The 56,423-nt window shown below is 63.6% G+C and carries 51 protein-coding genes, 1 tRNA gene and 1 pseudogene (1 of these 53 cut by a window edge); 35 read left to right on the top strand and 18 right to left on the bottom strand.

Going from position 1 to position 56,423, the window contains the following annotated elements; all coding sequences use genetic code 11:
* A protein-coding gene (locus tag IVA96_RS26510) for an amidohydrolase family protein (RefSeq protein WP_247420221.1) crosses the window boundary here: on the top strand, positions 1-708 show its end. It extends 732 nt beyond the left edge of the window; only the last 708 of its 1,440 coding nucleotides appear in the window; its start codon lies off the left edge, out of view; its stop codon occupies positions 706-708.
* A 145-nt stretch (positions 709-853) separates the two neighbouring features.
* Entirely contained in the window at positions 854-1,762 is a 909-nt protein-coding gene (locus IVA96_RS26505) for an amino acid ABC transporter substrate-binding protein (RefSeq protein WP_247276877.1), read from the top strand.
* A gap of 770 nt (positions 1,763-2,532) precedes the next feature.
* Here IVA96_RS26505 and IVA96_RS35660 read toward each other — a convergent pair.
* From IVA96_RS35660 to IVA96_RS26495, 3 genes are all read right to left on the bottom strand, one after another.
* On the bottom strand, positions 2,533-2,664 hold the full coding sequence (locus IVA96_RS35660) for a hypothetical protein (RefSeq protein ID WP_256464572.1): 132 nt from the start codon (positions 2,662-2,664) through the stop codon (positions 2,533-2,535).
* Between the two features lie 34 nt (positions 2,665-2,698).
* Entirely contained in the window at positions 2,699-3,817 is a 1,119-nt protein-coding gene (locus IVA96_RS26500) for a glycoside hydrolase family 172 protein (RefSeq protein ID WP_247276878.1), read from the bottom strand.
* A 105-nt stretch (positions 3,818-3,922) separates the two neighbouring features.
* A complete protein-coding gene (locus tag IVA96_RS26495) occupies positions 3,923-5,548 on the bottom strand; it encodes a long-chain fatty acid--CoA ligase (RefSeq protein ID WP_247276879.1) in 1,626 nt (541 codons plus the stop codon).
* Positions 5,549-5,723: 175 nt separating this feature from the next.
* On the opposite strand from IVA96_RS26495, the gene IVA96_RS26490 reads away from it, so the two are divergent.
* From IVA96_RS26490 to IVA96_RS35915, 6 genes and pseudogenes are all read left to right on the top strand, one after another.
* On the top strand, positions 5,724-7,577 hold the full coding sequence (locus IVA96_RS26490) for an NAD(P)/FAD-dependent oxidoreductase (RefSeq protein ID WP_247420217.1): 1,854 nt from the start codon (positions 5,724-5,726) through the stop codon (positions 7,575-7,577).
* 40 nt (positions 7,578-7,617) lie between these two features.
* A complete protein-coding gene (locus tag IVA96_RS26485; RefSeq protein ID WP_247276881.1) occupies positions 7,618-8,436 on the top strand; it encodes a lytic murein transglycosylase in 819 nt (272 codons plus the stop codon).
* A 110-nt stretch (positions 8,437-8,546) separates the two neighbouring features.
* Complete coding sequence (locus tag IVA96_RS26480; protein ID WP_091888574.1) at positions 8,547-8,768, top strand: hypothetical protein; 222 nt, start codon at positions 8,547-8,549, stop codon at positions 8,766-8,768.
* A gap of 12 nt (positions 8,769-8,780) precedes the next feature.
* On the top strand, positions 8,781-9,203 hold the full coding sequence (locus IVA96_RS26475; protein ID WP_247276882.1) for a hypothetical protein: 423 nt from the start codon (positions 8,781-8,783) through the stop codon (positions 9,201-9,203).
* A 436-nt stretch (positions 9,204-9,639) separates the two neighbouring features.
* Complete coding sequence (locus IVA96_RS26470) at positions 9,640-10,086, top strand: MaoC family dehydratase (RefSeq protein ID WP_247420213.1); 447 nt, start codon at positions 9,640-9,642, stop codon at positions 10,084-10,086.
* Positions 10,087-10,186: 100 nt separating this feature from the next.
* Positions 10,187-10,682, top strand: a pseudogene (locus IVA96_RS35915) (hypothetical protein).
* 247 nt (positions 10,683-10,929) lie between these two features.
* Here IVA96_RS35915 and IVA96_RS26460 read toward each other — a convergent pair.
* Together IVA96_RS26460 and IVA96_RS26455 are read right to left on the bottom strand one after the other, a co-directional pair.
* Positions 10,930-14,118, bottom strand: a complete 3,189-nt coding sequence (locus tag IVA96_RS26460; RefSeq protein WP_247420207.1) for a multidrug efflux RND transporter permease subunit — start codon at positions 14,116-14,118, stop codon at positions 10,930-10,932.
* 184 nt (positions 14,119-14,302) lie between these two features.
* Entirely contained in the window at positions 14,303-15,547 is a 1,245-nt protein-coding gene (locus tag IVA96_RS26455; RefSeq protein ID WP_247420204.1) for an efflux RND transporter periplasmic adaptor subunit, read from the bottom strand.
* A 199-nt stretch (positions 15,548-15,746) separates the two neighbouring features.
* Here IVA96_RS26455 and IVA96_RS26450 point away from each other — a divergent pair, with 199 nt between their 5' ends.
* Positions 15,747-16,349 carry a TetR/AcrR family transcriptional regulator gene (locus IVA96_RS26450; RefSeq protein WP_247420201.1) on the top strand — a complete coding sequence of 201 codons (603 nt, stop codon included), beginning with the start codon at positions 15,747-15,749 and terminating at the stop codon, positions 16,347-16,349.
* Between the two features lie 73 nt (positions 16,350-16,422).
* Here IVA96_RS26450 and IVA96_RS26445 read toward each other — a convergent pair whose 3' ends face one another.
* Entirely contained in the window at positions 16,423-17,007 is a 585-nt protein-coding gene (locus tag IVA96_RS26445; protein WP_247276975.1) for a DUF1349 domain-containing protein, read from the bottom strand.
* A 488-nt stretch (positions 17,008-17,495) separates the two neighbouring features.
* On the opposite strand from IVA96_RS26445, the gene IVA96_RS26440 reads away from it, so the two are divergent.
* The 4 genes from IVA96_RS26440 to IVA96_RS26425 are packed head-to-tail and all read left to right on the top strand — an operon-like array spanning position 17,496 to position 21,126.
* Positions 17,496-17,792 carry a hypothetical protein gene (locus IVA96_RS26440; protein WP_247276887.1) on the top strand — a complete coding sequence of 99 codons (297 nt, stop codon included), beginning with the start codon at positions 17,496-17,498 and terminating at the stop codon, positions 17,790-17,792.
* A 16-nt stretch (positions 17,793-17,808) separates the two neighbouring features.
* A complete protein-coding gene (gene guaD, locus IVA96_RS26435) occupies positions 17,809-19,206 on the top strand; it encodes a guanine deaminase (RefSeq protein ID WP_247276888.1) in 1,398 nt (465 codons plus the stop codon).
* 11 nt (positions 19,207-19,217) lie between these two features.
* Positions 19,218-20,195, top strand: coding sequence for an antibiotic biosynthesis monooxygenase (locus tag IVA96_RS26430; protein ID WP_247276889.1), 978 nt, complete (start codon positions 19,218-19,220; stop codon positions 20,193-20,195).
* Positions 20,196-20,223: 28 nt separating this feature from the next.
* Complete coding sequence (locus IVA96_RS26425; RefSeq protein ID WP_247276890.1) at positions 20,224-21,126, top strand: ribonuclease Z; 903 nt, start codon at positions 20,224-20,226, stop codon at positions 21,124-21,126.
* Positions 21,127-21,141: 15 nt separating this feature from the next.
* Here the strand turns inward: IVA96_RS26425 and IVA96_RS26420 are convergent, their stop codons facing one another.
* Positions 21,142-21,993 carry an IclR family transcriptional regulator gene (locus tag IVA96_RS26420; protein ID WP_247276891.1) on the bottom strand — a complete coding sequence of 284 codons (852 nt, stop codon included), beginning with the start codon at positions 21,991-21,993 and terminating at the stop codon, positions 21,142-21,144.
* Positions 21,994-22,095: 102 nt separating this feature from the next.
* Between IVA96_RS26420 and IVA96_RS26415 the strand changes: the two genes are divergently transcribed.
* The 8 genes from IVA96_RS26415 (at position 22,096) to IVA96_RS26380 (ending at position 29,757) form a co-directional block, all read left to right on the top strand.
* Positions 22,096-23,016, top strand: a complete 921-nt coding sequence (locus IVA96_RS26415; protein ID WP_247276892.1) for a dihydrodipicolinate synthase family protein — start codon at positions 22,096-22,098, stop codon at positions 23,014-23,016.
* 26 nt (positions 23,017-23,042) lie between these two features.
* Positions 23,043-24,488, top strand: a complete 1,446-nt coding sequence (locus IVA96_RS26410) for an FAD-binding oxidoreductase (protein WP_247276893.1) — start codon at positions 23,043-23,045, stop codon at positions 24,486-24,488.
* Entirely contained in the window at positions 24,485-25,591 is a 1,107-nt protein-coding gene (locus tag IVA96_RS26405) for a four-carbon acid sugar kinase family protein (RefSeq protein WP_247420197.1), read from the top strand. Before IVA96_RS26410 ends, IVA96_RS26405 begins: the two co-directional genes overlap by 4 nt.
* Complete coding sequence (gene pdxA / locus IVA96_RS26400; RefSeq protein ID WP_247276895.1) at positions 25,588-26,625, top strand: 4-hydroxythreonine-4-phosphate dehydrogenase PdxA; 1,038 nt, start codon at positions 25,588-25,590, stop codon at positions 26,623-26,625. Before IVA96_RS26405 ends, pdxA begins: the two co-directional genes overlap by 4 nt.
* A gap of 11 nt (positions 26,626-26,636) precedes the next feature.
* Positions 26,637-27,767 (top strand): iron-containing alcohol dehydrogenase, encoded by a 1,131-nt coding sequence (locus IVA96_RS26395; RefSeq protein WP_247276896.1) that lies wholly within the window; start codon positions 26,637-26,639, stop codon positions 27,765-27,767.
* Between the two features lie 143 nt (positions 27,768-27,910).
* Positions 27,911-28,882 carry a tripartite tricarboxylate transporter substrate binding protein gene (locus tag IVA96_RS26390; RefSeq protein ID WP_247276897.1) on the top strand — a complete coding sequence of 324 codons (972 nt, stop codon included), beginning with the start codon at positions 27,911-27,913 and terminating at the stop codon, positions 28,880-28,882.
* A 265-nt stretch (positions 28,883-29,147) separates the two neighbouring features.
* Positions 29,148-29,221, top strand: a tRNA-Gln gene (locus IVA96_RS26385).
* A gap of 173 nt (positions 29,222-29,394) precedes the next feature.
* Positions 29,395-29,757: a DUF1428 family protein gene (locus IVA96_RS26380; protein WP_247276898.1), complete on the top strand. Its 363-nt coding sequence runs from the start codon at positions 29,395-29,397 to the stop codon at positions 29,755-29,757.
* Between the two features lie 9 nt (positions 29,758-29,766).
* On the opposite strand, the gene IVA96_RS26375 is transcribed toward IVA96_RS26380, so the two are convergent.
* The 3 genes from IVA96_RS26375 to IVA96_RS26365 form a co-directional block, all read right to left on the bottom strand.
* Positions 29,767-30,333: an invasion associated locus B family protein gene (locus IVA96_RS26375; protein WP_247276899.1), complete on the bottom strand. Its 567-nt coding sequence runs from the start codon at positions 30,331-30,333 to the stop codon at positions 29,767-29,769.
* A 64-nt stretch (positions 30,334-30,397) separates the two neighbouring features.
* The gene (locus tag IVA96_RS26370; protein ID WP_247276900.1) at positions 30,398-33,544 is read right to left on the bottom strand and encodes a multidrug efflux RND transporter permease subunit; all 3,147 of its coding nucleotides are present in this window, start codon (positions 33,542-33,544) and stop codon (positions 30,398-30,400) included.
* Positions 33,541-34,713 (bottom strand): efflux RND transporter periplasmic adaptor subunit, encoded by a 1,173-nt coding sequence (locus IVA96_RS26365; protein ID WP_247276901.1) that lies wholly within the window; start codon positions 34,711-34,713, stop codon positions 33,541-33,543. The genes IVA96_RS26370 and IVA96_RS26365 overlap by 4 nt, the downstream gene beginning before the upstream one ends.
* 376 nt (positions 34,714-35,089) lie before the next feature.
* Here IVA96_RS26365 and IVA96_RS26360 point away from each other — a divergent pair, with 376 nt between their 5' ends.
* The 6 genes from IVA96_RS26360 (at position 35,090) to IVA96_RS26335 (ending at position 40,896) form a co-directional block, all read left to right on the top strand.
* Complete coding sequence (locus IVA96_RS26360) at positions 35,090-35,329, top strand: hypothetical protein (protein WP_247276902.1); 240 nt, start codon at positions 35,090-35,092, stop codon at positions 35,327-35,329.
* Positions 35,330-35,552: 223 nt separating this feature from the next.
* Positions 35,553-37,955 (top strand): TonB-dependent receptor, encoded by a 2,403-nt coding sequence (locus IVA96_RS26355; RefSeq protein ID WP_247276976.1) that lies wholly within the window; start codon positions 35,553-35,555, stop codon positions 37,953-37,955.
* A 2-nt stretch (positions 37,956-37,957) separates the two neighbouring features.
* Positions 37,958-38,647, top strand: coding sequence for a Fe2+-dependent dioxygenase (locus IVA96_RS26350; RefSeq protein ID WP_247276903.1), 690 nt, complete (start codon positions 37,958-37,960; stop codon positions 38,645-38,647).
* On the top strand, positions 38,644-39,609 hold the full coding sequence (exbB, locus tag IVA96_RS26345; RefSeq protein ID WP_247276904.1) for a tonB-system energizer ExbB: 966 nt from the start codon (positions 38,644-38,646) through the stop codon (positions 39,607-39,609). The genes IVA96_RS26350 and exbB overlap by 4 nt, the downstream gene beginning before the upstream one ends.
* A gap of 3 nt (positions 39,610-39,612) precedes the next feature.
* Positions 39,613-40,071, top strand: a complete 459-nt coding sequence (gene exbD / locus IVA96_RS26340; protein ID WP_247276905.1) for a TonB system transport protein ExbD — start codon at positions 39,613-39,615, stop codon at positions 40,069-40,071.
* Between the two features lie 9 nt (positions 40,072-40,080).
* Positions 40,081-40,896, top strand: coding sequence for a TonB family protein (locus IVA96_RS26335; RefSeq protein ID WP_247276906.1), 816 nt, complete (start codon positions 40,081-40,083; stop codon positions 40,894-40,896).
* On the opposite strand, the gene IVA96_RS26330 is transcribed toward IVA96_RS26335, so the two are convergent.
* From IVA96_RS26330 to IVA96_RS26320, 3 genes are all read right to left on the bottom strand, one after another.
* Entirely contained in the window at positions 40,884-41,306 is a 423-nt protein-coding gene (locus IVA96_RS26330) for a hypothetical protein (RefSeq protein ID WP_247276977.1), read from the bottom strand. The genes IVA96_RS26335 and IVA96_RS26330 overlap by 13 nt on opposite strands.
* A 63-nt stretch (positions 41,307-41,369) precedes the next feature.
* Positions 41,370-42,050, bottom strand: coding sequence for a site-2 protease family protein (locus tag IVA96_RS26325; RefSeq protein ID WP_247420193.1), 681 nt, complete (start codon positions 42,048-42,050; stop codon positions 41,370-41,372).
* Between the two features lie 78 nt (positions 42,051-42,128).
* Positions 42,129-42,992, bottom strand: coding sequence for a LysR family transcriptional regulator (locus IVA96_RS26320; protein WP_247420192.1), 864 nt, complete (start codon positions 42,990-42,992; stop codon positions 42,129-42,131).
* An 89-nt stretch (positions 42,993-43,081) separates the two neighbouring features.
* On the opposite strand from IVA96_RS26320, the gene IVA96_RS26315 reads away from it, so the two are divergent.
* Positions 43,082-43,990 (top strand): DMT family transporter, encoded by a 909-nt coding sequence (locus tag IVA96_RS26315; RefSeq protein WP_247276909.1) that lies wholly within the window; start codon positions 43,082-43,084, stop codon positions 43,988-43,990.
* 2 nt (positions 43,991-43,992) lie between these two features.
* Here IVA96_RS26315 and IVA96_RS26310 read toward each other — a convergent pair whose 3' ends face one another.
* From IVA96_RS26310 to IVA96_RS26290, 5 genes are all read right to left on the bottom strand, one after another.
* Positions 43,993-44,385, bottom strand: coding sequence for a GFA family protein (locus IVA96_RS26310; RefSeq protein ID WP_247276910.1), 393 nt, complete (start codon positions 44,383-44,385; stop codon positions 43,993-43,995).
* A 7-nt stretch (positions 44,386-44,392) separates the two neighbouring features.
* A complete protein-coding gene (locus IVA96_RS26305; RefSeq protein ID WP_247420191.1) occupies positions 44,393-45,139 on the bottom strand; it encodes an SDR family NAD(P)-dependent oxidoreductase in 747 nt (248 codons plus the stop codon).
* 19 nt (positions 45,140-45,158) lie between these two features.
* Positions 45,159-45,890 carry an SDR family oxidoreductase gene (locus tag IVA96_RS26300; protein WP_247420190.1) on the bottom strand — a complete coding sequence of 244 codons (732 nt, stop codon included), beginning with the start codon at positions 45,888-45,890 and terminating at the stop codon, positions 45,159-45,161.
* A 135-nt stretch (positions 45,891-46,025) separates the two neighbouring features.
* A complete protein-coding gene (locus IVA96_RS26295) occupies positions 46,026-47,852 on the bottom strand; it encodes an IlvD/Edd family dehydratase (protein WP_247420189.1) in 1,827 nt (608 codons plus the stop codon).
* Between the two features lie 122 nt (positions 47,853-47,974).
* Positions 47,975-49,075 (bottom strand): LacI family DNA-binding transcriptional regulator, encoded by a 1,101-nt coding sequence (locus tag IVA96_RS26290; protein ID WP_247276914.1) that lies wholly within the window; start codon positions 49,073-49,075, stop codon positions 47,975-47,977.
* 201 nt (positions 49,076-49,276) lie between these two features.
* Between IVA96_RS26290 and ugpC the strand changes: the two genes are divergently transcribed.
* The 7 genes from ugpC to eda all read left to right on the top strand — a co-directional run bounded on the left by ugpC (position 49,277) and on the right by eda (position 56,380).
* Positions 49,277-50,344 carry a sn-glycerol-3-phosphate ABC transporter ATP-binding protein UgpC gene (gene ugpC / locus IVA96_RS26285; RefSeq protein WP_247276915.1) on the top strand — a complete coding sequence of 356 codons (1,068 nt, stop codon included), beginning with the start codon at positions 49,277-49,279 and terminating at the stop codon, positions 50,342-50,344.
* A gap of 42 nt (positions 50,345-50,386) precedes the next feature.
* A complete protein-coding gene (locus IVA96_RS26280) occupies positions 50,387-51,706 on the top strand; it encodes an ABC transporter substrate-binding protein (protein ID WP_247420188.1) in 1,320 nt (439 codons plus the stop codon).
* Between the two features lie 64 nt (positions 51,707-51,770).
* Positions 51,771-52,724: a sugar ABC transporter permease gene (locus IVA96_RS26275; protein ID WP_247420187.1), complete on the top strand. Its 954-nt coding sequence runs from the start codon at positions 51,771-51,773 to the stop codon at positions 52,722-52,724.
* Positions 52,717-53,652 (top strand): carbohydrate ABC transporter permease, encoded by a 936-nt coding sequence (locus IVA96_RS26270; RefSeq protein ID WP_247420185.1) that lies wholly within the window; start codon positions 52,717-52,719, stop codon positions 53,650-53,652. Before IVA96_RS26275 ends, IVA96_RS26270 begins: the two co-directional genes overlap by 8 nt.
* Before the next feature lie 64 nt (positions 53,653-53,716).
* Positions 53,717-54,703: a D-erythronate dehydrogenase gene (gene denD / locus IVA96_RS26265; protein WP_247276919.1), complete on the top strand. Its 987-nt coding sequence runs from the start codon at positions 53,717-53,719 to the stop codon at positions 54,701-54,703.
* A gap of 23 nt (positions 54,704-54,726) precedes the next feature.
* Positions 54,727-55,713, top strand: coding sequence for a sugar kinase (locus tag IVA96_RS26260; protein WP_247420239.1), 987 nt, complete (start codon positions 54,727-54,729; stop codon positions 55,711-55,713).
* 16 nt (positions 55,714-55,729) lie between these two features.
* Positions 55,730-56,380 (top strand): bifunctional 4-hydroxy-2-oxoglutarate aldolase/2-dehydro-3-deoxy-phosphogluconate aldolase, encoded by a 651-nt coding sequence (gene eda, locus IVA96_RS26255; protein ID WP_247276920.1) that lies wholly within the window; start codon positions 55,730-55,732, stop codon positions 56,378-56,380.
* The last annotated feature ends 43 nt before the right edge of the window (positions 56,381-56,423 follow it).

The following is a 56,423-nucleotide window of genomic DNA, read 5'->3' as shown; positions in this document are numbered from 1 at the left end:
GTTGATCAGCACTTCCCGGATATGGTGAGCTGGCTGCGCGACATTGGCTTTCTCTCGGAACGGCTGACGCTGGCGCATTGCATCTACGCCCGGCCGGATGAGCTGGAGATGATCGCGGCGGCCGGCGCGCGCATTGTCACCAATTTCAGCTCGAACATGCATCTGCGCTCGGGGCTCGCGCCGATTGCCGCCGCCCATAAATGCGGCTGCGCCATTGCGGTCGGCGTCGACGGGCTGGCGCTGGACGAGGATGACGATATTCTACGTGAGATGCGGCTGGTGCAGATGGTTCATGGCGGCCTCGGGTTCAAGCAGACTTGGACAGCGGCCGAGATGTTTGCTCTCGCCATTCGCAACGGCCGCCGCGCGACCGGTGCGCCCGGAAGTGGCGAGTTGGCCGCCGGCAATCCCGCCGACTACGTCGTGGTTGATCTCGACCGGCTCGACCGTGACCAGATCATGCCCGTCGATCCCATGGTACTGCTGTTTGCACGAGGCAACGCGTCGCTCGTCAATGAGGTCGTCGTCGCCGGCAGGACGATCGTGAGGGATGGCGCCTGCGCCGGCGTCGATCTGCCGGTGATCGAAGACGAACTGCGGGGCATGTATCGCGCCAATCTCGGAAAGTTCGCGAACTTCCAGCGGACGTGGCTGCCGTTGTCGGAGCGACTGTCCGGCTGGTTCGAGCAGCAGCTCACCTGCGGGTAAAGGGGGCATGACGCTTTCCTGGCGCTGCGGTACATCGAAAAGCGCGATAGCTGGTAGACGGCACCTGATCTGGTGATCGTTCCAGCTCTGGGCTATCACCTTGTATGATTGCGCGCCGGCGCGATGATCTCTTGAGGAGCCCCCGATGCGTCTACCGACTATTCTCCTGGCCGTCACATGTGTTGCAGCCGCAGCTTCAGCCGAAGACCTGTCGGGCACGCTCCAGAAGATCAAGGAGACGAAGAAGATCACGCTGGGCTATCAGGAGGCCTCGGTCCCGTTCAGCTATCTCGACGGCAACCAGAAGCCGGTCGGCTTTGCCATGGATATCTGTCTCAGGATCGTCGACGCCGCGAAACGGGAGCTCGGCATGCCCGACATCGCCATCGACACTCTCGCGGTGACGTCGTCGAATCGGATTCCGCTGATGGTGAACGGCACGCTCGATCTGCATTGTTCGGCGACCACCAACAATGCCGATCGCCAGAAACAGGTCGCCTTCACCAACACGCATTTCCTCAGCGCGACGCGGTTCGCGGCGAAGAAAGCCGCGAAGATCAACACCATCGACGATCTCAAGGGCAAGGCCGTCACCGCAGTGGCCGGATCGGTCAACCTGACGCAGCTCGCCAAGGTCAATACCGAGCGCAATCTCGGCATCAACGTGATGCCGGCCAAGGACCAGGCCGAGGCCTTCCTGCTGCTGGAGACCGACCGCGCCCAGGCCTACGCACTCGATGACGTGCAGCTCGCGGTTGCGATTGCGCGTTCGAAGGAGCCGCAGCTCTACATGATCAGCGAGGAGGCGTTCTCGAAGCCGGAGCCTTACGGGATCATGCTGCGGCGGGAGGATGCGCCGTTTAAGGCACTCGCCGATCGCGCCACCGCGGAGCTTTATGCAAGCCCCGAGATCGAGGTGCTCTACAAGAAATGGCTGCAATCGCCAACGCCACCGAACGGACTCAACTACAACGTTCCGATGTCACCGGCCTTGCGCAACGCGTTCAAAAGGCCGAGCTCGAGCGCCGATCCTGATGTTTATGTGGTGAACTGAGGCGAGGGCAGCTTTCACCTCTCCCGTAAGAAGAGGTGAAGACAGTGCGCCTGGCTGAGGATCAGCTCGCCAGCGAGCGCTGATATATCGCGACGTTCCGCGACGGTGGAGGTATTGGACTAACGCAGCGAGCAGATGGATCACGCTTGGCTTGGGGAAAACCAGCAACAAGCGTTTCAATGCCAAATGGTAGGGCTAATCCTGATTGGCGTATGTGAGTCGGAGAAGCTGTATGGGCGTTTGGTTTTTAGTCCTAGCAGCCTGCGTCGTCGGCACGTTGCTCCTTTTGGCATTCTGCCGATAGGGCCGACAGCGGATGCACTTGTTGCTGCGAGGCATCAGCGAGCCGCTGAATAGCGGTTCCAGGCCCGATCGCTTTTGACTGTGCATGGATGAGCGCGTTCACTTCCGGGATTGGAGGCGGACGTGAGTTGGTTGTTTGCGTTTCTCATTGCGGCGAGCGCAGTCGTTCTGATCGCTCATGCGATTGATGCGATGCGTTCCTGATATTCGCGGCGGTTCGGGTCGCTTGCTATGCAAGCGACGAGTGTCAATTCGAGGAACTTGACCTGTAGGTCAAGGTTGTCACAGCGGGAGGAATACGATCATGCTTGCATTCTATCTGCCGATTATAATCTTCGGAGCGATACTCGAAGGAATTTCGAAGCAGCGCGCATCTGCATCCATCCAGGAACCGCCAAGCGTCGATTAGACTGCGATCCCAATGCGTAGACCTTCGGTGCGCGCCAGCGGCTTCAGCTCCTCGACGGCTAGACCTTCCACGGTCCAAGTTCTTCGGCCTCGCGATAGAAGCGCTCCTCGTTCGGATAGATGTGCCGGTCCATGAAGCTCTCGAGCTTGCGATTGAGCTCGACGGCTTTTGGCGACATCGGGTAGAGCATCTTTCGTCTCCTTGATCGGTGGACGTCGGCTGGATCAGCCGATTTCGAGATAATCGGGCCCCGGAAGCTTGGGGAAAGGCGCGGTCGGCAACGTCTGGTACCAGAACGCGACCGAGGCGATGTCATCCTGCAATGGCAGGTATTTCGCCTCCGTGACGCCCGGCAGCCAGCCGAGCGCCTGGATGGTCACGCGCAGGTCGGAGCGGAAGCGCACGGGATCGGGGATGTGCCAGCGATATAGGCCGAAGCGCTGTTGCGACTTGTAGACACCGTCGGGGCGGATCACCTGCGGCAGGCCGGCATAGGGCGTCGTGAACTCCTGGTAGCGCGATCGCTGCGCCGGTCCTTGGCCGGAATGGGCGACATAGGGATCGAAATTGTAGGCGCCGCAGAAATAGTCCTCAGTGCCGGTGCCGCAAATCGTCGGGAATGCGCTGTCGCCGTCGATGTAGAATTTGATCTCGCCTTCGCCCCACCAGCCATTGTTGTTGACGCCCCAGGCCATGTAGGTGCCGACGTAATGGCCGGCGCCGCTGATGCCGTCGAGGATGGTATAGACTTCCTTGTACGGCAGCGGATTGGTGCGCCTGAACTGGGCATGGAAATAGGCGCAATCCTCGGGGACGTCGGTCAGGGTGTAGTTGATCTGGTAGTAGGCGGTGAGCTGCTCCTCGCTGCGGTTCTCCAGCGTGACGCGCGCGCGCCTGCGGAACGGCATCTCCCAGTAGCAGTTGAAGGCGCGCCCGGGATTGACGCAGACAGCGAGCGAGGACACCTGCGCAAACTCTTCCCATCCGCAGGCGAAGAAATCGCCGGCTGGGCATTCGACGCTCGGCAGCGTTTGATCATCCCAATATACGCGCAGGATCGAGTGACGCAGGCGTCCGCGCGCCAGCGTCATCCAGATCTGCTGGACTGCGCCCTGGCCTTCGATGTCGGCCAGCGTGAAGGTCGCGCCGGGCTCGATGACGACGTAGGGCGAGACCTTCCAGCCCTGGCCGAGATCGCGGGCCTGACGCGCAGCGGGGCCGTCGACGGACATGCCGCCCTTACCCTTCTCGCCGGTAAAGTTCTCGGGGCTGATTGAGCGCGTCTGCGCATGCGACAGCCGCGAGAGATTGCCGAGATGCAGGCCCAATCCGGAAAACGCCATGGGATCCTCGATGAGGGGTTAGCGACACCCGGATATATCGCCTGCGGATTAACCAAAAGGTGAAGACCGCGCACGGAATGAACCCAGGCCTGATCGGCCATCGGTTCAAGCGACGCGGTATTCCCTGAACTTTTCGCGCAGCGCGGATTTGAGCACCTTGCCGGTGCCGGTCATCGGGAATTCGTCCAAAAATTCGACCGCGTCCGGCAGGCACCAGCTCGCAATCTTGGGGCGCATGTGGTCGAGCAGGGCCTTGCCGTCGACGGTCGCGCCCTTCTTGCGGACGACGAGGAGCAGGGGACGCTCCTGCCACTTCTCGTGCGATATCGCCACCACGGCGGCCTGAAGCACATCGGGATGAGACAAGGCGACGTCCTCGAGCTGGATTGAGGAGATCCATTCGCCGCCGGACTTGATCACGTCTTTGGAGCGATCGGTCAACGTGACGTGGCCTTGACTGTCGATCACCGCCATGTCGCCAGTGATCAGCCAGCCGTCGCGGTCGAGGCCTTCGTCGAGCTTCATGTAGCCGGAGGCGACCCAGGGGCCGCGAGCGCGCAGATGGCCGACAGTCTTGCCGTCGCGCGGCAATTCATTTCCGGCATCATCGACGATGCGCAAGGTGGTGCCGAAGCAGGCGCGGCCGGACACCTGGCGCCGGTCGAACTTCTGCTTGTCGCTGAGGTGCTCCGAGCCCGGCCGCAGGCCCGGCATCGAGCAGCCCAAGGCCTCGGTCATGCCCCAGGCCTGGACGTAGTCGATATTGTAGTCGCGCTTGAGCTTCTCGACCATCGCGCGCGGCGGCGCCGAACCCGACGATAACGTTGCGCGCAGCGTCGAGAATTTGTTGCCGGTGCGCCCGAGCCAGTCGAGCAGGATCAGCCAGAAGCTCGGCACGCCCGCCGACAGCGTCACCTTCTCGCCTTCGAGCAACTCATAGAGCTTGTCGGGCTCGTAATTGCGGCCGGGCAGCACCAGCTTGGAGCCGGTATAGGGCGCGGTGAACGGCATGTTCCAGCCGTTGCCGTGAAACAGCGGCGCCATCGGCATCATCACCTCGCGCACGCCTTCGACATGGCCCGGCAGGAAGTCGAAACTGCAGCAGGTCATGGTCTGCAAGATCGCGGCGCGGTGCGAATAGATCACGCCCTTGGGATTACCGGTCGTGCCCGACGTGTAGCAGATGGTGGAGGCGGACTTTTCGTCGAACTCGGGCCAGGCGAAGCTGGCTTCGTTCTCCTTGTCCAGAAGCTCTTCATAGCAACGGAGGTTCGGCAGCTTCGTCTCCGGCATCCGTTCGCGCGAGGACATCACGACGTAGGCCTCGATCGTCGATAGTTGCGGCGCGATCGCCTCGACGATCGGCAGCGTGGCACGGTCGATGAACAGCAGGCGGTCTTCGGCGTGATTGATGATGTAAACGAGCTGTTCCGGAAACAGCCGCGGGTTGACGGTGTGCAGCACATAGCCCATGCCCGGAGCGGCATAGAACATCTCGAAATGGCGGTGCGTGTTCCAGGCCAGCGTGCCGACGCGGTCGCCCTTCTTCATGCCGAGCCGCTTCAAGCCCAGCGCCATGCGCTTGATGCGCGGATGGGCATCAGCATAGGTGTAACGATGGATGTCGCCTTCGATCTCGCGCGCGACGATCTCGGCCTCGCCGTGGTAGTCGGCGGCATACTGGATCAGGCCGCTGATCAGGAGCGGCATGTCCATCATCAACCCCTGCATGGTCTCCTCCACAGCCACGTCGTTGCATGGCCTACGCTTGTGATTGCGCGCGAGGTTAACGGAACGCCGCGCGACGTTCACGCAAAAAAGAAGGCGCGTGATTGCATGCCGCACTTTTTCAGGGCTAACTTCAAGCGAACGGCCGGCGAAGTGGTGTTTGCCGTGGAGGAGACGAATGTCAGCGGAAAAACACAAGACCGGTGCGGCGAAGGAATCTAGCGTCGATATCTCCGCCCTCCGTGCGCGCTATCGCGACGAGCGCGACCGCCGTTTGCGCAGCGAAGGCAAGGCACAATATGTCGAGGTGACCGGCGATTTCGCTCGCTATCTCGACGATCCCTGGGCCGATCCCTGCCTCACACGCGCACCTGTCAGCGAAGCGACCGAAGTTCTCGTCGTCGGTGGCGGCTTCGGCGGCCTCTTGTGCGGTGCGCGCCTTCGCGAGGCCGGCGTTGACGATTTCCGGATCGTGGAAAAGGCCGCCGATTTCGGCGGCACCTGGTACTGGAATCGCTACCCCGGAGCTGCTTGCGATACCGAAAGCTACATCTACCTGCCGCTCCTGGAGGAGACCGGCTACATGCCGGTGCGCAAATACGCGCGCGCTCCGGAGATCTACGAGCACTCCCGCCGCATCGGTCGTCATTTTGATCTCTACGCGCGTGCGCTGTTTCAGACGATCATCTCACGGATGGAATGGCAGGAGCAGGAGGCGCGCTGGCTGGTCGAGACTGATCGTGGCGATCGCATCTGCGCGCGCTTCGTCATTCTCGCCGGCGGTCCGCTGAGCCGGCCGAAGCTGCCCGGCATTCCCGGCATCGAGACGTTCAAAGGCCACAGCTTTCACACCAGCCGCTGGGACTACGCGTATACTGGCGGCACTGCAGAGGGCGATCTCACCGGCCTCGCTGACAAGCGCGTCGGGATCATCGGCACCGGCGCAACCGCCGTGCAATGCGTGCCGCATCTCGGGCGCTCGGCAAAGGCGCTTTACGTTTTCCAGCGCACACCGTCCGCTATCGGCGTTCGCGACGACCGTCCGACGGATCAAGCCTGGGCGCAAAGCCTCAAGCCCGGCTGGCAGCGCGAGCGCATGGACAATTTCACCGCGGTCATCTCCGGCGAACCGGTCGAACGGGATCTGGTCCAGGACGGTTGGACCGGGCTGCTCGGCGAGATCCTGCTGGCGCCGCGCCGCCAGCCCCAGCCGGTGACCTCGCTGGAAGAGGCACTCAGGGTGATCGAGCAGGCCGACTACCGCAAGATGGAGGAGATCCGCGCCCGCGTCGATACGATCGTGCAGGATGAGGCGGCCGCGGCGGCGCTCAAACCCTGGTACAAGGCATTCTGCAAGCGGCCGTGCTTCCACGACGAATATCTCGACACCTTCAACCGTCCCAACGTGCATCTCGTCGACACCAAAGGGCAGGGCGTCGAGTGCATCACCGAGAATGCGGTCGTGGTCGACGGTAAGGCCTACGAGCTCGATTGCCTGATCTATGCCAGCGGCTTCGAAGTCGGCACTGATTACGCCCGCCGCATGGGTTTTGAGGTCTATGGCCGCGATGGCGTCAGCCTGTCCGAGCGCTGGCGCGACGGCGTCAAGACGCTGCACGGCTTCTATAGCCGCGGCTTCCCGAATTGTTTCCTGATCGTCACGGTGCAGGCCGGTCAGAGCGCCAATTTTCCGCACATCATCGACGAGCAGTCGCAGCACATTGCCTATGTGATCGCAGAAGTGCGCAGGCGCAAGGCGCGAACCCTGGAGCCGACGCTCGCCGCCGAGAAGGCCTGGGTCGACGAAGTCGTCAAGGCCGCGCTCGGCCGGCAGACCTATCTCGCCGAATGCACGCCCGGCTACTACAATAATGAAGGCGTGTTCGATCCGATCGCGGCAAGAAACAGCCAATATTGGCGCGGGCCGGTGGCATTCCTGCGGCTGCTCGACACATGGCGGAAGGAGGGTAATCTGGCCGGGCTGGACTTGTCCTATGATCGCGCCATGGAGTCGGCGCCTCCGAGCGGGTAAGATTGCGCCGCAGATCGGTACAGGACGGGAGATAGTGGATATGATCAGGGGCAGGGCTGTTGCGGGGGCGGCTTTTGGCGCGATGGTGCTGCTTGGTTGCCTGGCACCTACGGTCGAGGCTGCGCAATGCGGCAGCTCGCCGGCGGGCTTCGAGGCCTGGAAGCGCGAGTTCAGTCAGGAGGCGCAGGGCAAAGGCATTGGCCCCACCGCGCTTTCGGCCTTAATGCAGACCAATTATGCCAGCGCCACCATCGCCGCCGATCGCGGCCAGCGCAGCTTTTCCCTGACGCTCGACCAGTTCCTTGCCAAGCGCGGCGCCGCCACCATCGTTGCCAAAGGCAGGCAGCTCAAGCAGTCGCAGGCCGCCTTGTTCGCCTCGATCCAGCAGCGCTACGGGGTGCCGCCCGGGCCGCTGATCGCGATCTGGGGCATGGAGACCGGTTTCGGCAGCCAGCGCGGCAACCAGAACATGCTGTCGTCGATCGCGACCCTCGCCTACGACTGCCGCCGTCCCGAATTCTTCACCGACCAGCTGTATGCCGCCTTGAAGCTGATCGACCGCGGCACGCTTTCGGGATCGACCCGGGGCTCCATGCATGGCGAGGTCGGCCAGACCCAGTTCATGCCCAAGAACATCCTGGCCTATGGCACCGGCAATCTCGAGGTGGCTGCCAACGCACTGAATTCGACGGCGAATTTCCTCAAAGCCCATGGTTGGCGCGCAGGAGCCGGTTACCAGCCGGGCGAGCCGAACTTCGCCGCCATCGAGGCTTGGAATGCTGCCGGCGTCTATCAGAAAGCGATCGCGCTGATGGGCCGGCAGATCGATGAGGGAGGAGGGGCGGCAGCATTGCGCTAAGCCGTTCAGCAAGGCGTGATGCGTCGATGCGAGAAAGTTGTTGCCATCAGGAACTGAGGGCACGAGGTTTGCTTTGATCAGGTTCAGGGGTGGGCATGAGGAGACTCAATATGGCAACCCAGATCGTGATGGACCAGACCGGCGATACACGCCACGAGTTTGATCCTGGCAATGCCGAAGCGCTGGCGCGAGCCGAACGGCGCTTTCGGGAGCTGACCGGAGCCGGCTTCACTGCGGCGCTGCGAACCGGGCCCGGCGAGGTCACCCGTATCAGATCGTTCGACCCGACCGCGGAAGAAACGCTATTCTATCCGCGCCTGGTTGGCGGTTGATCTGAGCTGCTCATGATTGCGGCAGTTTGGCTCCGCGCGCCGGCGCGTGCGCGTCTGCATGCGCTGCGTGAACTCTATCGGCGCTTCTTCGGCGAGAACACGCCGGATGCCCGTGGCCGCCGGCTGCTCTCCGAATGGCTATCGCCCGCACAATGCGCGCAATTCGAGGAGCACCGGTATTTCGACGTCGTCGGCTGCGACACCGGCAAGACCTATCGCATTCATTACGGCACTGCCGCCAACGTCCACGAAATCGACGGTGAAGGCCGAGCGACCATGGGGTGGTGCTTCGTCCCGTCAGGCTTCCTCGTCCCCGGCGACGTGATGCTGGCGCAGAAGATCGCCCTTGAGACCGACGAAAGGGGAGCGCTTGCGCTCGCCAATCGGTTTCCGCCGGCAACGCATTCGGAGCACTTCTACCGGCGCCCATTCTAGCGCCGGAAGGACATGGATGCGCCTGATGCTCACCTCTCCCCAACGCGGCGAGGTGAAGTAAGCTTGACGATGTCGGTCAGGAGTGCGTGGTGCGGTAGGCATCCAGCGCATGCGCAGCGAAGACGCCAACACTGCAAAGGGCAAGCAGGGCAGAGATCAGCTCGATCATAGCACGTCCTCCCCCAGCGGCTGGGCGACGAGATTCTGGCAGCATGAATATTCGTAGATCAGGTCGAAGAGGAATTGCATGGTGGCCGTCCCTGTATTTATTTTGACAACCACTTAACCGGCCATCTGTTTCAGGCATGTTTCGTCGCATCGGGAAAGGGGTTTCGCCGGGAACCCCCGGGGCCGGTTTGTGCGCTGCGGTCCCGCTATTGCTCAAGCCTTTGAACCGTGACTTCGCAGGCGGTGCATCAGATTGCGAGGCAAAATCATGGCGCAGGTCGAATGGTTCGACGATCTCTCGGTCGGAATGCGGTTCAGATCACCGGAGGTCGAGGTCACCGAGGCCGACATCAAGCGGTTCGCTGCCGAATTTGATCCGCAGCCGATGCATCTCGACCACGAGGCCGCCAAGGAGACCCTGTTCAGGGGGCTCGCTGCCTCGGGATGGCACACCGCCGCAATTGCCATGAATCTTGCGATCCAGACCCGACCTTTTGGTCCGCATCCGCTCATCGGCGCGGGCGTCGATGGCCTGCGCTGGACGATTCCGGTGCGGCCCAATGACCGCCTCCATCTGGTCGGGGAGGTCATGAACCTGACGCCTTCGAAGTCGAAGCCGCAGGGCATCGCGTTGGTGAAGTGGACGATGTTCAATCAGAACGATGAGGAGGTTTACACCTTCACCCCGATCGCGATCGTGCCGCGGCGGAGCTGAGGCCGCCGGCGTCACCATTGACCTCACGCCGCGCCGGAGATGCTTCCGGGCGGCCGGCAGAGGTGGTCACCTCGGCCCCGGGGAAGAGCTGGAGGCAGAGATGAAACGGTTCCTTTTCGCAACTAGCTTGCTCGCGGGTGCCTTGAGCACCGGCGCGGCGCCCGCGCAACAATCCAGGGCGGGCGACTGGACCATCGAGAAGCGTACGCAGGATACCCATTGCAACGCGAGCCGGGGCTACAAGGATAAGGACGACGAGGACCGCGACTACGTCATCGTGATCACCTATTCCGACAAGGCTCGTGATCGTCATGATCTACGACGGCTGGGAATGGGACAAAATCGGCGAGATCCTCCGGGCCGACGTCGGCACCGATGACGCCGACATCATGAAGAAGGCGAAGTGGGAGGTCATGGACAAGACCACCGTGCGCGGCATCTTCGAATACGATCAGTCGATCATGGACCGGCTGTCGAAGGCCAAGCGTCCCGCGCTCGATTTCGAGGACGATGAGGATGACAGCATCGAGATGCAGATCCCGCGGGCCGGCGAAGCGCTGGCGGCGTTGAAGTTCTGCGAGGAGAACAGGAAGTAGAGACCTGATACCGGCAAAGAGCCGGCGAGCCTGCTGATGATGGCGTGCAGCATCGGCGTGCAGGCCACCCATTTGTGGGCGCTCCGGCGCAATATTCGGTCGGCGAAGGTCTTCGTCGACTTGGCGATCAGCCTGCCGGCCTGGTTCGCGGGATCTGGGCTCGGTGTGATCGCGTCCACCGCGTCAACGAGACGGTCTTTCGCAAGACCGTGCTCGTTCTGTTGCTGGTATCGGGGATTTCCTTGATCTAGTGCCCCAAACCCTGAACCGGTGCCGCGCTGGTGTCGCTGCCGTGATGCGTCAGCGGCTTCATGCCGGTGACGGTGCGTAGCAGCACATAGAACACCGGCGTCAGGAACAGGCCGAACACGGTGACGCCGATCATGCCGGAGAACACGGCAACGCCCATGGCGCGCCGCATCTCCGAGCCCGCGCCGGTGGAGAGCACCAGTGGCAGCACACCCATGATGAACGCCATCGACGTCATCAGGATCGGGCGCAGCCGTAGCCGGCTCGCCTCGATCGCGGCGCGGAGCGGCGTGCGGCCTGCGAACTCGAGCTCGCGCGCGAATTCGACGATCAGGATCGCGTTCTTGGCCGAGAGGCCCACGAGGACGATCAGGCCGATCTGGGTGAAGACGTTGTTGTCGCCCTTCGAAATCCAGACCCCGAACATCGCGGCCAGCAGGCCCATCGGCACGATCATGATGATCGAGAGCGGCAAGGTCAGGCTCTCATAGAGTGCGGCCAGCACCAGGAACACGAGCAGAATGGCCAGCGGAAACACCCAGACGCCGGAATTGCCGGCGATGAACTCCTGATAAGTCAGATCGGTCCATTCGAAGGCAAAGCCCGGCGGCAGCACTTCCGCGGCGATCCGCGTCGCCGCCTCCTGCGCCTGGCCGGAGGAGAAGCCGGGAGCGGCGGCCGCATTGATGTCGGAGGACAGGAAGCCGTTGTAGCGGATCGCGCGCTCCGGCCCCGCGCTCTGGCGGATCGTGAGCAGCGCCGACAACGGCACCATGTCGCCCGAGGACGAGCGCACCTTCAACTGCCTGATGTCGTCGGCGCGAGCGCGGAACGGCGCGTCAGCCTGCACGCGGACGGAATAAGTGCGGCCGAACTTGTTGAAGTCATTGACGTAGTAGGAACCGAGGTAAATCTGAAGCGTGTTGAACACCTCCGTCACGGGCACGCCCAATTGGAGCGCCTTGGTGCGGTCGATGTCGGCGAACAGCTGGGGCACGTTGACCTGGAAGCTCGAGAACACGCCGGCGATCTCCGGGGCCTTCTGCATCGCCGCCATGAACGCCTTGGTCGCCTCGTTCAGCGCCTCATAGCCGAGACCGGCACGGTCCTCGATCTGGAGCTTGAAGCCGCCGATGGTGCCGAGACCATTGACCGGCGGCGGCGGGAACATGGCGATAAAGGCTTCCTGAATCCCCGCATATTTCTTGTTCAGATCGGCCGCGATGGCGGGGCCGCTGAGCGAAGGGTCCTTGCGCTCGTCGAACGGCTTGAGGGTCGAGAACACGATGCCGGCATTGGAAGAGTTGGTGAAGCCGGAGATCGACAGGCCCGGGAAGGCGACCGAGCTCTCGACACCGGGCTGGGTCAGCGCGATGTCACTCATCTTGCGGATCACCTCTTCGGTGCGGTCGAGGGTGGCACCATCGGGCAGGCGGGCGAAGCCAACCAGATATTGCTTGTCCTGGCCCGGCACGAAGCCGCTCGGCACCTGCTGAAACAAGAGGGCGGTGAGGCCGACCAGGACCACGTAGAGGCCCATCACCGCGGCCTTGCCCGAGATCACTCTGGTGACGCTGCCGCTGTAATTCTCCGAGGAGCGCGTAAAACCCTTGTTGAAGCCGCGGAAGAACCAGCCGAGCGTCTTTTCGAGGATCAGCGTCAGCTTGTCTTTCGGTTCGTTATGGCCTTTCAGCAGCAGCGCCGACAAGGCCGGGGACAGTGTCAGCGAGTTGACCGCGGAGATCACGGTCGAGATCGCGATCGTCAACGCGAACTGCTTGTAGAACTGCCCGGTCAGGCCGGAGATGAAGGCGAGCGGCACGAACACCGCGACCAGCACCAGCGCGATCGCGATGATCGGGCCGGAGACCTCACGCATCGCCTGATAGGTGGCATCGCGCGGCGATAGCCCCGCCTCGATATTGCGCTCGACGTTCTCGACCACGACGATGGCGTCGTCGACGACGATGCCGATCGCGAGCACCAGGCCAAACAGGCTGAGCGCGTTGATGGAGAAGCCGAACACATGCATCACTGCGAATGTGCCGACGATCGACACCGGCACGGCCAGAAGCGGGATGATCGAGGCGCGCCAAGTCTGGAGGAACAGGATCACGACCAGCACCACCAGCGCAATGGCCTCCAGCAGCGTGTGGATGACCGCTTCGATCGACGAGCGCACGAACTGGGTCGGGTCGTAGACGATCTGATAGGACACGCCCTCGGGCATGTTCTTCTTGATCTCGGCCATGGTGGCGCGGACGTGGTCGGAGATCTCAAGCGCGTTGGAGCCCGGCGCCTGGAAGATCGGGATCGCGACCGCCTGCTTGTTGTCGAGCAGCGAGCGCAGCCCGTATTCGGACGCGCCAAGCTCGATGCGAGCGACGTCGCGTAAGCGCACCACTTCACCACGCGCGCCAGTCTTGACCACGATGTCGCCGAACTGTTCTTCGTTCGCGAGCCGCCCTTCGGCATTGACGGAGAGCTGGAGATCGATGCCCTTGACGTTCGGGGAGGAGCCGACGACGCCGGCGGCGGCTTCGACGTTCTGCGCCTGGATCGCCCTCACGATGTCGCTCGCAGTCAGGCCATGCTCGGCGGCCTTCTGCGGATCGACCCAGACCCGCATCGAATAATCGCCGGCACCATAGAGCTGCACGTCGCCAACGCCGTCAATCCGCGCGAGCCGGTCCTTGACGTTGAGCACCGCGTAGTTGCGCAAATACGTCATGTCGTAGCGGCCGTTCGGCGACAGCAGGTGCACGACCATGGTGAGGTCGGGCGACGATTTCTTGGTGATGATGCCGAGCTGGCGCACGACGGCGGGCAGGCGCGGTTCGGCCTGCTGCACGCGGTTCTGCACCAGCTGCGTTGCCTTGTCGGGGTCGGTGCCGAGGCGGAACGTCACCGTCAGCGTCATCGCGCCGTCAGTGGTCGCCTGGCTCGACATGTAGAGCATGTTCTCGACGCCGTTGATCTGCTCCTCGATCGGCGTCGCCACCGTCTCCGCGATCACCTTGGGGTTGGCGCCGGGATAGGTCGCGCGTACCACGACGGACGGGGGCACGACATCGGGATATTCCGAGATCGGCATCGCGAACAGCGAGATCAGGCCGGCAAGGAAGATCAGGACCGACAGCACGCCGGCAAAAATAGGACGATCGATGAAGAATTTTGAAAGATTCATGGCTTTGCCCCTGGGCAATGTCTTCCCGCGTCTCCGACCCCCTCCGCCGTCATTCCGGGGCGCGAGCGAAGCCCGCGATCCCGGAATCTGAAGGTGAGATGGTCGGAGTTTCAAAATGTCGAGATTCTCAGGTGCGCGCGTGCGCACCGTAGTTCGTGCTACGCGCACCCCGGAATGACAGACACTAGCGTTGCACCACGTCCTGGTTGCTGTGGTTGGATGCCTGCTGCGGCCCTCGCGCGCCCATCGCTGCCACCTCCGTCTTGAGCAGGGCGCCGGGACGCACGCGCTGCAAGCCATTGACGACGACGCGGTCGCCGGGCTTCAGGCCCGAGGTGACGACGCGGAGCCCATCGACGGCGCCGCCGAGCGTGACCGGCCGGTAGACCGCGCGGCTGTCGTCACCGACCGCCATCACGAACTTCTTGTCCTGGTCGGTGCCGATCGCGCGCTCGTCGATCATGACCAGCGTCTGCTGCTTCGGTTGCCCCATGCGCACTCGGGCGAACTGGCCGGGGATGAGACGGCCGTCCTCGTTGGGGAAAACCGCGCGGACGCGGATGGTGCCGCTCTGACCGTTGACCTGGTTGTCGATCAGCTGGATGTGGCCCTTCGCCGAGAGGCCGCCGGAGGTCGTCATCTCCACCGGGATCTGGTCGAGCTTGCCGCGTTGGCCGGAGCCGTCTGCAATGGAATTCAGCGCGCGCAGCACCACCTCTTCGTCCGCGTCGAACGAGGCGTAGATCGGATTGACCGAGACCAGCGAGGTCAGCACGGGAGAGGCGGTGCCGGCGGCGACGAGATTGCCGACCGTGACCTCGATCTTGCCGACGCGGCCGTCCACAGGCGCGCGCACCTCGGTGTAGCCGAGATTGAGCTTTGCGGTCTGCAGCGTTGCCTCGGCCGCCTTCACGTTGGCAATCGCTTCACGACTGGCATTCTCGCGCTGGTCGTAGTCGCGCCGCGTCACCACGGCGTTGCCGACCAGCTGCGCGCCGCGCTCGAGCTCGCTCTGGGTAAAGACAACGCGCGCCTTGGCGGCTTCGAGCTGGGCGTTGGCCTTGTCGACCTCCGCCGCGTAAGGCGCCGGATCAATCTTGAACAGCACGTCGCCGGCCTTCACCAACGCACCTTCCGTGAAATTGGTCGACAGGATCGCCCCCGCGACGCGGGGGCGCAGCTCGACTCGGTGGATGGCCTCCAGCCGGCCGGAGAAATCGTCCCACAGCACAGTTTGCCGCGGCTCGATCATCGCGACGGTGACGGAAACGGCTTGTTCGGCTGCGGCCGCCGGTGCGGTCGCTTGCGCCGCGTGAAAGTAGCGGCCGGTCGCGATCGAGCCGGCGGCGGCGAGGGCGCCTACGATGGCGACGCCACCGAGGAGGCGGCGGAAACGGCCGGTGCGGGCGGTATTTTGGGAGGGGTGCATTTGCGCGCTCCAGATATGTAGTGTTCACTACAGATGTGGAGCTGGATGCCGCAGTGCAAGATACTTATGTATCATTCACGAAGAAAATTGTACGTCGATACCGCGACGATTGGAAGACACAAGAAAAAGAAAGCCAGAACAACTAGCTAAGATCAGGCGTTAGGTCACTACAGGGCGCCAATTCCGAGGAGACAGGCACATGGGCATGGGACGCCCCCGCGAATTCGACGCCGAGACGGCGTTGGATCAGGCGATGGAAGTGTTTTGGCGCCATGGTTATGAGGGCGCGACCATTGCCCAGCTCACCGAGGCCATGGGCATCAATCCGCCGAGTCTCTACGCCTGCTTCGGCAACAAGGAAGGCCTGCTGAAGGCCGCGCTCGACCGCTACACCAAATTGCGCGCCGTCTGGATGGACGAGGTGGTCGCGGCACCCACCGCCCGCGCCGTCGCCGAGCGGATGCTGATGGGCATCGCCGACAAGCAGACCGATCCGGCGAATCCGCCCGGCTGCCTGCTGGTGCAAGGCGGCATCGCCTGCGGTACGGGCTCCGAGAACGTCCCGTTCGAGCTCGCCGCCCGCCGCGCCCAGAACGAAGACCAGCTCCACGACCGCTTTGTTCGCGCCAAAGCCGAAGGTGATCTGAAGGAAAGCGCCGATCCCGCCGCGCTCGCGCGCTACGTCTCCGCCGTCGCGGTCGGCATGGGCGTGATGGCGTCCTCGGGCGCGGAACGCGAGGCGCTGCGGCAGGTGGCAAGTGTCGCCGTACAGGCGGTCGAGGCGCAGTCGGAGCGAGAGTAGAGGCGAGCGGGACGGCTCTGTGGTGAACGTCGATCTGTCCGCGCGACAGCGAGCGAGATTGCAGAACGGCCACTTAGCTCAGGTCGTGTAGGTCCTTTCCAAGCGGCGGTGTCAGATGAAACGTCGAGAATACGACTTCTAGCCCTGCCCGTTCCGGTGTGCAGGCCATGGGCCCCACAAGATAGGAGCTCGCTGCCGGAAACGGTGCTAGCCGCATCAGAGGCCAGTACTTGCCGTCGGCCGAAACTTGCAAACGAAGGACGCCGTTGGCGACGGTCGCGCGCACCCAAAAATCGCCAGCATCATGCTCATAGGATGCCGTGGCCCAGTCCGATCGCTCGTTGGTTAACACGCTCGCGAGCATGGCGCGGTCGTCCGAGAGTTCGATCCCGGCCTTGACCCAATGCTCCGCGTCGACGCGCACCATGATGCCCGCCTGATCGTAGAGCGCCTGGAAGTCGCCCTGAACGCGTAAACTGGCGGTGAATGCTTCGCCGGTTGGAAAGCCCAGGAAATGCCCGCTGTCGCGATTAAAGCCATAGTGGGTCTCGCGCCAGAAGTCGGTGCCTTTGTCAGTGATGATCTTTAGGCTCTCGCCCTCAGCCGTCCATCGTTCCGGTTCATTCAGCCACACACCGTCGGTTCTGCGGAGAGTCATCTCTAACCTCGATTGCCGACGCCTGCCGGACTCAATCCATCTGCCGGACAAGCGTGGCGTTGTGCAAACCGAGATCGAGCGCGGATTAAATGCGCTGCCTCGCGTCTTCGACAATTGACCTGATGTCGAAGCGCGCGCGTTCGAAGCGGCGATGCCTTCCGAAACGTTAACGGCGTCGGCGCGATGTCGGATTTCACGATCGGCGATCATGCAAGTCTGCGCCTGTTTTGCCCGACGAGTCAAATGGCCTGGCTGAACGCTTCGGCCTGAAATTCATCAATGATTTGTACTGTGCATGGGGTTGTTTTCGCGTTTTTTGTTCTGAGCCCTCCGGCCACGGCATCAGCGGTCAAGTCTCCGCATGGATACGGTAACTCCTAAGGGTTTTTACACACAGTTCTGGCACGCTCCGTGCGTCAAGATCCGCAACCTGTATCGTCGCCTCTCGTTGCGGGCACGAAAGACGCGGCCGGCGGAGACCGAGGGGCGTGAGCCATGACTGCACCTGCTTCCGACGCCGGGCGCGCGAACGGAAGGGTCGTGCCGATCCTGCTGGGCGTCGTGCCGTTCAGCCAAATTCCAAGGACGAGCGCAGCCACGGCCTGTTCGGCGGTCTCATCAGCGCGCCCTGCCATCTCGCGGTGAGCGGCGCCATGGCGATCGCGGCGGTGCTGCCTGAAGCGACGCAGGCGCCGAGCAATTGGGTTTATCTCGGCCTCTGCACTGTTGGGGGCACGCTGCCTGCGATCGCGCTGCCCTCAGCGGGCCACGCCACACAGACTTAGAGGAAGGAACCAAATCATGACCTCCGTCGGTATTCGCGGCACGTTCTTCGACTTCGTCGACGATCCCTGGAGGCACATCGGCAACGAGCAGGCCGCCGCGCGCTTTCACCAGGACGGCCTCATGGTCGTCACCGACGGCGTCATCAAGGCGTTCGGCCCGTATGACAAGATTGCCGCCGCGCATCCGGGCGTGCAGATCACCCATATCGAGGACCGCATCATCGTCCCGGGCTTCATCGACGGCCACATCCATCTGCCGCAGACCCGGGTGCTCGGCGCCTATGGCGAACAACTGCTGCCGTGGCTGCAGATGTGGATCTATCCGGAAGAGCTCAAATACAAGGACCGCAACTATGCCCGCGAGGGCGTGAAGCGCTTCCTCGATGCGCTGCTGGCCTCCGGCACCACGACGTGCCAGGCGTTCACGAGCTCGTCGCCAGTGTCGACCGAGGAGCTGTTCGAGGAGGCAGCCCGCCGCAACATGCGTGTGATCGCGGGCCTCACCGGCATCGATCGCAACGCCCCGGCTGACTATGTCGACACGCCCGAGAACTTCTATCGCGACAGCAAGCGGCTGATCGCGCAGTACCACAACAAGGGCCGCAACCTCTATGCCATCACGCCGCGCTTTGCCTTCGGTGCCTCGCCGGAGCTGCTGAAAGCGTGTCAGCGCCTCAAGCATGAGCATCCGGACTGCTGGGTCAACACCCACATCTCCGAGAACCCGGCCGAATGCAGCGGCGTGCTCGTCGAGCACCCGGACTGTCAGGATTATCTCGGCGTCTACGAGAAGTTCGATCTCGTCGGTCCGAAATTCTCCGGGGGCCATGGCGTGTACCTCTCGAACAACGAGTTCCGTCGCATGTCGAAGAAGGGCGCCGCGGTGGTGTTCTGCCCGTGCTCGAACCTGTTCCTCGGCAGCGGCCTGTTCCGCATTGGCCGCGCCACCGATCCGGAGCATCGCGTGAAAATGTCGTTCGGCACCGACGTCGGCGGCGGCAACCGCTTCTCCATGATCTCCGTGCTCGACGATGCCTACAAGGTCGGCATGTGCAATAACACGCTGCTCGACGGCAGCATTGATCCGGCGCGCAAGGATCTCGCTGAAGCCGAGCGCAACAAGCTCTCGCCGTATCGCGGTTTCTGGTCGATCACGCTTGGCGGTGCCGAAGGCCTCTACATCGACGACAAGCTCGGCAATTTCGAACCCGGCAAGGAGGCTGATTTCGTCGCGCTCGATCCGAACGGCGGGCAAGCCGCGCAGCCCTGGCACCAGTCGCTGATCGCCGAGGGCGGCGGGCCGCGCACGATGGACGAGGCTGCGAGCATGCTCTTCGCCGTGATGATGGTCGGCGACGATCGCTGCGTCGACGAGACCTGGGTGATGGGCAAGCGTCTCTACAAGAAGAGCTGAGGCGGCTGCTCATGAGCGCATCTCCTGATACGGCCGGACAGCCGGTCGCCCTCGTCATCCAGCGCCGCATCGCCGACGACGGCTTCGCCGCGTTCGCGCGGTGGAACGGCGAGGTCGGCGACGTGCTCAAGGCCTGGCCCGGCTTCCTCAGCCAGGAGGTGGTGCCGCCGCAACCGCCGGCGCATGTCGACTGGGTGACGATCCTGCGCTTCGCGAGCCCGGCGGCAGCCCGCGCCTGGCTTCAGAGCGATGTGCGGGCGCGGCTCATCGCGGAGGTGCAGCGCTTCTTCGTCGGTTCGGAGGATGTCCACATCCTGCCCGACACCGGCGTGCCGCGCGAGAGCGCAGTCTCTGCCGTGATCTCTTTCAAGGTGCCGGACGGACTCGAGGACGCCTTCCTCAAATGGCAGCAGCGCATTCAGGCCGCGGAGGCCGAGTTCAAGGGATTTTTGCGCCACAAGATCGAGCGACCGATTCCGGGCCTGCACGACGAATGGATCATCATCCTGTCGTTCGACTGTGATGCCAACCTCAATGCGTGGCTGGACTCGCCGTTGCGGCAGTCGCTGCTGAGGGAAGGCGAGCGCTTCAACGCCGGCATGAGCGTGAAGCGGGCGAGCTACGGCTTCAATTTCTGGTTCCCGGCCGGCAAGGCGGCGGAGCAAGGACCTGGCCTGATCTGGAAGAGCAATCTCATCGTCCTTCTGGTGCTCTATCCCGTCGTCTACCTCTGGGGCTACTTCATCAGCGCGCCGTTGATCGACAGCCACGGCGTGCCGGTCTGGCTGTCGCTCTTCGTCGGCAATCTCGTCAGCACCCAGCTGCTCGGCTGGTGGCTGGTGCCCGCCGCCTTCAAGGCGCTCGATTGGTGGATCGCGCCGAAGGCGAGGATCGGACGCCAGATCGCAGGATACGCACTCCTCGCCGCGCTCTATGCCGCGTCGATGGGCTTGTACGCGCTGCTGCTCGCATGGCATTGGGGGCGGTGAGACCGTCCACAGCTGGACACGTGAGACCATGTTCGCCCTGACATTTCTCGGAACCTCGGCCAGTGTTCCGTCGGCGGAGCGTAACCATCCGGCGCTCCTGGTCGAGGCGGCGGGCAAGCGCGTTCTGGTCGATTGCGGCGAGGGCACGCAGCGCCAGTTGCTGCGCGCTGGCGCCGGCTTTCGGCGGCTCGACCGCATCCTGCTGACGCATGCCCATCTCGATCACGTGCTCGGCATTCCCGGTCTCTTTTCAACGCTGGGGTTGCGGCAGAGCGCCGACATGATGACCGTTCATGCAGGGCAGCGCACGCTCGACCTCGTCGTCCGCCTGCTCGCAAGCCTGTGGGGCGCGGGCAGGGCGCCGATCGCGGTGGAGTTCGCGCCGCTGACCGAAGGGCAGGTCATCGATGCCGGCGCCTTCACCATCGGCTGCTTTCCGGTTCGCCATCGCGACACCGACAGTTTTGGCTTCGCCTTCCAGAGTCCCGCCCGCCGCCGTCTTCGGCCGGAGCGCCTTGCTGAGCTGGGCGTTCCAGACGGGCCGATGCGGGGAGAATTGGCTGCGGGACGAGCAGTCGTGCTCGCTGATCGAACCATCGACCCGGGAGACGTCCTGGGGCCGCCGAGCGGCGGCAGGAAGCTCATCGTGATCGGCGACACCGAAACGACCGAAGACCTCTCCAAATACGTTTCTGGCGCCGATCTGCTGGTGATCGAGGCAACGTTCCTCGATCGCGACGCATCGACCGCGCGGGACTATGGGCACCTCACTGCGCGCGATGCGGCTGCATTTGCGGCCGAAACCGGGGTCGGCCAGCTTGTGCTCACGCATCAGTCGGGCCGCTATGACGACGATGAGGTCCTTGCGGAGGCAGCCAGAATTTTTCCGAACACCCGGATAGCTGCCGACTTCGACCGCATTGCCGTCTAGCACTCGCGACGGCGTTCAGGTCGTCAATCCCGACTTGATGGCGAGGTCCTGCACCTGGCGCGTCACCTGCATCAGGCGCGGGAGCGCCTGATCGCGAAAGGCCGGCATGTCCATGCGCACCGCATCGATGGTGACGCTCAATCCCCCGATCGCGAGCCCCTGAGCGTCGAAGATCGGCGTTGCCAGCGTGCGCAGGCCGTAGGCGTTCTCGCCGTCGGAGACGGCGTGCCCCTTCTTTTTCACCTGGTCGAGTCGGGCGAGCAGGGCGTCGAGGTCGGTGAGCGTTCGCTCCGACAGCTTGACGCGCGGTCGCGACTCCAGCCGCTCGATCTGCTCGTCCCGCGCCAGATGCGCCAGCATGACATGGCCGAGCGCGGCGCTATAGGCCGGGATTCGCGTGCCCGGCCGGCGATCCATCTTGTGACGATCGAGGCCCGCGCCGACCCGTGCGAGATAGACCACGTCGCCGCCATCGAGGATGCCGAGCGAGGCCGCATCGCCGACATCAGGAACGAGGTCGCGCAGCAGCGGCTCGACGATCGGCCGCAGCGATCCGTGCGACAGCACGGTATAGCCGAGGTCGAGACAGGCAACGCCCAGGCGAAACCGGCGGCTCTGCGGAACGGCCTGAAGGTAGCCAAGTTCGATCAAGGTCTGGATCAGGCGGAATGCGGTGCCGCGATCGAGGTCGGCCCGTGCGGCAATCTCACTCAGGGTGAGCTCGAAGGCTTCGCCGGTGAAGCTCTTGAGCACGGCAAAGGCCTTGCCGACGGATGCGACGTAGTTCTTTGGATTCGTTGCGCCAGCGCCCGGTACGCGTTTCGTGGCCTTCTTTTCGACCTTGGGCACGTGCGAATGTCTCGCCATGACATGTCCCCTTGACGTGGCGGCAAGCTGATTTTACCACGGGCCAACTGCATAACAAATGTTCGCATTCCGAACAATATCGATTTAAGGATGGGAGGAAGTTTGTCGACATCATCGCTGCACCCTCATGGCGTGTTCTCCGCCGCGCTGACGCCGCTCGACGCCGAGCTCGCTCCCGATCATGCGCGCTTCGTCGCGCATTGCCGCTATCTGCTCGACCAAGGCTGCGACGGCATCGCGCTGCTCGGCACGACCGGCGAGGCGAACTCGTTCTCGGCCGCCGAGCGCATCGCGCTGCTCGAAGCGGTGGTGGCCGCCGGCATCGCGCCGCAGCGGCTTCTTCCGGGCACCGGTGTCGCCGCGCTCAGCGAGACCATCGCCTTGACGCGTCATGCGCTCTCGGTCGGCGTCGACACCGTGGTGATGCTGCCGCCGTTCTACTACAAGGGCGTCACCGACGACGGCATTTTCGCATCCTACAGTGAGGTCGTGCAGCGCATCGGCGATGCCAGGCTCAGGATCGTGCTCTATCACATCCCGCAGATGTCAGCGCAGCCGATCTCGCATGCGCTGATCGAGCGATTGCGTGCGGCCTATCCGGCGACGTTCACCGGCATCAAGGATTCCTCCGGTGACTTCGTCAATATGACCGCGATGGTCGAGCGCTTCCCCGGCTTTTCGGTACTGGTCGGCGCCGATCCGTTGCTGCTGCCGCTGCTCCGCAAGGGTGGTGCCGGCTGCATCACCGCGACCTCCAATCTCGTCGCGCGCGACCTTGCCTATGTCTATAAGCATTTTCGCGACAGCGACGACGACGCCGCCCTCAAGGCGGCGCAAGCGCGTATCGTCAAGGCGCGCGAGTTGGTTTCGCGCTTCGCACAGATGGCGTCATTGAAGGCGCTGGTGGCCGAGCGCACCGGCCATGCCGGATGGCAACGGCTACGTCCGCCGCTGGAATCCTTAGCGTCGGCCCAAGTGAAAGAGCTGCTTGCGGATGCCGCCGCATTCGCAGCCGCCGTTTAGTCGCGACGCGGCAGCGAGGCGATCCGATGTCCGACTCCTTCCAGGATGCGCTGCCCGGGCTCGCTGACATCGTCGGCGACAAGCACGTCATCCCGTCCGGACCCGACCATGAGCCCTATGTGGTGGACTGGCGCGGTCGCTATCACGGTCGCGCAATCGCGGTGGTGAAGCCCGCCTCGACCGCCGAGGTCGCCTCAATCGTCAAATACTGCGCGGCAAGGCAGCTCGCGATCGTGCCGCAGGGCGGCAACACAGGCATGTGCGGGGCCGCGACGCCGGACGATCGTGCGGGCAATGTCGTGATCCGGCTCGACCGTCTGCGGGCCGTGCGCGACGTCAGCCCGCTCGCCAACACGATCACGGTGGAAGCTGGCTGTATCCTCGCCGAGGTGCAGAACGCAGCCCGTAGCGTCGATCGCTATTTTCCCTTGAGTCTGGGTGCCGAGGGCTCCTGCCAGATCGGCGGCAACATCTCCACCAATGCCGGCGGCACGGCCGTGCTGCGCTACGGACCGACACGCGATCTGGTCCTCGGGCTCGAGGTCGTGCTGCCCGACGGGCGTGTCTTTAACGGCCTGCGCGCGCTGCGCAAGGACAACACCGGTTACGCGCTCAAGCAGCTCTTCATCGGCGCAGAAGGCACTCTCGGCATCGTCACGGCGGCGGTCCTGAAACTGTTTGCACCGCCGCGCAGCTTCGCGCTGGCGCTGCTGAAATTGCAAGGCGTCGAGCAGGCGCTCGAGATCATGCAGCGCCTGCGCGGCACAGTCGGCGACCGGCTCGGCAGCCTCGAGATCATGTCGCGCTCGCAAATCGAAGCGATTGCGCAGACCGTGCCGCATGTCACGATCCCATTCGAGCTGACGACGCCTTGGTATCTGATCGTCGAACTGACCGACACGCTCGCAGGCGTTGACCTCGACGAACCGCTCGCCACGGTGCTCGCGGCAGCGATGGAGGCCGGGCTCGCTGAAGACGTGATCTTCGCGTCCAACCTTGCGCAAGCCAAGGCGATCTGGGTGGTCAGGCACAGCGTGTCCGAAGGCAACAAGCGCAGCGGCTATGTCGTGTCGCATGACAGCGTGGTGCCGCTGGAGAGGCAGGCGGCCTTCGTGACCAATGTCGAAGCCCGGATCAAGGCCGCCGTCCCGCATGCGCGCGTCGTGATGCACGGCCATATCGGCGACGGCAACATCCACGTGATCGCCCTGATTGACCGCGCGCGTTGCCAGGATGGCGCTGCCACGGCCGCGCTGGTGGCGGAGATCAACGAGATCGTCGACGACGAGACCGCCGCGCAGGGCGGAGCCATCAGTGCCGAGCACGGCATTGGCATCACCAATTGCGGCCGCCTCGCTCGCGTTACTGATCCCCTCGACATCGAGCTGATGCGTGATATCAAGCGCTTGCTCGACCCGAATGGACTGATCAATCCGGGCAAGATCTTTAGTGCCGGAGGCGCGCGACGATGACGAGCGTCCGCCTGCTTGCCGACGATCTCTCCGGTGCACTCGACACCGCGGCGGAGTTCGTCGGTCTGTGCGGGCCGTTCGACGTCACCTGGCTACCTGCGCCTGCAGTACCGAACAGTCGGAGCCTCGCGATCGATAGCGGTACCCGCGAGCGGTCGAAAGCCAAGAGCGTCGAGATCGTTGGACGACTGGCGCCGCAGCTCCGCGGGGCGACGATCGCCTACAAGAAGGTCGATAGTCTCCTTCGTGGCGCGTGGGCGGCCGAGCTCGGCGCCTGCCTGCATAGCGGCGATTGGGCGTCCTGCGTAGTCGCGCCCGCCTTCGACTATCAGGGGCGCCGCACCGTGGATGGCCAGCAATTCGCGCGCACGCTACAAGGCGAGTGGCATCGCGTCGGCGACAATCTCCTGACCGAGCTGCGGCAGGAAGACATCGAGGCGCGGCAGGGCGGGGCCGATACGCTATCGCAGGGCGGCGTTCAGGTTTTCGATGCCGAAAGTGATATCGACCTCGATCGTATCGTCCAGATGGGACGGCGGATGCCAGGGCCTGTGCTGTGGTGCGGAAGCGGTGGGCTCGCCGGCGCGCTCGCCCGCAGCCATCGCGCCGAGGCGCCGGGCCAATTGAAGCTGCCGGTGCTGGGGCTGTTCGGCTCGGATCAGCCTGCGACTGCGTCTCAGCTGGCCGCGTGCGGCGCGGCAACCATCGCACTTGCGGAAGGCGGGAGCGCGGCGCCTGTCCGGCACAAGCTTGCCGATGACGGCGTGGCACTGGTCAAATTCGCTCTCGCCGAGGGCCTGGCCCGCGCCGAGGCGGCGCGGCGGATTGCGCGCGAAATGTCGGCACTGATCGCGGCGCTCGAACCTCCGGGCACGCTGATCGTTGCCGGCGGCGAGACCCTGAAGGCGGCGTGCGTTGCCCTTGGCGCGCATGCGCTCCAGGTGACGGGACGTATTGTGCCGGGACTGCCGCGCTCGATCTTGCAGGGCGGCCGTTGGGCCGGCGTCGACGTCATCTCGAAATCCGGTGCATTCGGACCAAGCGAGCTCTGGCGCGATCTACTCCGGGACAATCATTTGCTCAATATGGGGAGCCCGACATGACCTCTTGTCATCTTGCCATCACCATGGGTGATCCCGCCGGGATCGGGCCGGAGATCATCGTCAAGGCTTGCGTCGCGCTGAAGGACCGGATCACGAAGGGCGATCTGCGCCTGTTGATCATCGGCAGCGGCGCGGCGCTTGATGGCGCGAGAGCGGCACTCGGCGCCAATGTCGCCATTCCCGAAGTCAGTGTCGAGGACCCCGACTGGTCCAATCTCTGTTTTCTTCAGGCCGACGTCGAGGGCGACCCGATCAGGCCTGGCGTGCTCAGCGCCGATGGCGGCCGCTTTGCCTACAAAGCGATCGAGCAGGGCGTGCGCCTGACGCAGGCGGGCCGCACCGCCGCCATCGTCACGGCGCCGCTGAACAAGGAAGCGCTCAACAGGGCCGGCTATCATTTTCCTGGACATACCGAGATGCTCGCACATCTCACCGGCGTGCGCGGCTCGGTAATGCTGCTGGCCCATGGCAACATGCGCGTCAGCCATGTCTCGACCCATGTCGCGCTGGAGGACGTGCCGAAGCGCCTGACGCCGGAGCGCCTGCGCATGGTGATCGACCTCACCGATGGCGCGCTGCGCCGGCTCGGCATCGAACGGCCGAAGATCGCGATCGCTGCGCTCAACCCGCATGCCGGCGAGGGCGGTCTGTTCGGCCGGCAGGACATCGACGTCTCGGCGCCGACGATCGCCAGGGCGGTCGCCGACGGTCTCGACGTCGTCGGCCCCGTGCCTGGCGATACCATTTTCGTCAAGCTGCGCGCCGGCCAGTACGATGCTGCGGTCGCGATGTATCACGACCAGGGCCACATCCCGGTCAAGCTGCTCGGCTTCCAGGTCGATCCCGCGACCGGCCGCTGGCAGGAGCTCTCCGGCGTCAACATCACGCTAGGCCTGCCGATCATCCGCACCTCCGTCGATCACGGCACCGCCTTCGACATTGCCGGCAAGGGCATAGCCAACGAGCACAGCCTGATCGAGGCCATCGATTATGCCGAGCGGCTGGCCGCAGGCGCTTCCGCATCCAAGTCATGAGATCGAACACGATGACCAACGCCTTCACGCCCATTGAAATCCTCCGCCCGACTGCGATCGAGTTCGGCTGCGGTACAATCGCCGCCGCAGCGCGTTTCGCCGAGCGGATCGGCGCCAAACGGCCGCTGGTGATCTCGGACCCATTCAATGCGCAACGCGTCGATACGCTTGCGTTGCCGGGCTCAGTGAAGGTGTTCGGCGATGTGAAGCCCGAGCCGGACTTGCCCAATCTCGAGAAGGCTGTTGCCATGGCGCGCGACGCCAAGCCCGATCTCGTCGTCGGGTTCGGCGGCGGCAGCGCGATGGATCTGGCCAAGCTGGTCGCGGTGATGTGCACGAGCGACGTGGCTTTCGCCGACATCGTCGGGTCAGAGAAAGTGGCCAGCCGCAACGTGGCGCTGATGCAGATTCCCACCACGTCGGGCACTGGCAGCGAAGCCGGCACCCGCGCGCTCGTCACCGACCCCGTGAGCCAGAACAAGCAGGCGGTGCAGAGCCGCGTCATGCTGGCTGACATTGCCATCGTCGATCCGGATCTGACAATGACCGTGCCGAAGGAGGTCACTGCGGCGACTGGCGTCGACGCGCTGGCGCATTGCGTCGAGGCTTATACCAGCCGCAAGGCGCATCCGATGATCGACCTCTATGCGCTCGAAGGCGCGCGCCTGGTTGGGCTGTATCTCAAGCGGGCGGTGGCCGATGGTGGCGATCGCAAGGCGCGCGCGGGCCTGGCGCTGGCCTCGCTCTATGGCGGCTATTGCCTGGGACCGGTGAACACGACCGCCGGCCATGCGGTCGCGTATCCGCTCGGCACGCGTCACCATGTGGCGCATGGGCTTGCCTGCGCGGTGATCTTCCCGCACACCCTGGCCTTCAATATGCCGGCCGTGGAGGCGAAGACCGTCGCGGTGCTCCAGGCGCTTGGATTGCCGAAGCAGGGCGATGCAAAGCTGGCGTTCGACGCAACCTACAAGTTCTGCGCCGATCTCGGTATCGAGATGCGGTTGTCGGGGCTCGGCGTGTCCAGGGACGACCTCGGCGTGATGGCCGACGAGGCGTACGCCATTCGCCGCCTGCTCGACAACAATCCGCGCGATCTTAGCCGGGATGCGATCCTGCACATGTATGAGGTCGCGTTCTAAAGCATGATCCGGAAAAGTGTGTAGCGGTTTCCGAAACGATCATGCTCAAACAAAAACCTAAAGCGCGATGCATCACGCTTTAGCCATCCCCGCCGCTCGTTCGCGGCAGCCAATCAACAACACTGAAAACAGAGGAAACTTCGATGAGATCGCTGTGGCTTGTTCTTGCCTCACTCATGCTGCTGGCGGCGTCGCCGGCCAAGGCCCAGGACGGTTATCCGTCCAAGCAGGTGACGGTGATCGTGCCCTTCGCCGCCGGCGGCACCGCGGATATCTTCGCGCGCATGGTCGCCAACGATTTGCAGGTGAAGTTCGGCAAGCCCTTCGTGGTCGAGAACGTCGGCGGCGCCGGCTCGATCCTCGGCGTGACGCGGTTAGCGAGGTCGGCGCCGGATGGCATCACGCTCGGTCTTGCTAGCACGTCTGCGCTCGCAATCAACCCCACGCTCTACGGGCCGAAGCTCAGCTATCAGGCGGACAAGGATCTTGCGCCGGTCGCCCAGATCAGCGTCGTGCCCAATGTGCTTGTCGTGAACCCCAACAAGATCAAGGCGCGCACCGTGCCGGAGCTGATCGCCTATCTGAAAGCCAATCCGGACAAGGTCTCGTTCGGCTCGGCCGGCGTCGGCACCTCGCAGCATCTGGCAGCCGAATTGTTTCAGCAGATGACCGGCACCAAGATGGTGCACGTACCCTACAAGGGCTCCAGCCAGATGCTAACTGACCTGTTGAGCGGCCAGATCGATCTCGCCTTCGACAACGTGCCGCTGCTGTTGCCACAAGTGAAGACCGGCCAGCTCGCGATGCTTGCGACCGCAACGCCGAAACGCGCCACTTTCGATCCTGAAGTGCCCGCCGTCGCCGAATTCCTGCCGGGCTTCGAGGCCGTGGCCTGGCACGGCTTCTTCGTGCCATCAGGCACACCGAAGCCGATCGTCGAGAAGCTCTCGGCCGAAATCCGCGTCTTCATGCAGCAGCCGGAGACGGTGCAGAAGATGGCCGAACTCGGCGCCACCGCGGTCGCGGTGGATTCCGAGCCCTTCAAGGCCTACATCGTCTCCGAGACCGAGCGGTGGAAGAAGGTGATCGAAGCCGCGAACATCAAGCTGGACTAAGCGCCTAAGGCGCTGGCGACGTTCGAGACGTCTGCGGGGCCGGACCGTGACCCGATCGCCTCATGCGGTCGGGCGCGGTCCTTGTCGCCGCGGACTCCGACCTCTCGTGCCATCGCCCGTCGAGACAACCCAGTACCGCAGCGCTTGCCAGCCCAGAGCCGAGCGGGTAGAACGCTGCCACGCCTGAGCCGTGATTTGCGCCAAACGCGCTTCCGGCCACGGTCGAGCAAGTCGACAAGTCCTTGAATTTGTTCGACTATTCCGGTGGGGAATGGTGTAACGGTAGCACAACAGACTCTGACTCTGTTTGTCTTGGTTCGAATCCAGGTTCCCCAGCCAATTCCGGGCGCTTTTTCCCAGACTTAACCCCCCGGCCTCTCTGCGGCAGGGACCAAAATTCGTTGACGGCACCATCGATCGCGACCGTTTGCCTCATCTGAAAATCGCGTTTCGTGTCGGATCGCAGTGCGCCCCATCGTCCTCGGACCACACACAACCGAAGGAGATCCGTGATGCCCTATGTCGATGGTTTCGTGCTGGCCGTGCCGAAGGACAAGATCGAGGCCTACAAGGCGCTGGCGACGACCGCCTGCGCGCTCTGGCTGGAGCACGGCGCGCTCGACTATGTCGAATGCATCGGTGACGACGTTCCCTATGGCGAGCTCACCTCGTTTCCGCGCGCGGTCATGGCGAAGGAGGACGAGATCGTGGTTTTCTCCTGGATCGTCTACCGCGACCGGGAGACCCGCGATGCCATCAACAAGAAGGTGATGGCGGACCCGCGGCTCAAGTGCACCGACATTCCATTCGACGGCAAGCGCATGATCTATGGCGGCTTCTCGACGCTGCTTCGGGCAGGCGACATCGCGACCTGACGGCGCTCGTTACTTGATCTTGTCGTAGGCCGCGGCGAAGTCGTTGAGTGGCATCGGGATCGCGATCGTTTCCTTGGCCATGTTCTGGAAGGAAACCTTCAACTGCTTGCCCACCCGCAAGGCGGCGAGCAGATCCGGCGCGACCGGCGTCGAGGCGTAGCAGCCGCGGTTCTCGCAGGTCTGGATCTCGAGATCGAACGTCTTGCCCTCGTCGACCTGGAGCTTGGCGCCGACGGGCAGGTTGAGGCCGAGCGGCAATTGCAGCAGCGCGATCGGCGTGCGGGTGTCGGGCGCGATGCGGATGTTGATCAGGATGACGGTCTGGCCGGTCTTGGTCAGTACAGCGTTCTGCTCCATTGCGCATTCGAGCGGCGCGTCGCGGCTCGCGCTGGTGCAGCGCACGATCCAACCGGGCTGGCCCGGAGCGCCGTCCGCCTGCGCTTGCGTCGGGACAGGCGCGGGATGTGCGGTCGAGGTAGGCGGAGCGGCGTTCTTCTTGGCGCCCTGCTGGGCATACGCAGCGCTGGTCGACAACAAGACAGCGGCGAGGGCGACAAGTCTGGATTGCATGAACATGGCGAAACCGCGTTAGCGTGAACCGTGAGTCCCGCTGTAGCGTCGCGAGAGGTGCGGTGCAAGCTTACTCGGCGGCTTGCTTGACGGTGCTGTGCTCGGGCGCCTCGTCGCCTTCGCCGTCACCCGAACGGCCCCAGGTGGAGAACCAGTTGTTGAGCTTGTCGAGATAGAGATAGACCACCGGCGTGGTGAACAGCGTCAGCGCTTGGCTGACGATCAGGCCGCCGACCATGGCGTAGCCGAGCGGTTGGCGGATCTCGGCGCCGGTGCCGTGGCCGAGCATCAGCGGCACGCCGCCTAGCAGCGCGGCCATCGTGGTCATCATGATTGGCCGGAAGCGAAGGAGCGCGGCCTGGCGGATCGATTGCTCCGGCGTCTTGTGTTCGTCGCGTTCGGCGGCGATCGCGAAGTCGACCATCATGATGCCGTTCTTCTTCACGATGCCGATCAGCAGGATGATGCCGATCAGCGCGATCAGGCTGAAGTCGAAGCCGGCCGCCATCAAGATCGCGAGCGCGCCGACGCCGGCCGAGGGCAGGGTCGACAGGATGGTGATCGGATGGATATAGCTCTCGTAGAGGATGCCGAGGATCAGGTAGACCACGACGAGCGCGGCGAGGATCAACAGCGGCACGGTGCCGAGCGATTGCTGGAACGCCTGCGCGGTGCCCTGGAAGCTCGAATTCAGCGTCGGCGGCGCGCCGAGCTCGGTCATCGCCCGCTGCACGGCTTCCGTGGCCTGGCCAAGCGCGGCGCCTTGCGCGAGGTTGAAGCTGATCGTGATCGCCGGGAACTGACCCTGATGGCTGATCGAGAGCGGGCGGACCGGATCGGTGGTCCAGGTCGCGAAGGTCGACAGCGGCACCTGCTCGCCGGTCAGCGGCGATTTCAAATAGAGCTTGTTCAGGCTTTCGAGATCGCCCTGCATCTCGGGCAGGATCTCGAGGATCACCTTGTAGGTGTTGAGCTGGGTGAAATACTGCGTGACCTGCCGCTGGCCGAAGGCGTCATACAGCGTGTCGTCGATCATCTGCGGCTGGATACCATAGCGCGAGGCGGTGTCGCGGTTGATCTTGAGCTGGACCGTGGTGCCCTGCGTCTGCTGGTCCGTCGCGACGTCGCGCAGCTCCGGCAACGTCTGCATCTTGGCGAGGATCTTCGGTGCCCAGTCGTTGAGCTCGGCGAGATCGGCGTCCTGTAGGGTGAACTCGAACTGCGTGCGGGTCGGCCGGCCGCCGAGCCGGACGTCCTGGGCCGCTTGCATGTAAAGACGGGCGCCCTCGACCTTGTCGAACTGCGGACGCAGGCGCGCGATGATCTGCTGAGCCGATGCCTCGCGCATATCGCGAGGCTTCAGTGTGATGTACAGGGCGCCATTGTTGCCGGCGCGTCCGCTGCCGCCGATCGCCATGGCAACGCTCGCAACGTCGGGATCGGCCAGGATGATCTTGCCGAGCTGCTCCTGGCGTCTGAGCATCTCCTTGAAAGAAATGTCCTGCGAGGCTTCGGACGTGGCCGTGATCAAGCCGACGTCCTGTTGCGGGAAGAAGCCCTTCGGGATCAGAATGAACAGGTAAATCGACAATCCAAGCGTGGCGAAGAAGATCGCGAGCGTGGTGCGGCGCCAGGCCAGAGCGTGGTCGAGCACATATTCGTAGCCGCGCAACATGCCGTCGAAGGCGCGCTCACTCCATTGGTAGAACTTGCCGTGGGTCACCTCGCCATGCGCGCGCAGGAAGCGCGAGGCCATCATCGGCGTCAGCGTCAGCGACACGAACATCGAGACGAAGATCGTCATCGCCAGCACTACGGCGAATTCGCGGAACAGGCGCCCGATGATGCCTCCCATCAGCAGCAGGGGAATCAGCACCGCGACCAGCGAGATGCTGATCGAGACGATGGTGAAACCGATTTCCTTGGAGCCCTTGAAGGCCGCCGCGAGCGGGGATTCGCCTTCCTCGATATAGCGGGTGATGTTCTCGAGCATCACAATGGCGTCGTCGACCACGAATCCGACCGCGATGGTGAGCGCCATCAGCGACAGATTGTCCAGCGAATAGCCGACCACCCACATCAAGGCGCACGCACCCAATAATGCCAATGGCACCGTCACCGTGGGAATGACGGTGGCCCAGAAGCTGCGCAGGAAGATGAAGATGACCATGACCACGAGCGCGATGGTCAGCAGCAGCGTGAACTGGACGTCCTCGACCGCGGCACGGATCGTGGTGGTGCGGTCGCTGATCAGCTCGATCTTGATTGCGGGCGGAATAGCGGCCACCAGCCTGGGTAGGGTGGCCTTGATGCGGTCGACAGTGTCGATGACGTTGGCACCGGGCTGCTTGAAGATCACCAGGAACACGCCGCGCTTGCCGTTGGCCCAGGCCGCCTGCTTGGCGTCTTCGGCGCCGCTGACCGCCTGGCCGATATCGCGGATTCGCAAGGGGCCGCCATTGCGATAGGCGATGATGACGTCGTTCCAGTCCTTGGCGTGGGTGAGCTGGTCGTTGGCGTAGATCGTGTAGGCGCGCTTGGGCCCGTCGATATTGCCCTTCGGGCTGTCGACGGTGGTAATGGCGATCTGGCTGCGGACGTCCTCCATCGACAGGCCCTTGGCGACGAGCTTCGCCGGGTCGATTTGAATGCGGATGGACGGCTTCTGCTGGCCGCCGATGAAGACCTGCGCGACGCCGGAGAGCTGGCTGATTTGCTGGGCGAGCTGGGCGTCGACGGCGTCGCTGACGCTGGTCAGCGGCAGTGTCTCGGAGGTGGCCGACAGCAGCAGGATCGGGGCGTCCGCAGGGTTGACCTTACGGTAGGTCGGCGGCGAGGGCAGGTTCTTCGGGAGCTGGCCGCTGGCGGCGTTGATCGCCCCCTGAACGTCGTTGGCGGCGCCGTCGATGCTGCGATTGAGGTCGAACTGGATGGTGATCGACGCCGTGCCCAGATAGCTCGTCGAGGTCATCTGGGCGATGCCGGGAATTTGGGCGAATTGCCGCTCGAGCGGTTGCGCCACCGACGAGGCCATCGTCTCGGGGCTGCCGCCCGGCAGGTTGGCGGTGACCTGGATGGTCGGGAAGTCCACCTGCGGCAGCGGCGCAACCGGCAGCAGGGGATAGGCGACGAGGCCGACGAAGAGAATGCCGGCCATCAGCAGCGAGGTGCCGATGGGATAACGGATGAAGAGTGCCGAAATCCCGCCCTCGGTCATTCCTGTCGCACCTTGTTCTGGGCCGGATCCGAGCTCGCCACCGCTGTCGAGACGAGGCTTCCAGGCTGCACCTTGAACTGACCGCCGGTGATGACCTGCTGCCCGGGCGTGAGGCCTTCATCAATGACCGAACGTCCATCGATGCCATAGCTGACCTTGATCTTGTGCACTTCGGCCTTGTTGTCCTGATTGACGGTATAGGCGTACAGGCCGTTGGTCGAATGCTGGACTGCATCATCGGGAACGACGGTCGCATCCCTCAGCGTCCGCACCAGAAGACGCGTCGAAACCGACTGGCCCGGCCACAGCGAGTGGTCCTTGTTGTCGAACACCGCCTTGAGCCGAATAGTCCCGCTGCTCGCGTCGACCTGGTTGTTGATGACGGCGAGCTTACCTTCCGCCAGCGTCTTCTTGCCGTCGGTGGTGAAGGCGATCACCTTGAGCGCGCCGGCCTTCTGGCCTTCGCTGATATAGGGAAGCTGGTCTTCCGGTGCCGTGAAGATCACGGCGATCGGCTCGACCTGCGAGATCGTGACGATGCCGGTCTGCGTCGATGCGTTGACGATGTTGCCAATGTCGACCTGGCGCAGCCCCGCGACGCCCGTGATCGGCGCCTTGATCTGGGTGTAGTCGAGCTGGGTCTGGGCGTTGGCGATCGCTGCTTCGTCGGCGGCGATCTGGGCGGTGAGCTGGGCGACGGTGGAGCGCTGGGTATCGACCCGCTGTGCGGTTGCGAATTCGCCGAGCCTCATAGCGCGCTGGAGTTCGAGATTGGCGTTGGCGAGGTTTGCCTCGTCCTGCGCCTTCTTGGCCTTGGCCTGATCGAGGGCGGCTTGATAGGGGCGGGGATCAATCGAGACCAGAAGCTCGCCTTGCTGGACGATCTGGCCTTCGCGGAAGGCGAGCTTGTCGATCTGACCATCCACCCGGCTGCGGACTTGGACGGTGTTGAAGCCCTGAACCGTGCCGAGACCGGTCAGATAGACCGGAAAGTCGGTCTTCTGGACCGGGGCAACGCTGACCGGGACGGGCTGCGGCCGGGGCGGAGCTTTCTCGGCTGTCTGGGTCTTTCCGGCCCCAGGCGAGCCGAATTTCTGCCAACCATAGTAACTCGCGGAGCCCACGGCCGCGATAATCAGAATCCAGAGGATCGGCCGTGTTTTTTTCATATCGGCTCGGCGGCTCTCGTGCCCCCAAGCTACGAATTATGGGGCAATCATAGGGTTCCAGCGCGCTTGTATAATACACGCCAAGTTTAAGTGTAAACAGCACTATCGGTCGAGAATCCTAAACAATTGGAAAGCTTTGCACCCCATGCAGCAGTCTGGCGCGGCGGTGTGCAATGCTGCTTTTTTCCGACTCGAACGATCCGCGTGCGAGCGCTGCCCAATGCCCCGGACGCCGTGTGTGTGGCGCTGGGGGACAACGCGGAAAGCCACCAGGTCGGCAGGTCACGAGAAGGGTTCTAAATCGCGCGCAGCCCGTTTCGGTTGTCAGGAAAATCAGCATCGGTCATATCGGCGCCGCCACGAATGGAGCGCAGCGATGGACGAATTGAACGGCAAGCTGATCGCGTGTCAGATTCTGATCACGGGGCTGATCGCGCGCGTCGCCAACGAGCAGCGCGATCCCTTCCGCTTTCTCACCGACTTCCGCGACGAGATCAAAGCCGTCGTCAACGGCGTCAACATCGCGGGGATGGGCAACACCGATCGCGTGCGTGCGGTCGCGCAGAAAACTGTCGACGAATTGTTCTCGCTGATGAAGCCGCCGAGCAGCGACTGATGCCACGAGCACGACGCCGATTTCGCGGCGTTTTCGCGCTCGTTTTAGAACGACTCCAATCTTTGGTTAGAATGATTTCAAACAGCAGTTTAGAATCGTTTTGATCTGGACCTATTCAAGCGTTCTCGCGGCGTGCTCGCATTGACCCGCTATTTTGTGGCCGATACCACAGCCCATCGTTCATCGAAGTGAATGAGCGAACAGGAAGATGGGGCGTTTGGTAATGGGGCAGGTGGTCGCACCGAAGTCGTTGCGTTCGGTCGTAGCGTTCAACTCAATGGATGAGAAGTCCGCTGGCATTTCCGGCAAGAAGGTTTCAGCAGTCGCGAGCTTGATTGCGGTGGCGTCGGTGTCAAGCGGCGCAGAAGCACAGCAGTCGAACCTGCCGCCGGTGACGGTCGATGCTCCGGTCCAACGTCCGCGTCCGGTGGCCTCGAAGCCTTCGCCGGAGCAGGTCCGCGCCCGCAACGCGCTTCGCCGCGCCGCGCAGCGGCAGCAGGCAGCCCAGCAGACTGCGCCCTCCGTCCCCGCGGGCGAAGTGGACCGCAATCCGTATTCCGATCCGGCGGCGCCGTACAAGGTCGACCACGTCCAGGCTTCCGGCAAGTTTCCCGAGAAGATGCTGAACACGCCCAAGACCATCACGGTGCTCAGTAAGGAAGTGCTCGAGGACAAGAACGCGACGACGCTGAAGGAGATCGGACGTTCGACCGCGGGCGTCACGCTGGGCTCGGGCGAGGGCGGCAACGCGTTCGGCGACCGCTTCTTCATCCGCGGTTTCGACGCGCGCAACGACGTCTTCATCGACGGCATCCGCGATCCCGCCGTGTCCATCCGCGAGAACTTCTTCACCGAGCAGATCGAGATTCTGCGCGGACCGGCATCCTCCTACGCCGGCCGCGGCACCGCCGGCGGCGCGATCAACATCGTCACCAAGCAGGCCGGCGACGTCAACTTCAAGCGGATGGACAGCGAGTTCGGCACCGATCAGACCAAGCGCGTTACGCTCGACGTCAACCAGGTCATCGATCCGACCTTCTCGGTGCGTGCGGGCGGTTTGTTCCAGGACGCCAATGTCGCCGGGCGCAACTACGTGACCGATAATCGCTGGGGCAGCTTCATCTCGACGAAGTACACTCCGACCAGTGACATCAAGATCACAACGAACTACGTCCATACCGACCTCAGCGGCTATCCCGATTTCGGCGTGCCCTATTACAAGCAGGGCAACGTGCCGGTGACCTCGGCCGGCATTCCGCGCGAAAACTGGTACGGCTTCCTCAAGCGCGACTTCCAGACCGCGCGGCAGGATTTCGGCACCGGCACGATCGAGTACAAGGTCAACGAAGCCATCACGCTGACCAGCAAGGTGCGCGGCGAGCATTCACTGCTCAACTACATCGGCACGCTGCCGCAGAACCCGAATACCACCAGCCCCAACCGGCTGCTCTGGACCACGACGGCGAGCGCACAGAGCCGCTACCAGAACGTGGACGTGTGGGCCAATCAGAACGAGGCCACGTTCAAGCTCGACACAGGAGGCGTCAAGCACACCGCGGTGTTCGGCGTCGAATATTCGAACGAGAACATCTCGATCGACCGTTATGCCGGCCTTGCGTCGGAACTGTCCGGCTCCGGATTCACGAGCAACGGTGCTGTCCAGGGCGTCAATCTTTACTCCCCCCAGTTCACCTACATTCCCTTCGGTATACCGTCGCTAATTGGAAATCCGACGCGCTATGGCGTCAACACCAGCAGCGTGTATGTCATGGACACCGCGAATTGGCAGGACACGATCATCGTCAATGGCGGCGTCCGCTACGACGGCTATAGCCAGAGTTCGTCGACCAACGCGGCTTATCTGAAGCAGAACGCCGACCTGGTGAACTACAACGTCGGCCTGGTCTACAAGCCGATGACGATCGGCAGCCTCTATGCGGCTTATGCAACCTCTGCCAATCCGTTCGGATCAGAGCTTGATGCGACCGCTACCGATTACGGTGGTGTTCCGCCCAACACGGCCGTCTTGCTCGGGCCCGAACGCAACAAGGCGATCGAGCTCGGCACCAAATGGGAGCTCGCCGATCGCCACCTGCTGGTGACCGGCGCGCTGTTCCAGACCACCAAGGACAATGCGCGCGAGACCAATGCCGCGGGCTTGCTCACCTCCAATGCGGCCTACCGCATCCAGGGCATCGACATCGAGGCCGAAGGCAAGATCACTGACCGCTGGAGCATCTTCGGCGGCTTGGTGCTGATGCAGTCGAAGGTTACGCAGAGCAACATCCCCTCCAATATCGGCCTTCAGCTTGCCAATATTGCCCACCAGTCGTTCAGCATGCTGACCAAGTACAAGTTCGACGGCGGCTGGGAACTGGGCGGCCAGGCGGTGTACCGCTCGAAAGTCTATGGCGGCACGTTCGCGGCCAACACCAACGAGCTGCCGAGCTATTGGCGTTTCGATGCCTTCGTCGAGAAGAAGATCGACCAGAACTGGACCATGAAGTTCTACGCGCAGAACCTGACCAACAAGCTCTATTACGACTCATTCTATCGCAGCAACGTACCGTTCGTGGCGGTCGCGCCGGGGCGGGCGTTCTACATCGTGACGACAGCGAAGTTCTGATCATGTTGACGTGCCTGCCTGGCGTTCTCAGCAAGGATGATGTGGCGGATTTCCGCCGCATCATGGATGCCAGCGACTGGGAGGACGGCCGCTCCACCGCCGGCGCGCAGTCGGCGATGGTCAAGCGCAACGAGCAATTGCCGCCGGATGGCGAAGTCGCGCGCAAGCTCGGCAACCGCATCATCTCGGCGCTGACGTCGAACCCGCGCTTCATCGCGGCGGCAATCCCGCTCCAGATTTTCCCGCCGCTGTTCAACCGCTATGCGGCGAGCAGCGGTCACCATTTCGGCCTGCACGTCGACAATGCGATCCGCGGCGACCGCCTGACCGGCCTTCGCATCCGCACAGACCTGTCGGTCACGCTTTTCCTCGCCGAGCCGGAAGAGTACGACGGTGGCGAACTTGTGATCGAGGACACCTACGGATCGCACGAAGTCAAGTTGCCAGCCGGCGACTGCGTGCTCTATCCCTCGAGCAGCCTCCATCTGGTCACTCCGGTGACGAGGGGAACGCGGGTTGCGTCTTTCCTCTGGCTTCAGAGCATGGTACGGGACGATCAAGCCCGAAGCATGATCTTTGACCTCGACACCGCGATTCAGGCGCTGGTGGAACGGCTCGGGCGTGACGATCCCGAAACGGTCAAATTGACGGGTATCTATCACAACCTCATTCGCTACTGGGCCGAAGTATGAAGATCATGACCTTCCAAGCCAGCCTTGCCGCCGCCGCGATGCTGGCCGCCGCCTGGCTCGCATCTCCTGCTTCCGCCCAGATACAAACCCCGCCGGCGCCGGCGCAATCGACGGCTCAGCCGGCCCCGGCCGGTGCGCCGCCAGCGGCTACCGCACCTGCTGCCCCGGCACCTTCGGCTTCGACCGCAACCGCGCCCGCTGCTGCGACGGCGCCCCCCGCGACCGCCGCTTCGACCGCCAAGCCCGATGCAGCGGCCGCCATCGCGCCGGCCATGAAGGAATTGTCGCCCTGGGTGATGTTCATGTCGGCGGACGTCATCGTGAAGGCGGTGATGATCGGGCTCGCCTTTGCTTCGCTGGTGACTTGGACCGTCTTCATCGCAAAGTCGATCGAGCTGTCGGTTGCTTCCACCAAGCTGCGCTCGGCGCTGAAGAAGACCGCAGAGGCGCGCTCGCTCGCGGAAGCCCAGATGGCGCTCGGCACTAAGGAGGGCATCCTGCCATCCTTCCTGACGGCGGCCCTGCGTGAGGCGCGGATGTCGGCCGGCCTGTCAAGCGATGCCGGCATCAAGGAGCGCGCCGCTTCGAGCTTTGCCGAGATCGTGCGCGCGGAACAGCGCCGCATCCGCATCGGCATGGGCGTGCTCGCCACCATCGGCTCGACCTCGCCCTTCGTTGGCCTGTTCGGCACGGTCTGGGGCATCATGAACAGCTTCATCGGCATCTCGAAGTCGCAGACCACGAACCTCGCCGTGGTCGCGCCCGGCATCGCCGAGGCGCTGCTCGCCACCGCAATCGGTCTCGTCGCCGCGATCCCCGCCGTCATCATCTACAACCATTTCGCGCGCGTGACGAAAGGCTATCTCGAGCTCGTCAGCCGCGCCTCGGGCGCTGCGGGACGGCTGCTCTCGCGCGATCTCGATCGCAGCCACGGCAGCGTGCATTCGCGCGCAGCGGAGTGAACCATGGGCGTTTCGCTCGCAGACAACGACGGCGAAGACGACGATTTCTCGGAAACGCATGACATCAACGTCACACCGTTTATCGACGTCATTCTGGTGCTGCTGATCATCTTTATGGTCGCAGCGCCGCTCTCGACCGTCGACCTGCCGATCGATCTGCCGACGTCGAGCGCGACGCCGCAGAAGAAGCCAGACAAGCCGACCTATCTCAGCATCAAGCCCGATTTGACGCTTGCGATCGGAGAGAACCCGGTCCATCGGGCGGAGCTGATCGGCACCCTCGACGGTCTGTCCGACATGAGCAAAGACAAGTATGTCTTCCTGCGTGCCGATCGCTCTGTGCCGTATGGCGAGTTGATGGGGGTCATGGAGCTCTTGCGCTCAGGCGGCTATACGCGGGTGAAGCTGGTCGCGCTGGAAGGCGCTCCGGGGGCGCCCTCGGCAGGCGCCGCTCAGCCTTAGAGGCGCACCATGTCGAACGAACCCAGACCATCCAGGAAGCTTTGGGTCTTGGCGGCGGTGGCGGCGCTCGCGCTTCATCTGGGTGGTGCGGCGCTCGCGCTGGCGCACCTGCAAGCCGATGACGGCGACGACGGTCTGGGTGCGGCCGGCGCCGAGTTCGCCGTCGAGGTGGCCTCGCCAAAGGCGCCCGATACCGACCTTCCGCCCGGGCCTGACAGCGAAGCGATGCAGGAGCAGCAGGCGCTTCCCGAGCAGAAGGCTGAGACCAAGGAAACCGAGCTGCCAAAGGATCAGTCGCAACAGGTCGACGATCCTGATCGGGTCGTCACTGAGAACATCTCGAAGAAGCCGCAGGACGAGGATCCGAAGATTGCGGCGGTCGAAACTCCCGCTGCCGAGGCCTCGCCGAAGTCGGTTGCCACGGCACGGCAGGCACTCGATGAAGACGCGCGCGAGGCTGAGAAGGCCTTGGCGCCGGTGCTTGGGCTTGGCAAGGACATCCTGAAGATTACCGCGGACTGGAACCGCAAGATCAGCGCGCATCTGACGGCCCACAAGGTCAATCCGGAGGGCAAGGAGCCCAATAACCAGAAGGTCAAAGTGAGCTTTGCGATCAACCGCAGAGGAAACGTGCTTTCGGTCGAGGTCGTTGAGTCGTCCGGGGACGCGGCTTACGATGCGGCGGCAGTCTCGATTGTCCGTAAATCCGATCCCATTCCGCAGCCGCCCGCCGGGCTGACAGAGGACCGGTTCGAGCGCACCGTCGACATCATTTTCACGCCACCGGACGCGAAGAAAAAGAAGAAGACGGCTCAGCGCCAGTAGAGCCGGATCCCGACATAGACCACGATTAGACAGGCAAAGATCAGCGCCACCGGCAGCGGCCGTTTCTGGGTTCCGGCGAATGCCGTCGCCCCGAAGGCGGCGGCCTTCTTTGGCTTGGGGGTCGGGCGGCGGAAGGCGGTAACATTATCCGCCGCCGTTTCAGGCGGACGGGGGCGGACGTCAGGCGGCGTTCCCGCTCCGCCCATCTCGGCATAGTAGGCCTTGTAGATCGCGCCGATGGTGGCCTCGGTGGCTTCGCCCTCGCTCATCTCCGCCAGCAGGTTCTTGTAGCTCGCGAGGAACTCCTGGGCTTCCGCAGGCAGCGCGGACGCCCCGTTGAGCTTGGCCATCATCTTCCATGTGGCAAAATCGGCGCGGGCGCGGGTGTCGGCGCGTCGCGCGATCAGCATATCGGCAGCTTTGACCAAGTCGGCCTCTGGCCCTTCGGCTTGTGTTCGGGTGTCGCTGTTCAACTACACATTGCCGGTCAGGAACAGAACAGCCTGAATCACATAACCGGTCAACGTTCGCAGTATTGCTGAAATAACATCAAGATTTAGACCGAACTGCGAACCCGCCAGCGGCAGCAGGATCAGGAGGCCGATCAGGATCAGCATCCCGACTGGCTCGAGCCGGGCCAGCGGCAAGGCAAGCCGCTGCGGCAACAGCCCGACCGCGACCCGACCCCCGTCAAGCGGTGGGATCGGCATCATGTTGAACACCGCCAGGATCGCGTTGATCACGAGGGCATTCTTGAGGTTGTCCGCAACCCATTTCGCCGAACTCGCGGGCACCAGTGGCAGGGCATGAAAGGCGAGGGCGGCGGCGAGCGCCAGCAGGACGTTGGTGACGGGCCCGGCCAGCGCCACCCAGACCATGTCGAGCCTGGGGTTGTTCAGCTTGCGGAAAATGACCGGCACCGGCTTGGCGTAGCCGAACAGGAACGGCGAATGCGCAAACAGCAGCATCGCCGGCAGGATCAGGGTCCCGAACGGGTCGATGTGGCGGAGCGGATTGAAGCTGACGCGACCGAGCTGCGAGGCTGTGTTGTCCCCGAGCTGATGCGCGACGAAGGCGTGCGCAGCCTCATGGAAGGTGATGGCGAGCAGCACCGGCATCACCCAGACGGATAGATCATAAAAAGAAATGTTCACCAGCTCATCCGTTTCGGCTTCTGCCCGCGCGCCTCCCAAAGCAGGCCGTATAGGGCCACAACCCTTCACAATCTACCGTTATATGGCGTTCAATTCCGAAATTCCCCGTTGCAAATGGTCCGCGAGAAGGCCGCCTGCCGATGATAGGTGGCGCGCGCGGTGAAGGCGAATTTCCGCCGGCGGCAACGGCGGCATGCCGTCACAATCGGACAGCACGCGAAGGCTCGCCGGCAAGGTCCCTGCTTTCACCACCGTCACCGCGAGGCCTTGAGCCGCAATCGTCTCGACTGCTGCGAGCGTCCGGCTGACATAGGCGAGGCGCCAGGGCACGCCAGCCGTGTCGAGCGCCTCCGCAGCCCATTGCCGGAACAGACACCCTGGCGGGTAGAGTGCCACGGGCAGGGGATTATGCGCCGCGGCGCGATAGGATGAGGCAGCCGCCCAGACCGCCCGCTCACGCCTCAAAAGCTCGCCGTCGCCACATCCTTGCGGATGCATGGCGATGACAAGATCGTAGGCATCGCCGAGCCGCGCCGGCATCGTCGCGGTCAGTCCCGTCTCGATCTCAATCCGGACCAGTGGATGATGCTTGGCAAAGCTCGTCAGCAGGGGCGGAATGACGATGGTGCCGTAGTCGTCCATCACGCCGAGGCGGACCACGGCTTCGGCCTTGCGTGCGCGAAGCGCCCCGACCGCCTCCGCGTTGAGCGCGAGAATGCGCTGCGCATAGGCGCGCAACTCTTCGCCTGCCGCGGTCGGCAGGACGCCGGCCCTGGTGCGCTGGAACAATCTTGTGCCGAGCCGCTCCTCTAAGCGCCTGATTTGAACGCTCACCGCCGATTGGGTCCGGTTGAGGACGTGGGCCGCGCGGGTGAACGAACGATGCTCGGTGACCGCGAGAAATGCCTTCAGCAGATTGGGATCGAGATCTGGTGTGGTCATGATGTAACGTTATCCCAGCATGACGGAAAATCCATTCCCCGTTTCGGCGCGCCTCTTATGCTGCCTTCGAAGCATTGATGGGAGCAATCGTGACCGAGATCTCTGGCGTTCTGGCTGCCGTGCTGTCGAGCGGCCTCGGCGGCACTTCGATCGGCGCCACGCGCTATCTCGTGAGTATGCTCGATCCGCTCGCGATCGGCTCGTTCAGGTTCGGCATCGGCTTTCTCCTGCTGCTGCCGCTCACGCTGCTGCGCGGAGACCGCTGGCCGGGGCGAGGGGACCGGGTCGCCGCGATCGGGCTTGGTCTTTTGTTCTTCGCCCTGTTCCCGATCCTATTCAATGCATCGCTGATCTTTACCACCGCCGCGCGCGGCGCGCTCGGTTTGTCGACGCTGCCTCTGCTCTCGCTCGTGATGGGGGCTGCGCTCGGCGCCGAATCGCTCACTTGGCGCAAGTCAATCGGTGTCGTAATTGCGACGTTTGGCGTTGCCCTTGCGCTTCTCTTCGACTTGGCTTCGGCGCCGTCGGGCGCCTGGCGTGGCGATCTGTTGATGATCGCTGCGGCCGCGTGTATGGCACTTTACGGTATCTGGTCAAAGCCGCTGATCCGGCGTTCCAGCCCGATCGCCTTCACGACCATGAGCATGGCGGCGGGCGCGACGTGCCTCATCCTGCTCTCGTATGTGCGCAGCAGTTTTGTGCCGGTGACCGGCTTCGGCACACCGCAATGGCTCGCGGCGCTCTATCTCGGGGCCTTCGGAGCCGCGCTGACCTTTTATCTCTGGGCCTTCGCGCTCGAGCGGACCACGCCGACGCGTGTCGCGATCTCGGTGACGGTCAATCCGATCACGGCATCGCTGGTTGGCGCCTATTTGCTGCACGAACCGCTAAGCTGGAATCTGGCGGCCGGCATCGTCGCGGTGTTTGTCGGGATATGGATTGCGACGACGGACCAGCGTGCTCAGGCGGTGAGCGCATCCGTTTCAAACCAGGCCTGACATCAAGCCGGGATCGTGGTCTGATATTGCGTCAGGCCGTCGTCGAGCTTCAGCCAGGCAAGCTTTTCCGAGACCCAGATGTGCTCGGTGGGCGCGAAGGCGTTGCGATCATCGAACGTGGCCAGCGCGACGCCGGCGAGCGTACCGTTGCGGCGCCAGGCGAACAGCCGCGTGCCGCACCGCTTGCAGAACACGCGGTCGATGTTCTCGGAGGAGGCGAAGCGGGCGGTATCGCCCTCGACGCTGAGCGCGCGCTGGTCGAATTGCGCGCGGGCGAAGTAGGGCGAGCCCATTGCTTTCTGACAGATGCGGCAATGGCAGATGCGGACGTTGAGCGGTTCGCCCTCGGCCTTGAACCGCACCGCGCCGCAGAGGCATCCGCCTTCCCGGATCATGATGTCCTCAATAAGTTGCGCGACCGCCAGAGATATCGAAGACCGCGCCGGTGGAGAACGCGCAGTCCTCGGATGCGAGCCAGGCCACCATCGCGGCCAGCTCTTCCACCAGCACGAAGCGCCCCTTCGGGATTTTCGACAGCATGAAGTCGATATGCTGCTGCGTCATCTGGTCGAAGATCGCGGTCTTCGCCGCCGCCGGTGTCACCGCGTTGACAAGGATGTCGTGGGCGGCGAGCTCCTTGCCGAGCGATTTCGTCAGTGCGATCAGACCGGCCTTGGACGCCGAATAGTGCGAGGCGTTCGGATTGCCTTCCTTACCGGCGATGGAGGCGATGTTCACGATGCGCCCGTATTTCTGCTTGAGCATCACGGGCACGATCGCCTTGGAGACGATGAAAGGACCGTCCAGGTTGATGCGTAGCACCTTGCGCCATTCCTCGATGTCGGTCTCCCAGACCGGCTTGTTGACGCCGGCGATGCCGGCATTGTTGACGAGGATGTCGATCTTGCCGAAAGCGCCGAGCGTGGCATCGCATGCCTGCTCGACGGCTGCGGTGTCGGTGACATCGACCTTAAAGACGCGGACGCCGTCGCCGATCTCCTTCGCCGTCTTCTCGGCCAGCGCGGCATCGAAATCCCAAATGGCGACCTTGGCGCCGGAGACGACGAAGCGCTCGGTAATCGCGCGGCCAAAGCCCTGCGCGCCGCCGGTGACCACAGCGGCGCGGTCGTTGAGATCGATCTTGTTCATGAGACGTGACCCCTGAACATCAGAGCATGTAACCGCCGTCGACGACGAGGTCGACGCCGGTGGTGAAGGCGCTTTCGTCACTGCCGAGATAGACCGCCATCGCTGCGATCTCGTCGGCGGTGCCGAGGCGGCCCATCTTCTGGCGGGAGATGAACATCTGCTTGCCTTGCGGCCCCTGCGCGGCGGCGCGGTCGAGCATCGAGGGCGTCTCGACGGTGCCGGGACAGATGCTGTTGCAGCGGATACCCTTGGTGATGAAGTCGAGCGCGACCGCGCGCGTCAGCAGCGACACCGCCGCCTTCGACGCGCTGTAGACGTAACGGTTGGCCGGCGGCCGCAGCGCCGCGCAGGACGAGATGTTGACGATGCTGCCGCCGCCCCCTGCCAGCATCTCGGGCAGAAACGCCCTGATGGTCCGGTGCATCGACTTGACGTTGAGGTCGAACGAGAAGTCAAAATCCTCTTCCGAGCACTCCAAGATCGTGCCGTGGTGCACGAAGCCCGCAGCGTTGAGCAGGATGTCGATCTTGCCGACGCGCTTGGCGAAGGCGTTGACGTCGACGGTGTTGCGGACGTCGAGTTTTGCGACTTCGGCGACGCCTTCCTTGGTGAGGCTCGCAATGCCGCTCTCGTTGATATCGGTGGCGATGACGGTCGCGCCCTCACGCGCGAATGCGACGGCGCATGCGCGCCCAATGCCTGCGGCTGCAGCGGTGACGATGGCCCGCTTTCCCTTGAGGCGGTCTGCCATGTTCTTGTTCTCCTTTGTGTAGTTTCAATGCCAACCCACGTCATTGCGAGGAGCTCTTGCGACGAAGCAATCCAGGCCATCTCCGTGGAGATATCTCTGGATTGCTTCGCTTCGCTCGCAATGACGGTGTGGCTGCTAGTGGTTATCTCTTGCCACGCCAAAGGTGCCGGCGACGTTCTGATAGCGCGTGGCGAGCTCCATGCAGGCGCCGGTCGATTGTTGGCCGACCGTATTGCGATAGATCTCCTGCCACGGCGTCTGGTTCGGCGGATGCTTGAAGCCGCCGCTGGCCTTGAGCTCGGCATGGCGCTTCTTCAGTTCCTCCTCCGAGATCAGGATGTTGGCGCTGCCCTTGTTGAGGTCGATGCGCACCTTGTCGCCGGTTTTGAGGATGGCGAGCCCGCCATCGGCCGCCGCTTCCGGCGAGGCGTTCAGGATCGAGGGCGAACCCGAGGTGCCGGACTGGCGGCCGTCGCCGATGCAGGGCAGGGACAGGATGCCGCGTTTGATCAATGCTGCCGGGGGCTGCATGTTCACGACCTCGGCGCCGCCGGGGTAGCCGATCGGCCCGGTGCCGCGGATGAACAGCACGCAGCGCTCGTCGATGTCGAGCGAGGGATCGTCGATGCGCTCGTGATAATCCTCGGGCCCCTCGAACACGATGGCGCGGCCTTCGAAGGCGTTGAGGTCCTTGGGGTTGCTGAGATAGCGGTCGCGAAACTCCTTGGAGATCACGCTGGTCTTCATGATCGCGGAATCGAACAGATTGCCCTTTAGGACCAGGAAGCCGGCGTCCTTCACCAGCGGCTTGTCGTAAGTCCAGATCACGTCCTTGTCAGGCGCCGGTGCGTTCCTACAGTTCTCGCCGATGCCGCGGCCATTGACTGTCACTGCGTCCTCATGGATGCGCTTGTGCTTCATCAGCTCGCGCACCACAGCCGGAACGCCGCCGGCGCGGTGGAACTCCTCGCCGAGATAGAAGCCGGCCGGCTGCATGTTGACCAGCAGCGGCACGTCGTGGCCGAATTTCTGCCAGTCGTCGATCGAGAGCTCGACGCCGATGTGGCGGGCCAGCGCGTTGATGTGGATCGGCGCGTTGGTCGAGCCACCGATCGCCGAATTGATGACGATGCAGTTCTCGAACGCCTTGCGGGTCAGGATGTCCGAGGGTTTCAGATCCTCCCAGACCATCTCGACGATGCGCTTGCCCGTCTCATAGGCGATCTGGCCGCGCTCGCGGTAGGGGGCGGGAATCGCCGCGCAGCCCGGCAGCGAGAAGCCGAGCGCTTCGGCGAGCCCGTTCATGGTCGAGGCGGTGCCCATGGTGTTGCAATGGCCGACCGAGGGCGCCGAGGAGGCCACGATTTCCATGAACTCTTCATAGTCGATCTCGCCGGCGGCGAGCCGCTCGCGCGACTTCCAGACGATGGTGCCGGAGCCGGTGCGCTCGCCGGCATGCCAGCCGTTCAGCATCGGGCCGCCCGACAGCACGATCGCGGGCAGGTTGACGGTCGCCGCGGCCATCATGCAGGCCGGCGTCGTCTTGTCGCAGCCGGTGGTCAGCACCACGCCGTCGAGGGGATAGCCGTAGAGGATCTCGACCAGGCCGAGATAAGCGAGATTGCGGTCGAGCGCCGCGGTCGGACGTTTGCCGGTCTCCTGGATCGGATGGGTCGGGAATTCCATCGCAATGCCACCGGCCTCGCGGATGCCCTCGCGGACGCGATGGGCCAGCTCGATATGATGGCGGTTGCAGGGTGAAAGATCATTGCCGGTTTGCGCGATGCCGATGATCGGCTTACCGGATTGAAGTTCGGCGCGGGTGAGGCCGTAGTTCAAATAGCGCTCCATATAGAGCGCGGTCATGCCCGGATTGTGTGGGTTGTTGAACCATTCCTGCGAGCGAAGGTGGCGGCGAGCGCCGTTGCCGGCAGCGTGCCCATTGGTTGGCTTTTTTGTCATTGGTCTCTCCTGCAATGCAAACGCACTGGCGTCCGTCTCAATCTGTCGGCTGGTGCGATGCCCAGCGGCGCGAGCGATGGTCTGCCGGCCCGCTGGCGGGTCATTTCCTCACAAGTACGATACTAATCTTGGCTACTTGGTAACGCTACCATTTTGTTGGCGGCGCCGGCTCCGGAAGCGGCTGGTCGATTGTCCGAACGCCGCGACAACGAGCTTTGACGCTCGATCACCTTGAAGCCGAGGTCGAGCACCGGTTGCTCGGGCCGCCGTCCATCGATCGCGTCGATCAGCATGGTCGCGGCCGTTTTCCCCATCTCGTAGCGATTGGTGCGCACGCTGCTGAGGGTGGGGACGGCTGAGGCCATGAATTCGAGGTCGTTGAATCCGACGATCGCGATCTGCTCCGGGACGGCGATCTCCCGGCGCCGGCATTCAAACAGGACGCCGAGCGCGAGGTCGTCATTGGCACAGAACACCGCATCGATGCCGGGGTCCCGCGCGAGCAGGTCGGTGAACAGGGCGCCGCCGAGCGTCACCGATGTCGGCGTCGCCGTCGTCACGACGAGCCGCTGCTCGAACAGGGCGGCGTCCTTCATGGCCGAGACATATCCATCGAGCCGCCGCTGCACCCGCGGATCCATCCGCGCGCCGATGAAGCCGACCTTGCGGTGACCCTGCGCGAACAGGTGGGCAACTGCCGCGCGCGCAGCATCATGGTGCGAAAAGCCGATCATCATGTCGACCGGATTGGGGCCGATCTCCATGATCTGCACGATCGGGCAGTCGGCAGCCTCCAGCATCGCGCGCGATTCTGTGGTCTGGTCGATGCCCGTGACGATCAGCCCGGCCGGCTTCTGCGCCAGAAACAGGCGCAGCAGCTTCTCCTCCTGGAGGATGCTGTAGCGGGTGTTGGACAGCTGGATCGAGTAACGGCTGCCTTCGGAGGCGTCATAGATGCCGCGCAGCACGTCGGAGAACACGTTATTGGTGAGGGATGGGATCAATACACCGATCACCTCGGTGCGTTGCGAGGCCAGCGCGCGTGCAGCAAGGTTCGGCACATAGCCGAGCTCCTTGGCGGCGCTCTCGACCCGCGTCCGCTTGGCAACCGACAGTGCTTCCGGATTGCGGAAGAAGCGGGACGCCGTGATCGGGCTGACGCCGGCAAGCTCGGCGACTTCCGCCAGCCGGATTTTGCCTGACTTGGTGCGTTTTCGACCCATTGCTGCTCTTAACACAGTCACGGTCGCAAACAAAGGAACGTTGACAGCGCTACCAGCAACGACTAACCAAAGACAAATTGCCAAAACCGCACAAACTGCCGACAATGTTGCCCGCTATGATCGGGCCTGGTTCGGTAAAGTCTGAAAAAGCAAGACGGTCGCGGCGCGAAGGGCGTCGTCGACTTTCGAGGAGGGAGCTAGATGTCGTCTGTGCAAATCCGCGACGTGCGGAAATCGTTCGGCAATTTTGAAGTCCTGCACGGCGTGACCATTCCGATCGAGGACGGCCAGTTCGTCGTTCTGGTCGGCCCCTCCGGCTGCGGCAAGTCGACGCTTCTGCGCATGCTCGCCGGTCTCGAGAACATCACCTCCGGCACGATCTCGATCGGCGACCGCGTCGTCAACAATGTCCAGCCCAAGGAGCGGGACATTGCGATGGTGTTCCAGAACTACGCGCTCTATCCGCACATGACGGTGGCCGAGAACATGGGCTTCTCATTGAAGCTGCGGAATGCCAGCTCGGACGAGATCAACAAGCGCGTCAAGCGCGCCGCCGAGATCCTGGCGCTGTCGCCGCTGCTCGATCGCTATCCGCGCCAGCTCTCAGGCGGCCAGCGTCAGCGCGTCGCCATGGGCCGCGCCATCGTGCGCGATCCGCAGGTGTTCCTGTTCGACGAACCCTTGTCGAACCTGGACGCCAAGCTGCGCGTCGCCATGCGCACCGAGATCAAGGAGCTGCACCAGCGGCTGAAGACGACGACCGTCTACGTCACCCACGACCAGATCGAGGCCATGACCATGGCCGACAAGATCGTCGTCATGCATGACGGCATCGTCGAGCAGATGGGCACGCCGCTCGAGCTCTACGACAAGCCCGACAACCAGTTCGTCGCCGGCTTCATCGGCTCGCCCGCCATGAACTTCCTCAAAGGTCATGTGCGCGTCAACGGCGTTGCCACGTTCGAGGGGCCTAACGGTGTCAAGCTGCCGCTCAAGACTGCGCCGACGGCGTCGGACGGCCGTCCTGCCGTCTATGGCGTGCGGCCTGAGCATTTCACCATTGCCGATGACGGCGCCGAGGCGGAGATCATCGTGGTCGAGCCGACCGGCTCGGAGACGCAGGTGTTCGCCAAGGTCGGCGGCGAGCAGGTCGTCGCGGTCTTTCGCGAGCGCCACCAGTTCAACCCGGGCGACAAGGTGCGGCTGAAGCCCGACCCGTCGCTGGTGCATTTGTTCGACGAGGCCACAGGCAAGCGCCTGAACGCCTAGCGTAAGACGTAAGACAAGAAAAAGCATCACAGGGAGGACGATATGCAAGACTTTACCCGCCGGACTCTGCTTCAAGGCGGAACGGCTCTGGCTGCGACCGGCATGCTGACCGGGCCGGCACTGTTCGATTTCGCCAAGGCCTGGGCGCAGAGCGCGCTCTGGAAGGCGGAGCCCGGTGCCAAGCTGACCGTGATGCGGTGGAAGCGCTTCGTGCCGCAGGAGGACGATGCGTTCAACGCGATGGTTGCGGCGTTCAAGGCTGCGACCGGCACCGAGATGAACGTATTCAGCGAATCCTTCGAGGACGTGCAGCCGAAGGCATCGGTTGCGGCCAATACCGGCTCAGGGCTCGATCTCGCCTGGGGCTTGCACACGCTGCCGCAGCTGTTCCCCACCAAAGTGCTGAAGATGAACGACGTCGCCGAGTATCTCGGCAAGAAGTATGGCGGCTGGACCGATGCGGCCGCCAAGACTTGCAAGCTCGGCGACGATTGGCTCGGCATTCCCGTGGCGACCAACGGCGGTTACATGACCTACCGCAAGTCGGCGCTCGACAAGGCGGGCTTCAAGGAGTTTCCGACGGACTTCCCCGGCTTCCTCGAAATGTGCAAGGCGCTGAAGGCGAACAACACGCCGGCCGGCTTCGCCCTCGGGCATGCCTCGGGCGACGGCAATTCGTGGCTGCATTGGGTGCTGTGGGGGCACGGCGCCTACACCGTCGATCAGAACGACAAGATCATCATCAATTCGCCGGAGACGGCGAAGGCGCTGGAATATTGCAAGGCGCTGTACGAGAACTTCATCCCGGGCACCCCGTCCTGGAACGATTCCTCCAACAACAAGGCGTTCCTTGCCGGCGAGCTCTATTGCACGGCGAACGGCATCTCGATCTACGTGGCCGCCAAGACCGATGCGACCAAGAAAGAGCTTGCCGCGGATACCTATCATGCCCTCTGGCCGGTTGGTCCGGTCGGCAAGCCGACCGAGCTGCAGCTGGCGCTGCCGATCCTCGCCTTCAACTTCACCAAATATCCGAATGCGGCGAAGGCGTTCGTCGCCTTCATGCTGGAGAAGGAGAACTACGAGAAGTGGCTGGATGGCGCGCAAGGCTATCTGACCCAGACCTTGAACGCCTATGAGTCCGCACCGATCTGGACGGCAGATCCGAAGAACGCCGTGTTCTCGCAGGCCTCCAAGCGCACGCTGCCGGCGTCCGGCATCGGCACGGTCGGCGAGAAGGCGGCGACCGCGATCGCCGATTTCATCGTCGTCGACATGTTCGCCAATTACTGCACCGGCGCCAAGGATGCGAAGGGCGCGATGGCGGAAGCCGAGCGCCAGCTGAAGCGCATCTATCGCTGAGGGTCACGGAGCGGGCGGCCGTCCGGCCGCCCGCTCGTCAACATTTCGATCAGGGATATCGGGCATGGCTGATGTCGCAATTCCCCGGGCCAAGCCTCAGATGAGCGAGGCTAGCGCCTGGACCCAGCTCAAACACAATCGAAATTGGCTCGGCTTCTGGTTCATGGTGCCGGCCATGGCGTTCCTGATCTTCTTCCTGGCCTATCCGCTGGGGCTCGGCATCTGGCTGTCCTTCACGGACACGCGCATCGGCAGGGTCGGGCACTTCATCGGCACCGAGAACTACGAGTGGCTCTGGGACGATTCGATCTTCTGGCTCTCGGTGTTCAATACGCTGCTCTACACCTTTCTCGCCAGCGCTCTCAAATTCGCGGTCGGACTCTATCTGGCGCTGCTGCTCAACGAGCACATGCCCTTCAAGGCGATGCTGCGCGCGATGGTGCTCATCCCCTTCATCGTTCCGACGGTGCTCTCGGCACTCGCCTTTTGGTGGATCTTCGACTCGCAATTCTCGATCATCTCCTGGTCGCTGAAGCATCTCGGCCTGATCAGCCAGAACATCAATTTCCTGGGCGACACGACCTGGGCGCGTATTTGCGTGATCTTCGCCAATATCTGGCGCGGCGTGCCGTTCGTGGCGATCACGCTGCTCGCTGGCCTGCAGACCGTCTCGCCGTCGCTGTATGAAGCAGCAACGCTCGACGGTGCCACGCGTTGGCAGAATTTCCGGTACATCACCTATCCGCTGCTGACGCCGATCATCGCTGTCGTGATGACCTTCTCCGTGCTCTTCACCTTCACCGATTTCCAGCTGATCTGGGCGATGACTCGCGGCGGCCCGGTCAACGCCACCCACCTGATGGCAACCTTGTCCTATCAGCGCGCGATCATCGCCGGGCAGCTGGGCGAGGGGGCCGCGATCTCAAGCGCCATGATTCCATTCCTGCTCGCTGCGATCATGGTTTCCTGGTTCGGCTTGCAGCGTCGCAAGTGGCAGCAAGGGGAAAGCAATGACTGATCTCCCCACCTCGCGGATCGATCTCAAGGCCGTGCTGCATGGCTCGGCGCCGACAGTCGCGAAGGATGATCACAGCGAAGGCATGAGCTATCTGCAGTCGGTGCCGCGCCGTCTGGTGACGCTCTATCTGCCGCTGGCGATCATCGTCGTCGTCCTCCTGTTCCCGTTCTACTGGATGGCGCTGACGTCGGTGAAGCCCGACGAGCAGCTGCTTGACCTCGACAGGTACAATCCGTTTTGGACCTGGAACCCTACGTTCAAGCACTTCCACAAGCTGCTGTTCGAGAGCTACTATCCGTACTGGCTCTGGAACACGATGTACGTGGCGATCTGCGCCACGGTGCTTTCGATCGTCGCATCGGTGTTCGCGGCCTACGCGATCGTGCGGTTGCGCTACAAGGGTGCCAATCTCGTTGGGGGGCTGATCTTCCTCGCCTATCTCGTGCCGCCGTCGATCCTGTTCATTCCGCTCGCCACCGTCGTGTATCAGTACGGCCTTTTCGACTCGCCGCTGGCGCTGATCCTGACCTATCCGACGATACTGATCCCGTTCTCGACCTGGCTGTTGATGGGCTATTTCAAGACCATCCCGTTCGAGCTCGAGGAATGCGCGCTGATCGACGGAGCGAGCCGCTGGCAGATCCTGATCAAGATCGTCGTGCCGCTCGCAATCCCCGGCCTGATCTCGGCCTTCATCTTCTGTTTCACGCTGTGCTGGAATGAGTTCATTTACGCCCTGACGTTCCTGCAGTCGACCAGCAACAAGACGGTGCCGGTCGCGATCGTCAACGAGTTCGTCGATGGTGACATCTACCGCTGGGGTTCGCTGATGGCGGGAGCATTGGCCGGCTCGCTGCCGCTCGTCATCCTTTACGCCTTCTTCGTGGAGCATTATGTGTCGGCGATGACCGGCGCCGTGAAGGAATGATCGCGGGGCTTGCCGAGGACGCGTTGGGAGCGGCGCGCTCCGGCCAATAAGAAGGAGTAGGCTCTTGCACATTCTGGTTCTGGGCGCCGCCGGTATGGTCGGCCGCAAACTCTGTGAACGGCTGCTGCGCGACGGCCGGCTCGGCAAGAGCGACATCACGAAATTGACCATGCACGACGTGGTCGAGCCGAAGAAGCCGGAGCGGGCCGGCTTCCCCGTCGAGACCGTGTCCGGCGATTTCGCCGTGCCGGGCGCAGCCGAGAAGCTGATCGCCGGCCGTCCCGATGTGATCTTCCATCTTGCCGCGATCGTCTCCGGCGAAGCCGAGCTCGACTTCGAGAAGGGCTACCGCATCAATCTCGACGGCACGCGGATGCTGCTCGATGCCATCCGCCTCGTTGGCGGTGGCTACAAGCCGCGCGTGGTGTTCACGTCCTCGATCGCGGTGTTCGGCGCGCCGTTCCCCGATGCGATCGGCGACGAATTCTTCCACACGCCGCTGCTCAGCTACGGCACCCAGAAGGCGATCGGCGAACTCCTGCTCGCCGACTATTCGCGCCGCGGTTTCCTCGACGGCATCGGCATCCGCCTGCCGACCATCTGCATCCGCCCGGGCCTGCCGAACAAGGCGGCATCGGGCTTCTTCTCCAACATCCTGCGCGAGCCGCTCGCCGGCAAGGAAGCGATCCTCCCGGTGTCCGAGGACGTCCGTCACTGGCACGCGACGCCACGCTCCGCGGTCGGCTTCCTGCTCCACGCCGGCACCATGGATCTCGCCACGGTCGGCCCACGCCGCAATCTGACCATGCCGGGCCTGTCCGCGACAGTCGGCGAGCAGATCGCGGCCTTGAAGCGCGTTGCGGGCGAGAAGGTCGCCGCGCGCATCAAGCGCGAGCCCGATCCCTTCATCGTCGGCATCGTCGGCGGCTGGCCGCGCAATTTCGATGCGAAGCGCGCGCGCGAGCTCGGCTTCACCACCGCCGAGAAGAATTTCGACGACATCATCCGCATTCACATCGAAGACGAGCTCGGCGGCAATTTCGTCGCCTGATCGCGCACTGAGCGGGTCATATGATGGCGAGCGTTGCTTGCATCGGCGAATGCATGGTCGAGCTCCGGCAGGCCCAGGGCGGACATTCGACCGGATCGTCCGCGGCGCAAGGGCAGGGCGGCGGCCTGTACTCGCGCGGCTTCGGCGGCGACACCCTGAACACGGCGGTGTACTTGGCGCGGCTCGAGGTGAAGGTCGACTATCTCACCGCGCTCGGCGATGATGCCCTAAGCGATGAGATGGTCGCAGCCTGGACTACCGAGGGCGTCGGTACGCGGCGCGTCGTGCGGTTGCCGGGCAAGCTGCCCGGTCTCTACATGATCCAGCTGGATGCAAAGGGCGAGCGCCAGTTCTTCCACTGGCGCGATAGCGCGGCGGCGCGGCAGCTGATGAATTTGCCGGAGACCGACGAGCTGCTCAACTCGCTGATGAGCTACGACATCGTCTATCTCTCCGCGATCACGCTCTCGATCTACGACGCGCCCGGACGCGAGCGCCTGTTCGCGGCGATCAAGCGCGCGCGCCTGCTCGGCACCCGCTTCGTGTTCGACACCAATTTTCGCGCGCGCGGCTGGCCGGACCGCGATGTCGCGCGCGAGGTGTTTGCCACGGCCTTCGCGGCCGCCGACATCGTGCTGACCTCGATCGAGGACCTGCTCGCGCTCTACCCTGGCGAAAGCCACCAGCAGCTGATCGCCCGCATCCCTGCTCCGGAGCTGGTATTCCGCCTCGCCGAGCCGGTGAGCCTCCTGCGCTTTCCCGGCGGCACCAACGAGGTCCGCGCCGAGCCCATGACCAAGCCGGTGGTGGACACCACGGCCGCCGGCGACAGCTTTGCCGCGGCCTATATCGCCGCCCGGCTCGCCGGCTCGGAGCCGGTCGAGGCCGCCCAGGCCGGGCATCGCCTCGCCAGCCTCGTGATCTGCTATCCTGGCGCCATCATTCCGGGCTATGCCATGCCGCCGAAGAAGCGGCACCGGCCGGCGGCCTCTCGCCAGGCGACCAAGTGAAGAAGCGACCACAACGATGACCACGAGTGCCCAACAAAATCACCTTGTCGCGCTGTTCAAGGCGGCGACCGTCATTCCCGTCCTCACCATCGAGCGTATCCAGGATGCGGTGCCGCTGGCGCGTGCGCTGGTTGCCGGCGGCGTCCGCACGCTGGAGGTGACCCTGCGCACTCCTGTTGCGATCGAGGCAGCGAGGGCGATGATGTCTGAGGTCCCCGAGGCGCTCGTCGGCATTGGCACAATTCTCAATCCGGCCGACTTCACCCGCGTCGAGAAGCTCGGCGTCAAGTTCGGCATCAGCCCGGGTTTGACCCCCGACCTCCTGAAGGCCGCTGCCGACAGCGCCCTGCCGTTCGCGCCGGGCATCGCGACCGCCTCCGAGCTGATGATGGCGCTGGCCCATGGCTTCGACGTCGCCAAATTCTTCCCGGCCGAGCAGGCCGGCGGCATCAAGGGCCTTCGCGCCCTCGGCGGGCCGTTCCCGAGCGTGCGGTTCTGCCCCACCGGCGGCATCAGTGAGGCCAATGCGGCGACCTGGCTCGCCGAGCCCAACGTGGTCGCCGTTGGCGGTTCCTGGCTGTGCCCGACGGCCGAAATCCGGGCGGGGAACTGGGCTGGCATAACTGCCATCTGCCAGCGCACCCTCAAGGCCCTGAAAGCCGCGTGAAGTCTTGCCATCCCTGGGCTAAGACTTAGCTCAGGAAGAGCCC

Origin of the sequence: Bradyrhizobium sp. 159, assembly GCF_023073795.1 — a bacterium.
Classification (GTDB): domain Bacteria; phylum Pseudomonadota; class Alphaproteobacteria; order Rhizobiales; family Xanthobacteraceae; genus Bradyrhizobium.
This window is presented reverse-complemented; position numbering and strand designations above follow the sequence as displayed.

What these genes read in the sequence shown, in the direction of transcription:
- IVA96_RS26425 (WP_247276890.1), top strand. Translation starts at nt 20,224, where the DNA reads ATGTTCGCCCTGACATTTCTCGGAACCTCGGCCAGTGTTCCGTCGGCG.
- IVA96_RS26260 (WP_247420239.1), top strand. Translation starts at nt 54,727, where the DNA reads ATGGCGAGCGTTGCTTGCATCGGCGAATGCATGGTCGAGCTCCGGCAG.
- IVA96_RS26450 (WP_247420201.1), top strand. Translation starts at nt 15,747, where the DNA reads ATGGGCATGGGACGCCCCCGCGAATTCGACGCCGAGACGGCGTTGGAT.
- IVA96_RS26375 (WP_247276899.1), bottom strand. Translation starts at nt 30,333, where the DNA reads ATGTTCATGCAATCCAGACTTGTCGCCCTCGCCGCTGTCTTGTTGTCG.
- eda (WP_247276920.1), top strand. Translation starts at nt 55,730, where the DNA reads ATGACCACGAGTGCCCAACAAAATCACCTTGTCGCGCTGTTCAAGGCG.
- IVA96_RS26475 (WP_247276882.1), top strand. Translation starts at nt 8,781, where the DNA reads ATGATTGCGGCAGTTTGGCTCCGCGCGCCGGCGCGTGCGCGTCTGCAT.
- IVA96_RS26480 (WP_091888574.1), top strand. Translation starts at nt 8,547, where the DNA reads ATGGCAACCCAGATCGTGATGGACCAGACCGGCGATACACGCCACGAG.
- IVA96_RS26350 (WP_247276903.1), top strand. Translation starts at nt 37,958, where the DNA reads ATGTTGACGTGCCTGCCTGGCGTTCTCAGCAAGGATGATGTGGCGGAT.
- IVA96_RS26330 (WP_247276977.1), bottom strand. Translation starts at nt 41,306, where the DNA reads ATGCTGATCGCGCGACGCGCCGACACCCGCGCCCGCGCCGATTTTGCC.
- IVA96_RS26460 (WP_247420207.1), bottom strand. Translation starts at nt 14,118, where the DNA reads ATGAATCTTTCAAAATTCTTCATCGATCGTCCTATTTTTGCCGGCGTG.
- IVA96_RS26410 (WP_247276893.1), top strand. Translation starts at nt 23,043, where the DNA reads ATGTCCGACTCCTTCCAGGATGCGCTGCCCGGGCTCGCTGACATCGTC.
- IVA96_RS26280 (WP_247420188.1), top strand. Translation starts at nt 50,387, where the DNA reads ATGCAAGACTTTACCCGCCGGACTCTGCTTCAAGGCGGAACGGCTCTG.
- IVA96_RS26500 (WP_247276878.1), bottom strand. Translation starts at nt 3,817, where the DNA reads ATGGCGTTTTCCGGATTGGGCCTGCATCTCGGCAATCTCTCGCGGCTG.
- IVA96_RS26490 (WP_247420217.1), top strand. Translation starts at nt 5,724, where the DNA reads ATGTCAGCGGAAAAACACAAGACCGGTGCGGCGAAGGAATCTAGCGTC.
- IVA96_RS26365 (WP_247276901.1), bottom strand. Translation starts at nt 34,713, where the DNA reads ATGAAAAAAACACGGCCGATCCTCTGGATTCTGATTATCGCGGCCGTG.
- IVA96_RS26290 (WP_247276914.1), bottom strand. Translation starts at nt 49,075, where the DNA reads ATGGGTCGAAAACGCACCAAGTCAGGCAAAATCCGGCTGGCGGAAGTC.
- IVA96_RS26390 (WP_247276897.1), top strand. Translation starts at nt 27,911, where the DNA reads ATGAGATCGCTGTGGCTTGTTCTTGCCTCACTCATGCTGCTGGCGGCG.
- IVA96_RS26300 (WP_247420190.1), bottom strand. Translation starts at nt 45,890, where the DNA reads ATGGCAGACCGCCTCAAGGGAAAGCGGGCCATCGTCACCGCTGCAGCC.
- IVA96_RS26405 (WP_247420197.1), top strand. Translation starts at nt 24,485, where the DNA reads ATGACGAGCGTCCGCCTGCTTGCCGACGATCTCTCCGGTGCACTCGAC.
- IVA96_RS35660 (WP_256464572.1), bottom strand. Translation starts at nt 2,664, where the DNA reads ATGCTCTACCCGATGTCGCCAAAAGCCGTCGAGCTCAATCGCAAGCTC.
- IVA96_RS26275 (WP_247420187.1), top strand. Translation starts at nt 51,771, where the DNA reads ATGGCTGATGTCGCAATTCCCCGGGCCAAGCCTCAGATGAGCGAGGCT.
- IVA96_RS26370 (WP_247276900.1), bottom strand. Translation starts at nt 33,544, where the DNA reads ATGACCGAGGGCGGGATTTCGGCACTCTTCATCCGTTATCCCATCGGC.
- IVA96_RS26320 (WP_247420192.1), bottom strand. Translation starts at nt 42,992, where the DNA reads ATGACCACACCAGATCTCGATCCCAATCTGCTGAAGGCATTTCTCGCG.
- IVA96_RS26355 (WP_247276976.1), top strand. Translation starts at nt 35,553, where the DNA reads ATGGGGCAGGTGGTCGCACCGAAGTCGTTGCGTTCGGTCGTAGCGTTC.
- IVA96_RS26455 (WP_247420204.1), bottom strand. Translation starts at nt 15,547, where the DNA reads ATGCACCCCTCCCAAAATACCGCCCGCACCGGCCGTTTCCGCCGCCTC.
- IVA96_RS26470 (WP_247420213.1), top strand. Translation starts at nt 9,640, where the DNA reads ATGGCGCAGGTCGAATGGTTCGACGATCTCTCGGTCGGAATGCGGTTC.
- IVA96_RS26420 (WP_247276891.1), bottom strand. Translation starts at nt 21,993, where the DNA reads ATGGCGAGACATTCGCACGTGCCCAAGGTCGAAAAGAAGGCCACGAAA.
- IVA96_RS26485 (WP_247276881.1), top strand. Translation starts at nt 7,618, where the DNA reads ATGATCAGGGGCAGGGCTGTTGCGGGGGCGGCTTTTGGCGCGATGGTG.
- IVA96_RS26305 (WP_247420191.1), bottom strand. Translation starts at nt 45,139, where the DNA reads ATGAACAAGATCGATCTCAACGACCGCGCCGCTGTGGTCACCGGCGGC.
- IVA96_RS26335 (WP_247276906.1), top strand. Translation starts at nt 40,081, where the DNA reads ATGTCGAACGAACCCAGACCATCCAGGAAGCTTTGGGTCTTGGCGGCG.
- IVA96_RS26430 (WP_247276889.1), top strand. Translation starts at nt 19,218, where the DNA reads ATGAGCGCATCTCCTGATACGGCCGGACAGCCGGTCGCCCTCGTCATC.
- pdxA (WP_247276895.1), top strand. Translation starts at nt 25,588, where the DNA reads ATGACCTCTTGTCATCTTGCCATCACCATGGGTGATCCCGCCGGGATC.
- IVA96_RS26380 (WP_247276898.1), top strand. Translation starts at nt 29,395, where the DNA reads ATGCCCTATGTCGATGGTTTCGTGCTGGCCGTGCCGAAGGACAAGATC.
- IVA96_RS26295 (WP_247420189.1), bottom strand. Translation starts at nt 47,852, where the DNA reads ATGACAAAAAAGCCAACCAATGGGCACGCTGCCGGCAACGGCGCTCGC.
- IVA96_RS26495 (WP_247276879.1), bottom strand. Translation starts at nt 5,548, where the DNA reads ATGCAGGGGTTGATGATGGACATGCCGCTCCTGATCAGCGGCCTGATC.
- IVA96_RS26310 (WP_247276910.1), bottom strand. Translation starts at nt 44,385, where the DNA reads ATGATCCGGGAAGGCGGATGCCTCTGCGGCGCGGTGCGGTTCAAGGCC.
- guaD (WP_247276888.1), top strand. Translation starts at nt 17,809, where the DNA reads ATGACCTCCGTCGGTATTCGCGGCACGTTCTTCGACTTCGTCGACGAT.
- IVA96_RS26445 (WP_247276975.1), bottom strand. Translation starts at nt 17,007, where the DNA reads ATGACTCTCCGCAGAACCGACGGTGTGTGGCTGAATGAACCGGAACGA.
- exbD (WP_247276905.1), top strand. Translation starts at nt 39,613, where the DNA reads ATGGGCGTTTCGCTCGCAGACAACGACGGCGAAGACGACGATTTCTCG.
- IVA96_RS26360 (WP_247276902.1), top strand. Translation starts at nt 35,090, where the DNA reads ATGGACGAATTGAACGGCAAGCTGATCGCGTGTCAGATTCTGATCACG.
- ugpC (WP_247276915.1), top strand. Translation starts at nt 49,277, where the DNA reads ATGTCGTCTGTGCAAATCCGCGACGTGCGGAAATCGTTCGGCAATTTT.
- IVA96_RS26505 (WP_247276877.1), top strand. Translation starts at nt 854, where the DNA reads ATGCGTCTACCGACTATTCTCCTGGCCGTCACATGTGTTGCAGCCGCA.
- IVA96_RS26270 (WP_247420185.1), top strand. Translation starts at nt 52,717, where the DNA reads ATGACTGATCTCCCCACCTCGCGGATCGATCTCAAGGCCGTGCTGCAT.
- IVA96_RS26395 (WP_247276896.1), top strand. Translation starts at nt 26,637, where the DNA reads ATGACCAACGCCTTCACGCCCATTGAAATCCTCCGCCCGACTGCGATC.
- exbB (WP_247276904.1), top strand. Translation starts at nt 38,644, where the DNA reads ATGAAGATCATGACCTTCCAAGCCAGCCTTGCCGCCGCCGCGATGCTG.